The sequence below is a fragment of the Coprobacter fastidiosus genome, assembly GCF_982245605.1.
In genome coordinates this window covers 1-57,671 of record NZ_CEVCIF010000010.1, presented here as the reverse complement: position 1 = coordinate 57,671, position 57,671 = coordinate 1, and the positions used below count along the sequence as shown (strand labels likewise).

Below are 57,671 nucleotides of genomic sequence, written 5' to 3'. Positions count from 1 at the left end.
GTTCTTCACCATTTACCGAAAATTGTGAGACACCGTCCTGCACCGTGATAACGACATTATACCAGTTGTTCGGCTTCAACAGGTGTTTTTCGTCTGTATATTCTTGTAACAACGGTTTTACTCGGTTATCGTCCTCTGTACCATAGAATTTCCCGTGATATTTCCGGAAACGGGTTGTCGTATTGTCATTCCCTCCGTATCCTACATAATAAAGATTCAGAGAGTTATAATTTTTGAATATACCGTGTCGTTCTTCCGACCGGAAGAAAAGCGAATCGGGGTGCAAAGGATCGGATGCAGCCCAAAAACAGTTCATGTCGGCGAGCCGGTCGCTTTCTCGTCCGTCCATGCGCAGAGATATGGAGTAGGATATTTTGTAGTTACCCGAAAGTTCCCGGTTATACCACATGGTGAGACCTTTGGGAGAAACGATCTCTAACGTATCGTGCAGGAATGTAAAGCTTGCCGAGTCCGATTCATCTTCGATGACCCATTCGGAAAGAGGAAATCTTTCGTGGTTTTCTCTGTTCTCGTTATTATCCGTATTCTGTTTTTTCGGTTGACAAGCCGGTAAGATTAATAAATATAATAGAAGAAGAGATAGGCTTGTGAAAAGTCTGTGTTTCATAAATATCCGTGTTTAAGAAATAACATGATAACCTTCCCGAATCAGCTCCTGCCGGATTTTTTCGATGTGTTCGTGATTACGGGTTTCCATAACGACTTGCAAATAGCAGCCTGTTATGTCTTTGCTGCCCGCCCGTTCGTGATGGACCGAAATAACATTAGCCCCCATTCTGGCAATAATTCCGGTTACGCCGACCAATTGACCGGGACGGTCTGCCAGCTCTACCGTAAGCGTATAAGATCTTCCGGTTTTGAGAAGCCCTCGGTTGATGACACGGGAAAGAATCGTTACGTCGATGTTCCCGCCGGATACAAGGCAAATCACCTTTTTCCCTTTGACCGGAACTTTATTGAACATGGCGGCTGCCACCGATACAGCACCAGCTCCTTCGGCTATCAGTTTCTGCTGTTCGATAAGCGTCAATATTGCCGTAGAGATTTCATCATCGGTTACGGTAACGATCCCATCAACATATTTGTTGCAGATGTCATAGGTATGAATACCCGGTTCTTTTACGGCGATACCGTCGGCAATTGTCGATACCGAGTTGAGACGTTCTATTTTCTGATTAGTTATAGAATTGAGCATACTGGGAGCTCCGCTTGCCTGTACACCGTAAACTTTAACGTTGGGCTTCAGCGATTTTATGGCAAAAGCAACACCGGAAATCAGTCCTCCGCCACCGACAGGGACGATCACTACATCTACATCGGGGAGTTCTTCTAATAATTCGAGTCCGATAGTTCCTTGTCCGGCAATAACATTCTCGTCATCGAACGGATGAACAAACGTATAACCTTTTTCCTCTTTCAGTTGTAATGCTTTTTGATAAGCATCGTCATAAACTCCTTCGACGAGACACACTTCTGCCCCGTATTTTTTTGTAGCTTCTACTTTTGAAATAGGAGCTCCGGCCGGAAGGCAGATCAAAGATTTTATTCCGTTTTTAGTAGCCCCTAAAGCTACGCCTTGAGCATGATTTCCGGCAGAACAGGCGATAACGCCGTGAGCTTTTTCTTCATCGGTAAGTTGGGATATTTTGTAATAAGCACCTCTTACTTTGAAAGAACCGGTCAGTTGCAGATTCTCCGGTTTCAGATATATTTGACTGTCCGGATTGATTTGCGGAGCATATATAAGATCAGTATGACGGATAACCTCTTTCAGTACGTAAGAAGCCTGATAAATCTTATCTAATGTAAGCATAGCGGTTCGGTTATTTTTTCTGACGCAATATTACGAAAAACTATTCGATAAAGCGTATCGACCGATGAATATTTTTATTCGGATCAAGGCGCCTGCCTGAATTTTGTTTCGGGCCGGATTTGAGAGAAATCCGTACAGATAGTCGGTTTTTCTCTCAAGGGAGAAACAACATCGATATAAACCTGAAGAAAACGCAAAAGTGACCTGATGATGTTTTTTGCATCGGAAGATTCAGGCAGGTTATCGGGTAAATTCTCCCTTGTTAATGAATGCAATGTAAGTAGGGTCGTATTGTAAAAATGATTATTCTTCTAAAAGCTTTTTAGCATCTACAAATTGGGCAATACCTTTAGCAACCTGTTTTGCCTCTTTCATTGCCAGAACGACGGTTTGCGGAGTATGTACGACATCACCGCCTGCAAATACACCTTTTCGGGTTGTCATTCCGTAGGGGCGCTCTTTGGTAATCACATATCCTCTATCATCAACATCGATACCGGAGGTTGTAGAGACGATCCTGTTGGCCGGGCGTGAACCGATTGCCAGTAAAATGCGATCGATCGGCATAAAATTTTCACCTTCCGGAGTTTTGACTCTGATCTTTTCCAGTTTACCGTTAGAACCGATAAATTCGGTAACTGTGGTTTCCCATAAAAATTCGACGCCTTCTTCGACTGCCTCGTTATATTCTGTTTGTAGTGCACTCATTTGGTCCATTGTTCTTCTGAACAATACATATACTTTTCCTGCACCCATGCGCAGAGCTGTTCGGGCGGCATCCATAGCTACGTTTCCTCCTCCGATGACACCGACTATATCGCCTTGTTTTACCGGAACTTCTTCTCTTCCTATGCTTCCGGTGTTGCACAAACTCGCCATGCGGAGAAAGTAGGAAGACTGTGTGACTCCTCTTAGTGTATATCCCGGAGTATCGAGAGATTTGGGCAATGCTGTTCCCGAACCGATAAATACGGCATCAAAGCCTTGTTCGAACATGTCATCTACCGTAATGGCTTGACCTACCATACATTGCGTAATAAACGTTACTCCTAAGGCCTCGATTTTTTTTACTTCCTTGCGCACTACATCTTTAGGCAGCCTGTACTCAGGAATTCCGTACATCAATACACCTCCGGCTTCTTGTTCTCCCTCAAAAATCATGACATTGAATCCTTCTCTTGCCAGGTCTCCTGCTACGGTCAGACCGGCCGGACCTGATCCGATAACGGCAACTTTTCCTCTCGTTTTTTGGGGTATTTTGTCTCGTATTAAACCCATATTTCCGTCAAAGTCTGCTGCAAATCGTTCTAACTTTCCTACTTGTATCGGACGTTTTTTGGCATTCAAAACACAATGACCGACACACTGTTTTTCGTGTGGGCATACTCGTCCGCATATTGCCGGAAGATTACTTTTTTCGTTGATGATGTGCATCGCTGCACCGATGTTTCCCATAGATAACTGGTGAATAAATCCCGGTATGTTGTTTTCGATGGGACAGCCTTTAATACATAAGGGGTTTTTGCAATTGAGGCATCGTTTCGCTTCTTCTATGGCTTCTTTTATGGTAAAACCTTCGTCTAATTCTCCGAATTTGAGATCTTTTGTTTCCATTTAAATAAATATTGTAATCTTGACTTTGCAAAAGTAGTATATAATTGTAATATACATATTGCAAAATTGTTTTTTAACAATTTATTTGAATAGCTTCTTTAAAAGTGTTTTTAGTTTTTACGATGAGGATAGCAGGCTATCTGACGAGTGAAAACGGGAAAAAAGATCGGAAGAAAGTGCAAAGATGACCTGATGGTATTTTTTTTATTGGAAAACTTAGACAGGCTCTCAATAGCAGATTCTGTCGTATTGAAGTTTTCCCTTTTAAAAAGGAGGAGATATTAGATTCTTGATAGTTATGAAAGCAGAGAGGTATATATAATAGAAAAGGCGTCATTTGACGCCTTTTCTATTATATTAAGATAAACACGATGTTATTATTTTACTATTACTATTGTCGCTTTAGTCCCGGTACGGATAATGTACGTATTCGGTTCTAATGAGAATGTTGCGCTTCCGGATACCTCTTTTTGAGCAACTTTACCTCCATTTAAGAGATAAATCTCGACAGTACCTGTATAACCTTGAACAAATACATTTCCGTTTGTACTATATACTTTTGCGCTTTCGATTGTTCCGTTATTTTCGATACCCTGTTCATAAACATCAGGAGTTACGATTGTCGCAACCGGATTGTTACCTTTTAAAGCGATGAACATTTCCGATGGAGCAACAGTTGCTGTTGACGGCTCTGATACTATATTGAACACTTGGGCTGTTTGATCGAACAGGTAATAGGTATCGGCAGTGATGAGATCTGTCAATTTTTGGGTAGCCAAAGTATTGTTCGGACAGATATTATAGCCTTCTGTAATCGTTAATTCACCACCTTTTATTGAACTGCCAGCTATGGAGATCAATTCTAATGCTGTAGCTTCATTATATGTTTTGAGCTTCATAATGCAGGCATTATTTACCGCACTTAAAGACTGAGGCTTATATTCACCGTTTTCGTTTGTATAAGTGTACCAGTCTGCTTCTGCAGGTACGGTTGTATTGTCTGTTATGGCATTTACAGTAGGAATAAATGGCAATCCGATTACATTCCATGCGTTTCCGTCGATTTGTTTAACATAACTTATCGTTCCTGAAACAGTCGCATTTCCGTTTATTTCCGAGCCGTTGGATAATTCCAAATTTCCGTCTATAGCTTGATTTACAGTAATCGCTTTTATCGGTTTTGAAATATCTGCATTTGCCAGTTTGTAAATATTTGCCTTATCTCCGTCGGTTACATTTAAATATATCCAGTTTCCGTCCATAGAGATGTTTACTTTTAATGAAGGATCGGCTGTATAAGTAAGGATATCGGTAGAAGTAATGTTCAAAGATTTGTAATTGAATACGTTCGGATCGAAAGTGATGGCATTCGCTTCACCTGATATAGCTAATTCATTTAGACGTAATCCTTCTTCTATCTTTTTGCCTTTAAAAGTTACAGGGATTTTTCCAAGACCGGTAGCATCTACATCGATTGTTGCGGTTGTAGTACCGTCTGCTTGAATTGTTCCTGAAACAGATACACTTGCTTGAATTAAGCCTCCCATCAGGCTTAGTGTAACCGGTTCTTTGCTGTTAATATCGTAGTTAGAGCCGTTTTCGGTCACTGAAATCTTATCTACGGTAATGTCTCCCAATGTTAATCCGATAAATGAGAAATTCTTTAATGTAAGTTGCAACTCGTTTAGGGCAGACTTTTCAATCGTTATTTGATCGGGAACCGTCATAATAGCGGGGTCGGAACCCATTACAGAGAGATCTATGTCGATAGAACCGTTATATATTCCGGCAAATTTTTCTACTTGAAGATCTTTAGCAAAAGTGAGTGTATATACATGCTTATTTTTAGGATTGATAGAAATATCGTTTCCTGATACTGTAATTGTTATGGTGTTCCCATTTGTCGATTGGGTTATCGATGCCCCTTTACCGTCCGATACGGCTTCTATTTGGTCCTCGGTAGGAATGACTCCGTCACCTATTATCGTATAATTATAGGTGTTTTTATCAAATCCGTCAACCGCTACGCCTCCGATTTTCAATGATTCTAATTTTGAATTGTAGATAAATTCGATGTCATCGGCATACAAGATATTACCGGCTTGGATTGCTTTGCGATCCCAATAATTGGCGGAAGAAATGATTATATTCATTTTTTCCGGGACTTCATCAAGATAATAATCTATGGGTACAGAGATTCGAGTCCAGTCGTTTATGGCTTCGGCAATATTGTATTCTCCTTTAGCTATTAATTGTGCATCTCCGCTTGTCGGTGTTTCTTTGCCTAAAATACATAAGTCCTTATTTTGAACTTCTGCTGTTGAAGAAGACGAAAAACTTCCTTTGGGATTGGTTTTTACGGTAGAAGTACAATTCCCTTTCCAAAAATAGGTGAGGATCAATGCATTTTCGGCAGCGGTTACCGTACGTTTGTAATGTCCGACAATGGAATCGGGGCGGAAAGAGAAATCGATACCTCCGACTGTTCCGCCATCACAAGCGTCAAGATCCATGACAGCATATACCCAGGGTACTCCTAATGTAATGTATGCCGGAGTGTTAGATCCTATAGAACTGACTCCTATATATTTGTTTTCCATTTTTACAGAGTAACCTGTTTCTTTGGTCCAGTCAGCATCGGGAGTAACAACAATTTCTTTTTTTTCCATCAATACCTTTTGATTGACATTGGAGGCTTCCCATCCTACAGGTTGTGTCCCGGGGCGTAAAAATTGACCCGGAAGAGCACCGTTCCCTATGGTATCGGTTATCCATTCTACATCAAAATCTCCTTTGATTTGTTGCGCTTGAACATTTATACATCCTGCAATTATACATGCGATTGCAAGCATCATTTTTCGAGTAAACTTATTCATAATTAATGTAATTAAGATTTGATGCAAAGATAGGTCAATAAATACGGAGCATGGTTTTGAATACATTTTTTAACTGAATAAAATATTTATAAACAAGTGATTTTGAAAGGAGTAAATTATTATGTAAATAGAGATAAATATCTGTCATTATAGGGGTTTCGAAAAAGTGATTCCGTTTTTGATGCAAAGAAGAAGATATGTTTGAAATCACAAATTTTTTTAATATTCGAGTTGGTGAATAAAATATTGAAACTCAATAAGATGAATAAAAGAACATTTGAAATTAAAAATAGACCAAAACAAGCAAAATGTAATATTTTCTTCTCTTTTTCTTTTGAGAGGAGAGACGAAAAACTTTCAGAAAAAATAGTGTAAATTGTAATCTCTACTTTGCAAAAAATCAATTTTTTCTTATCTTTGCCCCGTCTTACAGAACAATAGCGTGGAAGCATTCTTTAGAACACATAAATATCTGGTAGAGCATGTAAACTCTCCTGTAAAGAGAGAACTGATGCGGGAGATCGACTGGAGTCACCGGCTTATAGGTATCAAAGGCAGTCGGGGGGTCGGAAAGACTACGTTTTTGCTGCAATATGCTAAGGAAAATTTCGGTACCGATCGTTCTTGCCTTTATATCAATCTGAACCATCTTTATTTTACCGAACGGACATTAATCGATTTTGCCGATGAATTCAGAATAAAGGGAGGAAAAACTTTATTGATCGATCAGGTATTTAAATATCCCGGCTGGTCAGAAGAGTTGAGATATTGTTATGATCACTTTCCGGAGTTGAAGATTGTTTTTTCCGGTTCTTCTGTGATGCGGTTAAAAGAGGAAAATCCATTGCTTTCGGGTGTCGCGGATTCTTATAATCTGAGGGGATTTTCTTTTAGGGAATATTTAAACCTGATGGCGGGGACGGATTTCCCTTCGGTGAAGTTGGACGAGTTGTTATGCAATCATACGGTTATTGCATCGGAAATATGTAATAAGGTGAAACCTTTGGCATATTTTCAAGACTATCTGCATCACGGTTTTTATCCTTTTTTTCTGGAGAAGCGTAATTTCTCGGAAAATTTGATTAAAACGATGAATATGATGATGGAGGTAGATATCCTTTTCATCAAGCAGATAGAACTTACTTATTTACCGAAAGTGCGTAAGCTTTTATATTTGTTAGCCGTAAATGCACCTTCTGCTCCGAATGTGAGTCAGTTGAGCAAAGAGATACAGACGTCGAGGGCTACAGTCGTGAACTATATCAAATATCTGAAAGATGCCCGACTTATCAATATGTTGTATCCTGTTGATGAGGAATTTCCCAAAAAGCCGGCAATGGTATATATGCACAATACGAATCTGATGTACCCGATTCGTCCGGCTCAAGTAGAAGAGCAAGCGGTTCGGGAGACATTTTTTTATAATACCTTGCATAAGGATAACCGGTTGAATAAAGGTGAAAAGAATACGCATTTCCTTGTTAATCAGAAGTATAATTTTAAGATAGAGAGCGAAAACATACGGGGAAGAATAAATCCCGATATTTATTATACGATAGATCGTACCGAAATCGGCAGGGAGAATAAAATTCCGCTGTGGTTGTTCGGATTTTTATATTAATTTCAGTAATATTGTAATTGCATTTTTAAATTCTCAAATATATATTTAGAATATGACCAAACAAAAGAAAATGTTGACCTGTGATGGTAATCAAGCGGCTGCACATATCTCGTATATGTTCAGTGAAGTGGCTGCTATTTATCCTATCACACCCTCTTCAACCATGGCAGAATACGTGGATGAGTGGGCTGCTGCCGGAAGAAAAAATATCTTCGGCGAAACCGTATTAGTTCAAGAAATGCAATCGGAAGCCGGTGCAGCGGGTGCTGTACATGGTTCTTTACAGGCCGGAGCTTTGACTACGACCTATACTGCATCTCAGGGATTATTGTTGATGATCCCGAATATGTACAAAATTGCCGGAGAATTCCTTCCTTGTGTATTTCATGTTTCTGCCCGTACGTTGGCATCTCATGCACTTTGTATCTTCGGAGATCATCAAGATGTAATGTCGACCCGTCAGACCGGATTCGCTATGTTGGCAGAAGGTTCGGTTCAAGAGGTTATGGATCTTGCCGGAGTCGCTCACTTATCGACTATTAAAGCTCGTGTGCCTTTCGTCAACTTCTTTGACGGATTCCGTACTTCTCATGAGATACAGAAAATAGAAATGTTGGAAAATGAAGATCTTGCTCCGTTGATCGATCAAGAAGCTCTTCAAGAATTCCGTAACCGTGCCTTGAACCCCGAAAATCCGGTGGCTCGCGGTATGGCTGAAAATCCGGATACTTTCTTCCAACATCGGGAGTCATGTAATAACTATTACGAAGCTGTTCCGGCTATCGTAGAGGAATACATGAATGAAATTTCGAAAATTACCGGACGTAAATACGGTCTGTTCGATTATTACGGAGCTGAAGATGCCGACCGTGTGATTATCGCTATGGGATCTGTAACGGAAGCTGCCCGTGAAGCTATCGATTATCTGACAGCCAAAGGTGAAAAAGTAGGTTTGGTTTCGGTACACTTGTATCGTCCGTTCTCTGCAAAACATTTCTTGGCCGCTGTTCCTAAAACTGCAAAACGTATTGCCGTTCTGGATCGTACAAAAGAACCTGGCGCTACCGGAGAACCTTTATATCTGGATGTTAAAGATGTGTTCTACGGACAAGAAAATGCTCCTGAAATCGTAGGCGGACGCTATGGTTTGGGTTCTAAAGATACTACTCCGTCTCAGATATTGGCCGTATTTGAGAATCTTGCTTTGCCGATGCCGAAAAATAACTTTACTATCGGTATCGTTGATGATGTAACCTTTACATCTTTACCTCAAAAAGAAGAAATCGCCATGGGTGGCGAAGGTATGTTTGAAGCTAAGTTTTACGGATTGGGTGCAGACGGAACAGTCGGTGCTAACAAGAACTCCGTAAAAATTATCGGTGACAATACCGATAAGCATTGTCAGGCATACTTCTCTTATGACTCTAAGAAGTCGGGAGGTTTCACTTGTTCTCACCTTCGTTTCGGAGATAGCCCTATTCGTTCTACTTATTTGGTAAATACTCCGAATTTTGTCGCTTGTCATGTACAGGCTTATTTGCGTATGTATGATGTGACTCGCGGTCTTCGTGAGAACGGAACTTTCTTGTTGAATACGATCTGGAACGAGGAAGAACTGGCAAAGCATTTGCCGAATAAAGTAAAACGCTATTTCGCACAGAAAAATATAACTGTTTACTATATCAATGCGACACAAATCGCTCAGGAAATCGGTTTGGGTAATCGTACCAATACGATCCTGCAATCTGCTTTCTTCCGTATTACCGGTGTAATTCCTGTCGATCTGGCTATCGAACAGATGAAGAAGTTCATCGTAAAATCTTACGGTAAAAAAGGTGAAGATGTCGTAAACAAAAACTATGCTGCCGTTGACCGTGGCGGTGAATATAAACAACTCACCGTAGATCCTGCATGGGCGAATCTGCCGGATGATGAAGTACTGCCGAACAATGATCCGGCGTTCATCAACGAAGTTGTTCGTCCTATCAATGCACAAGATGGCGATCTGCTTCCTGTATCAGCATTTAAAGGTCTTGAAGACGGTACTTGGCATCAGGGGACAGCTAAATACGAGAAACGTGGTGTCGCAGCTTTTGTTCCGGTATGGACAGCTGAAAACTGTATACAGTGCAACAAATGTGCTTATGTTTGTCCTCACGCTTCTATCCGCCCGTTCGTTCTTGATGCGGCAGAACAATCAGGTGCGAATTTCCCGATGCTTAAAGCGGTGGGAAAAGCTTTTGACGGCATGACATTCCGCATGCAGGTAGATGTTCTCGACTGTTTGGGTTGTGGTAACTGTGTTGACGTATGTCCGGGTAATAAGAATGGTAAAGCTTTGGCTATGACCGATCTTGAATCTCAATTGCCTCAAGCTGCCAACTGGGAATATTGCGTTAATAACGTGAAGAGCAAACAACATCTTGTAGATATCAAAGCTAATGTGAAGAACTCACAGTTCGCTACTCCTCTCTTCGAATTCTCCGGTGCATGTTCGGGTTGCGGTGAAACTCCGTACGTGAAATTGATTTCTCAATTGTTCGGTGATCGTGAGATGGTTGCTAATGCAACAGGATGTTCTTCGATCTATTCAGGTTCTATCCCTTCGACTCCTTATACGACAAACGAAAAAGGTCACGGTCCGGCATGGGCGAACTCTTTGTTCGAGGATTTCTGTGAATTCGGTTTCGGTATGTATCTTGCCGTTGACAAAATGCGTGAACGTATCGTTAAGTTGATGAATCAGGCTATCGAAGGCGGTTGTCCCGAAGAAATGAAGACTTTGTTTACCGAATGGATCGCCGATAAGGAAAATACCGAACGTTCTATCGAACTGGAAGCTAAGATCACACCGATGGTAAAAGCTGCAGCCGATAAGTGTGAAATTTGTAAGGAGATCGCTTCATTGAGCAAATATCTCATCAAGAAATCTCAATGGATTATCGGTGGTGACGGTGCTTCTTATGATATCGGTTTCGGTGGGCTCGACCATGTTCTTGCATCCGGTAAGAATGTAAATATCCTCGTATTGGATACTGAAGTTTATTCGAATACGGGTGGTCAAGCTTCTAAAGCGACTCCGGTAGGAGCTATTGCTAAATTTGCCGCTGCCGGTAAACGTGTACGCAAGAAAGATCTCGGTTTGATCGCTTCTACTTACGGTTATGTATATTGCGCACAAATCGCTATGGGTGCTGATCAGGCTCAGACTCTGAAAGCTATTCGCGAAGCTGAAGCTTACGACGGACCTTCTATTATTATCGCTTATGCTCCGTGTATCAACCACGGCTTGAAGAAAGGTATGGGTAAAGCTCAGGCCGAAGAAGCTGCTGCTGTTGAATGCGGATATTGGCATTTGTGGCGTTATAATCCTATGCTCGAGGCAGAAGGCAAAAATCCGTTTACATTGGACAGCAAAGAACCGCAATGGGATAAATTCCAAGACTTCCTGAAGGGAGAAGTTCGTTACGCTTCTGTAATGAAACAATATCCGAACGAAGCTGCCGAATTATTCCAAGCTGCTCAGGATAATGCAAAATGGAGATATAATAACTATAAACGTCTTGCAAAACAGCAGTGGGGTGTTGAAGTAGAAGATTGATTTTCATCAATGTTATATTGAAAAAGGGAGAGCATTATGTTCTCCCTTTTTATTTTCGGTAATAAATTTATTTGAGTTCTTTATAAGAACGATAGCGGGCAATCTGAAAAATGAAAATGAGAAGCAGACCGGAAGAAAATACAGAAATGACCTGATGATATTTTCTTATCGAAAATTTTGAATAAGCTCTTGGTAGAAGACTATGTCGTTTAGAATATCTTGAACCTTTTTATTTTGGACGAGAGGCAGAAGATCCGAAATAATCTTTGGATAAAATAAGATTTGATATGTCCCAAGCTTTTATTTGATCAGGTATAAGAGGAGAGTCGCTATTTCCGTATATCGATTTTTTGTCCCAGTGTACGGCGCTGGATACGGGATATTGTAAAATGCTGTGTCCCATTCCTCTCCAGGAATAATTGTTCAAGCCCATGACATCGAGTAAAGTCGAGTATATGTCGATTTGTCCCATAATATTTTTATAATTTAGAGAAAGTGGGGCATTTAGAATAATCATCGCGGTTTCTCTATCAGATAGTTTTCTTTTTTTTCTGCCGTCTAAAACGTTTTTACCTAATTCATCATGATCGGAGACGATGACTATCGTTGAATTTTTATATAAATTGTTCTTTTTCAGAGAATCGATAAAAGAACCGATTGCCTGATCTGTGTAATGGAATGCCTCCATACAGTTTCTTACCGTAGGAGTAAATTGTTTGGACTCGGATATCCGGGTTTTGTTTATAGGAGTGTCGTAAGGCATGTGTGTCGAGGCGGTTACGATCTGACAGAAGAAGGGTTCGGGCAAATTTTTTATAATTCTAAAACTTTGTTGTATCAGAGATTTATCGCTGATACTGCCGCGTATCATATCGTCTTTTTCCAGACATTTTTTGTCATAAAGCGTGTCGAATGAGAAGGCTTTGGACATTTCTTTTTGATTCCAAAAGTTTCCGGCATCGCTGATAATATTGAGGCTATAATAACCATAAGGTTTTAGGGCATCGGCTAATGACGGAAAATGTTTTGTTTTGCAGGTTGTTGCCGCTGCTCCTGATTGCAGAGGTAGAATTCCCGTATTGATCATAAGATGTCCGTCGCTTGATCTGCCGTCTTTTACTTGGGGAAGAATATGCAAAGCCGAAATAACAGAATCTTCTTTTATAAAACGGTTTAGGTTGGGAGTTATTTCGATTCCGTCTATGGTTCTGTTTAATAGCCATGAATTGAGAGACTCGACGATAATGATGATCAGATTTTTTCGGGGATGATCAAGAATCGTATTGTGTATTTGTTTTTTTTCTTTTGACAAAATGAACCGGTCGATATAGTTTTTCTCTTCTGGTGTTATTTTTTTTGAAGTTGTTGTCGCTTTAGTTAAAGTATAAACAAAGTAAGGAACAAGTCCGTTTGCTTCGACATAGAATGACGGTCCGGAAGATGCAGTCCATCTTATCCAGGGAGACGGTCGGTTCGGATCTTTTATTATCGCAGCTTTTAATGGTGTTGCAAGATACCCGAAAGAACAAATTATGAATATCATTGCCCCGTAAGCGATACGTTTTGGGAGAGGTTCGTATGCTTCGGTATTGTTTTTATAAAATCCTAAGTACAAAAATAATAGTAGTATGGTGGGCAGAATGACCCATATATCTGCCGGATGAATAGATCCGATAATGCTTTTTATCAGCAACTCGGAAACATTGTCGAATAAAAAATAGGATGAAAAGGGCATCAGAGTCTGATATGTCCTGAAATACCATATTTGAGATAAACAAAATATATCCAAGAGAAATAATAAAATGAAAATTATCCATTTCCGTTTGTTCATGAGAAAAAAAGGAAGCATGAGCATGCACGCATCGAACAGGCTTCTGAATTTTCTGATTATTAATGTAAATGCAGATGTTTCGTTTTGCATTATGTTGTATTGCAATATCTCTATGGATATTGCAGCACAAATTGCGGTCAGAAAATAAAATAACAAAAGTCTAAAATTTATATTTTTGAAAAATTCAATGTTCATATTAGTTTATAAATCAATAAAATATAAATATATTATTAGATGTACTATAATATTATAGTATTAATTACGCACTAAAATTTATCTTTTTAAGTGGGATTAAGAGCCTGTTTAAATTTTCCAATAAAAAAGTACTATCAGGTCTTTTTTTGTGTTCTCTTCCGGTCTTTTCCCCTGTTTTCCCTTGTCAGATAGCCCGCTATCCTCCTCGTAAAAACAGAAAAACATACTCGGAAGAAATTCTCAAAACTGACCCGAATAAAGTTTAAACAGGCTCTAAATAGATATAACTATTCTGTGAATGTTGGCTTTATCTTTTGATTGTCCGTATATTTATACATAGACAATTTATTCTAATCTAAAGTGATGAAAAATCAACATTATTTTGGGCTTCAAAATTAATATAAAATGGGAATAGACACAACATCCTGTATAAGAAATGCTTGTGAATATATAATAAAAACCAGACACCCTGATGAATTATTCCATCAGGGTGTCTGGTCTTGAAGTTTTCCTTTTACTTAATTCTTAGCATATTCGATTACCCGAGTTTGTTTAGGCAAAGCTCTCGGTTCTATTGCCTGTTTTATATTATTAGCAGGATCGATGCTTGCTGTTGCGGCAAATACAACGATATTTTCGTTATCGGGTAGGATAATTTTGGACGCACCTTTCGGTATGTCTAATTCCAGACGATAGATATAGGTAAATTGATACGGTTCGTTGCGGAATACATATTGGTTAGAACCTTCAAGTCCTAATACCTGATGGTGGCGATGTGTGCCTACATGGGCGATAACACCGTCTTTTACATACCCTTCACTGAAATTCTGTAATCCCCATTGTGAATAGAAATCGCTATAGTATGGGATTTTCAGATCGACAGCTTGATCTCCTATACGGAATGTGGCTGTACGATCTTTGTCTGTTGCGGCAGCAAGTATATACACTTTGTCGTATGTTTTATCCTGAGGTATGTCGATTGTGTCGCCTTTACATTTAATTATATTGTTTATCCCGGCTTTTCCCATTTTGAAAGGTATCCCGTTTACCTCTAAGACTGCAGGTAATAATTCTGCAGCATAAGAGCATTTATTTCCATCTACATCAGCTATTTCGGCAAAATAGTCTGTCGATATGCCGTTTGCGTTATAACTCAAAGCAATACTTTTGCTCTCTGCCGATTGTAATTTGTGGTTCGGATCTTTCAGTTTCACAATAAAAGTTTTAGGCTGGAACTTACTGCAACTGATAGAAATCGAGTTCCCGGATACAGGTACATCTCCGACATTTTCTTCGATCCCGTTCACCTCACGAGCCCATTCTATATCTGTCGGGAAAGAAATATGTGCATCTTTCACTTCTTTTCCGGCTGTTTCATAAACCCGTAAGACGTATCCGTTCCCGTTTTCGGCTTTTTTCAGCATTTTGATGGCTACTTGAGGTGTATCTGAATTTACGAATGATATTGTTTTTCCTAATACGCCGTTATGTTTAGGTGCAATATAAGTTATTAACGGTTGATTCAACTCTTCAGCTTTTTGTATGATTCCTGCATTTTCGAGAGATTGAGTATGTCCTACTATGGAGTAAATGATCTGGTGGTGTCCGAAATCCATAGTTCTTTGATGAGCATATCGTTTGTCAGAACCCGGTGTGTGCAGCAAAGTCAGGCGAAGCGTATTATCGTCAGGCTTGTCCCAACCGTATTTGCAGTTGTTTAGAATTGAGACACCGTAAGATCCGTCTTTATCAGAAAGATCAGCCCAATGTTGTGCGTAAACCTCATAAGCAAGTTCTGTATTGTTGCCTCTTTTTATGTTTCCTAATCCTAAATCATAAGTAGCTTCTTTATTGGATACAGATAGCGGAAATTCGGCTTTTAATAATGAAGCCTTTGTTGCCCAGTCTATATCGGTAATGATGTCGATGCGATCATCAGCAGCACCTTCGGTGAGGCAAATGCGTTGAGTAAATTTACTGTCACCGTATTTACGTTCTACTTTCAGCACAGATCGTAAACCTCCATTTTCTTCTATTGTGATTTTGACATCTTCTTTTATGGATTCGGGTTCGGCATCCATTACGCTTTTAATGATTTCCCATGCCGGCCATTCGTTCGACATATTGTTTCGGAATAAAGCGAGACGTATAGCCTTTCCATTTTTAACAAGTTCTTTGCCGACTCTTTTGTCTATGATCGAAGATATATCGCCATTGGAGTTTAGAGTGACCTTGTAAATACTGTTTTCGATAGAGTTTGCAGTGGTTATCAGAGTTTTCGTATTTTTTTGTTTTCCGGATAAACGAATGTCGTATACGCTATAACTCACCGGATCGACATTTGCCGTGAATAAGATGTGGGCTTTTCCGTCGGTATATCCGAGTATTTGTGCGGGAGTTTCTTTTCCGTCGGGAGTGTAAACTTTTATACCTGAAGGAAATTTATCTGTGGGGATAAAGGCTTCGGCAATATTTTTACGGGCATAAGCAGCCGGATTATAGATTACGACCGGAATACCTTTGACTTTTGTGTTCATTCCTGAAATAACTGCACCGCTTGCCGTGTTCATCACCTGCATAAACTGAGTTTGGGAAAGAATCTCATCATTCCAAGAAAAAGGATATGCTTCCCGAATACTTGTTCCTGTAAGATCGTCATGAAATTGATGCCAAATGAAACGCTGCCAGCTTTCGGTCAAGGTTTTACTTTGATAAGGTAAAGCGCCGAGCCATTCGGCCATTACGGATGCCCGTTCTGCTGCATCTGCTAATTGTTCGTTTCTGCGATTGAATCGTTTCATTGCCGATTGGGAGGTGTAGCATCCCGAAGCATGTACGTCCATTAGCAATTCGCCGTCGAATACCGGTAACTCTTTTACTTTTCCGGAATGTAAATAGTCCTTGTATAGTTGGTCGGAAGATGCGCAGACAATTTCTATCGGTCCGTCTCCTGAAACTTGGGCTTTTTCTATTGCCATAGCGGAGACAGGCATTGCAGAACCCCCTCTGTCTCCGGCACCGAAATAGCGGTATGCCGTGCGCATAGGATCTCTTTCTACACTCTGTATCAGATCATTATCTTTTGTAAGATCATCGTCTTTAAAATTATGTACATAACTACCACAATCTAAAGCACATATCAGTTCTGCTCCGTCAATACCTTTCCAGCGTCCTATGGTGAAAGGTATTTTCGAGTCTCCGTAAAACGGTTTTTTGCGCCATCCCAATTTTTGAGTGGAGAAGCCTATGAGGCCGCAATGTTTGGCAATAGAAGGAAGAGTGTAACCGAAACCGAAACAGTCGGGTAAAAAAATGTCAGTCGATTTCAGTCCGAATTCTTTTTTATAAAATTCTTGTCCGAGCAATATGTTCCTGAAACTGGATTCGGGAGACGGAACATTTACATCATTGGCATCCCAAGAAGAACCGGATACATGCCATCTCCCGTTTTTTATAGCCTCTTTTACTTTTTCGTAGTCAAGGGGATAGTACTCTTTCATCCAGTTATATTTTACAGCTCCTTCAAAATTGAAAATATAATCGGGATAGTCGTGTATAAGCGCTAAGTTCTGATAAATGGTACGAGGAATATAATCTATGATCGATGTCCTCACAGTCCATAACCATTGGGTATCCAGATGTGCGTTGGAGACAACGTATGCCTTACCTGATTTTGGGGGCTGTGTAGCCGGAGTATTTCCGGCAATACTTACTAAACAGATTGCTAATATCCATTTTTTTGGTAGAAAGGAAATGCCCTTTTTGCGTGTTGGAAAAATTTTTTTCATAAGTGTGTAATTTATGTGTAGTTAGATGATGGCATATTATGACTTTATAAAATAATTCCAGATGCATTAAAGATATGAAATATAATTTAATAACCGATTAAGAGCCCGCTTAAATTTTCCGACAAAACAATGTTGTAGGAAAATTTAGACAGAATATTTGAGTATATTGTATTTCCCTTTGTGTCAAAATTTCTAATAAATAAGTAAAAACGAAACTTTTTGCCATTAAAAATAATTTTATTGCGCTTTTTGTTATTTATTTTCTGTTATTTCTTGCAATTATCAAATTATTTGTTTTAAATTTGCGTCAAAATAAAAGATATAGCCTCTATTTCTTGCGTTTTTATTACTAATGAGCAGTTGAAAAGTAAAAAGTCAGAAGCGAAAAGGGAATAAAGGCTTGCTTTATGCAAAAATGGGATCGTAATTTGAATTATTTACTACTATAAATTATTAAGAAAATGAATGCGCAAAACGTACTGAGTGAATTGAAAAGACGTTTCCCGAATGAACCTGAATATCATCAGGCTGTGGAAGAAGTATTGTCAACTATCGAGGATGCCTACAATGAACATCCTGAGTTTGACCGTTACAATCTTATCGAAAGATTGTGTATTCCTGATCGTATTTTTTCGTTTCGTGTAACTTGGTTGGACGATAAGGGAAAGGTACAAACCAATATGGGATATCGTGTACAGCATAATAATGCAATCGGACCGTACAAAGGGGGGATTCGTTTCCATTCATCCGTAAACTTGTCTATCCTTAAATTCCTTGCGTTCGAACAGACTTTTAAAAACTCTTTGACGACATTGCCTATGGGTGGTGGTAAAGGAGGTTCGGACTTTAACCCGAAAGGAAAATCCGATACGGAAATCATGCGTTTTTGTCAGGCTTTTGTTACTGAATTGTGGCGTCATATCGGACCGGAAACTGATGTTCCTGCCGGTGATATCGGAGTAGGTGGACGTGAGGTCGGTTATATGTATGGTATGTATAAAAAACTGGCTCGTGAAAATACAGGGACTTTTACCGGTAAAGGACTTGAATTCGGAGGTTCTTTGATTCGTCCTGAGGCTACCGGTTATGGAAATGTATATTTCCTTCTTGAAATGTTGAAGACCCGAAACATCGATATTAAAGGTAAAGTCGTTACGGTATCGGGATCGGGAAATGTAGCTCAATATACAGTAGAAAAATTGATCAGTCTCGGAGCTAAAGTTGTCACCATGTCTGACAGTAACGGTTACATTTATGATCCTGATGGTATTGATGAAGCCAAATTGAAGTATATCTTTGAATTGAAAAATCTGTATCGCGGACGTATAAAGGAATATGCAGAACAGTATGGTTGCAAATATGTAGAAGGCGGTCGTCCTTGGGGAGAAAAATGCGACATCGCCATGCCGAGTGCTACTCAGAACGAATTGGATGGAGATGATGCTCGTGCTTTGCTTGCAAATGGATGTTTTGCCGTGTCGGAAGGTGCGAACATGCCTTCGACTCCTGAGGCTATCGATGAATTCTTGAAAGCGAAGATTCTTTATGCTCCGGGTAAAGCGGCTAATGCCGGAGGTGTTTCTGTTAGTGGTCTCGAAATGACTCAGAACTCTATCAAATTAAACTGGACGGCAGAAGAAGTCGATGCTCGTTTGAAACAGATTATGTTTGACATCCATACTCAATGTGTACGTTATGGAAAACAAGAGGATGGTACTGTTAACTATGTCAAGGGTGCTAATGTTGCCGGATTTATGAAAGTTGCAAAAGCAATGATGGCACAAGGCGTGTTGTAGTGGAGTTTTCTAAATCATACGATAAAAAGTAAGGCGGATATTTTATCCGCCTTACTTTTTATCGTATGATTTAGAACCTTTTAAGTTTTGTACTTAAAAGGTTCTTGAAATAATCTTTTATCTGTATTCTTTCCAACTTTTGATTTCTATGTCTTCCATTCCTATGTTACAGAATGCTTCTATAAATGCACTTGCCAGACGGGCATTTGTCAGTAACGGAATATTGTGATCTATCGAAGCACGGCGTATCTTGTAACCGTTGGTCAGTTCCCGTTTAGTATGATTTTTAGGGATATTGATGACCAATTCGAATTTATGTTCCGAGATCATGTCCATGACGTTGTTTTCTTTATTTTCATCCGGCCATGAGACAACTTGCACATTCTTTACGCCATTGTCTTTTAGAAATTTTTGTGTTCCGGCTGTGGCATATAAATCATACCCTTTTTGATCGAGTAGTCGGCAAGCTTCCAATAAATCGACTTTAGATTTTGCCGATCCTGAAGAGACCATTACACTCTTTTTGGGAATGTTATATCCTACTGCAATCATAGAAGTCAAAAGAGCTTCATTGAAATCTTCTCCGATACATCCGACTTCTCCGGTAGACGCCATATCCACACCTAACACAGGATCGGCATTCTGTAACCGGGCGAAGGAGAATTGTGAGGCTTTGACACCGATGCAATCAACATCGAAAGCCGATTTATCGGGCTGTGAATACGGAGCATCGAGCATAATGCGGGTTGCCGTTTCTATAAAGTTGCGCTTCAATACTTTAGAAACGAACGGGAAACTTCGGGATGCCCGCAAGTTACATTCGATAACTTTCACTTCATTATTCTTAGCGAGATACTGGATGTTGAAAGGACCGCTGATATTCAGTTCTTTTGCTATCTGCCGGCTGATTTTCTTTATACGGCGGGCAGTCTCAAAGTAGATTTTCTGAGCCGGGAATACCAAAGTAGCATCTCCTGAATGTACTCCTGCAAACTCGACATGTTCAGAGATGGCATACTCCACAACTTCTCCGTTTTTGGCTACGGCATCGAATTCTATCTCTTTGGCATTCTGCAAAAATTGAGAAACTACAACGGGATATTCTTTTGATACGTGAGCGGCAAGATCGAGGAAGTTTCTCAAACCTTCTTTATCATAGCAAACATTCATGGCCGCTCCGGAAAGTACATACGACGGGCGTACCAATACCGGGAATCCTACTTTTTCGATAAAAGCATCGATTTCGTCCATACTGGTGAGCTCTTTCCATGCCGGTTGGTCTATACCCAATTGATCGAGCATGCTGGAAAATTTGTGACGGTTTTCTGCACGGTCGATAGAGACCGGAGATGTTCCGAGAATAGGTACTTGCTGACGATGTAACTTCATTGCCAGATTGTTCGGAATTTGTCCGCCTACCGATACGATAACCCCTTTAGGAGATTCCAAGTCGATCACATCGAGTACCCGTTCATAAGTCAGCTCATCGAAATAAAGCCGGTCGCACATGTCGTAGTCTGTCGATACGGTTTCAGGATTGTAGTTGATCATTATCGATTTATATCCTAATTTACGAGCTGTTTGCACGGCATTTACCGAACACCAGTCGAATTCTACCGAGCTACCTATGCGATATGCTCCTGATCCGAGCACGACAACCGATTTGTCGTTTTTGTAATAAGGAATGTCATGATCGCTTCCATCGTATGTCAAATACAAGTAGTTGGTCAATTCGGGATGTTCTGACGCAACCGTGTTAATCCGTTTTACCGAAGGAAGTATTCCTAATTTCTTCCGATAATTGCGGGTACGGATATTTTCAGCTTCCATATTCCCTTGTGGGTTTTCTACAAAACGGGCAATCTGGAAATCGGAGAATCCGAGACGTTTTGCTTCGAGCATTACGTCTGCAGGAATATCTTCTATATGATCGTATGTCTGAAGTTTTAATTTATAGTCGTGGATATTTTTCAGTTTACCGAGAAACCATGGGTCTATTTTTGTCAGATCATGTATTTTCTCGATCGTATAACCTTTGTCGAATGCTTCGGCAATGGCGAAGATACGCATATCGGTCGGGTGGGAGAGTTCTTCTGCCAGGTTGTCGAATTTCAGGTCGCTGTTTCCTACAAAACCGTGCATTCCCTGTCCGATCATTCTTAAACCTTTTTGAATGATCTCTTCAAAACTTTTACCGATAGACATGATTTCTCCTACCGATTTCATGCTCGATCCGATCAGTCGGGATACTCCGGCGAATTTGTTCAAATCCCAGCGGGGAATTTTACAGATATAGTAGTCGAGACTCGGTGCTACGTATGCCGAATTGGGAGTTCCCATTTCTCCGATTTGATCTAAAGAATAACCCAGAGCGAGTTTTGCAGCGACGAATGCTAAAGGATAACCGGTCGCTTTTGAGGCTAAAGCTGAAGAACGGCTCAACCGAGCATTGACTTCGATTACCCGATAATCATCTGTTTCTGAATTGAAGGCGTACTGTATATTGCATTCTCCTACGATACCCAGATGGCGGATTGTTTTTTTAGAAAGTTCTTGTAACAGAGCCAGTTCTTTTTCGTCAAGAGAACAAGTCGGTGCTACAACGATGCTTTCACCGGTATGTATGCCCAGCGGATCGAAGTTTTCCATACTCGCAACGGTAAAACAGTGATCGTTTTTGTCTCGGATAACCTCGAATTCAATTTCTTTCCATCCTTTCAGGGATTCTTCTACTAAAATCTGGTTTGAATAGGAGAATGCGTTTTCGGCAAGTTCTTTTAATTCTTTCTCGTTATAGCAGAAACCACTACCCATACCGCCTAAAGCGTATGCCGAACGTATGATCAGAGGATATCCGATCGATTCGGCTGCTTTGAAAGCATCTTCCATAGATTCTACAGCGATGCTTTTCGGTGTTTTTACTCCGATTTCATTTAGCTTTTTAACAAATAAATCCCGGTCTTCGGTATTCATTATCGCCTCTACCGAAGTACCTAATACTTTTACATTGTATTTATCCAGAATTCCTTTGTTATATAGTTCTGTACCACAATTCAGTGCTGTTTGACCGCCAAATGCGAGAAGAATGCCGTCGGGTTGTTCCTTTTTAAAAATTTCTTCTACGAAATAAGGGGTTACAGGTAAGAAATATACTTGATCGGCAATCCCTTCCGACGTTTGTATTGTCGCGATGTTAGGATTAATAAGGACTGTCTTGATTCCTTCTTCTTTTAATGCTTTTAATGCTTGAGATCCGGAATAGTCAAATTCTCCCGCTTGTCCGATTTTTAAAGCGCCGGATCCTAATACCAGTACTTTTTTAATAGATTTCTGCATAAATGGATATTATTTAAATTCTTGTTGTCCGATCAAAAAAAATGCGTTAGCAATAAAGCCAACGCATTATATAATAAAAATTTTAAGTTCATTGTCTACGAAAAACGGGAAATTGCTGTCGGGATTCGACATGCTTGAATGCGGTATGCCACTATTCAGATAAATATTAATTATCATATCTTTCCTGTTTTTCAAAATCTCGGCAAAGATAACAGCTTTTAATCAGAATGTCAAATTTTCACTTCTTTTTTTATTTTACTCGAATAGGTTGTCCCAATCGCAATATCTTATTTTTACTGATACCGTTCAATCGGCATAATGTATTTACTGTTGTACGGTATTTGACGGCAATAGAAGAGAGCGTATCTCCTTTTTTCACTCTGTAAGTGACATATTTGCTTCCGTTATTTCCACTTTTCGATGCTGCAGTGCGTGCCGAATAAACGTTCTTTACGGATGTTTTTGCTCTGAATACATAAGTATCGGTATGGGGAACTTGATTGACAAAATCGAAAATTTCGTTCGGATTTATATCCAGACCTAAAAAGCGCGTTTCAAAATGGAGGTGGGGACCTGTTGATCTTCCGGTGTTGCCTCCTAATGCAATAGGATCACCTACTTTGACAATTTGATTGGGGCGAACCAATATTTTTGAAAGGTGCCCGTAAATTGTTTCCAATCCGTTCGGATGTCTTAATAAGACATAGTAGCCGTATCCTCTGGCTTCATATTTCGTGATTCTTACTTTTCCTGAAAATGCGGCTCTTACGGTATCTCCTACCTGAAGTTTCAAATCCACTCCTCTGTGCATTCTGCGCCAGCGAGGACCGTAATCAGAGGTTTTGTATCCCGGAACTGGCATGCAATAGTTAGAGACGTCGATTGAAAACGAGTCGGGAAGTTGCACAGTCGATTTGTAAGGATTTACCCATTCTGTATTCCAGTTGTCTCCGTAAAGATCAAGAGCGGGGTATTCGTTATATTCCTGTTCCAGCCTTTTTTTTAGAGCGGCCGAATCCACCACATTCATAATGCGGGGAATTACTTTGTTGTAGGCGATAAGGTCTTCTTGAATGGAGGTATGTTTTTTAGTGGCCGGCTTTGTGGTTTGCGCTGAAACTAAACCAAAGGGGATCACTGTGAATAAGCCTGTAATAATAAATTGTTTTAATCCAATCAATTTCATTCCGATGATTTTTTGTCTTACTTTTCCGGATTTCCCGGAACATGGATAATGTAAATGTGGATATCGTAATCGATACGCTATGTGCCCAGATTTAGGCTCACATTTTCAAAGGTAATGATTTTGTCCGGAAAAAGGATTTTCTGATTAACATCTTTTACGGTAGTGAGGAGAAAAACAGAACTTTATTTATTGGTAATTATTTGTTTTTTAGGTGTTTATTTCAAAATATGTTTTGCAACATGTTTGAACAATTTAAGAAATAAAGATTTGGACAGGCTTTTAACTGATCAGACTCCAATTGATTTTCTTTGTGAATATTTTTTGTAATTGGCGGTTCAGGACATAGTTTTCTGTCAGAGATAATTCAGGATCTTTATCTAAAATTTCATTAGCAATATCACGAGCTAATTGCAATATTTGTCCGTCTTTAGCGATGTTTGCGATTTTTAAGTCAAAAGCGATACCGCTTTGTTGAGTACCTTCCATATCACCTGGACCTCGCAATTGCAGATCGGCTTCCGATATTTCGAAACCGTCGTTCGTGCGTACCATGATTTCGAGTCGTTTTCGTGTTTCTTGGGAGAGCTTGTGCGAAGTCATCAAGATACAATAGGATTGATCTGCTCCCCGTCCTACACGTCCTCGTAATTGGTGCAATTGCGATAATCCGAAACGTTCGGCATTTTCTATGATCATTACCGAGGCATTCGGAACATTTACACCTACTTCGATTACAGTAGTCGCCACCATAATGTGGGCTTCTCCTGAAACAAATTTCTGCATTTCAGCATCTTTCTCAGCCGGTTTCATTTTGCCATGTACCATACAAACTTTAAACTCGGGAAAGACCTCTTGTATATGTTTAAATCCGTCTTCCAGATTTTTCAAATCCGAACGTTCACTTTCTTGTATAAGCGGATATACGATATAAATCTGTCGGCCCATTTCGATCTGTTTGCGAATAGATGCATATAGAGCTCCTCGTTTATTATCGTATTGGTGTATGGTCTGTATCGGCTTCCTTCCCGGAGGAAGTTCGTCGATTACCGAAACGTCCAGATCTCCGTAAACGGTCATTGCCAATGTTCGGGGAATGGGTGTTGCCGTCATTACCAGTATGTGGGGAGGCCGGTTATTCTTTTTCCACAGTCGTGCACGTTGTTCTACTCCGAAACGGTGCTGTTCGTCGATGACTACTAATCCCAGATTCGAAAAGAGTACGGTATCTTCGATCAGTGCATGTGTGCCGATAATCAGATTTACATCTCCGGTCAGTAATCCTTCATGAATGCGTTCTCTCTCTCTCTTTCGTGTCGATCCGGTCAGCAATTCTACATGAATGCCGATCGGGGCAACCAATTCGCTGATCGATTCGTAATGCTGAGATGCCAGTATTTCGGTGGGAGCCATGAGGCATGCTTGAAATCCGTTATCGACAGCCATCAGCATACTCATTAAGGCCACCAAAGTTTTTCCGCTTCCGACGTCCCCTTGTAACAAGCGATTCATCTGTTTTCCGCTTCCGACATCTGCACGAATTTCCCGTAATACTCTTTTTTGAGCGTTTGTCAGCTCAAAAGGCAGACATTGGTGATAAAAATTGTTGAAATAGTTTCCGATATGGTCGAACCGAAAACCGCCCAGTTTTTTTTGTCTTTGTCGGGTAAAACGGAGTATATTCAGTTGCAGGTAGAACAGTTCTTCGAATTTGAGTCTGAATTGTGCTCTTCTCAATAGATCGGGAGATTGCGGGAAATGTATATTTTGTATGGCTTCGGTCAGATAGATGACTTGGGAACGGGCGATAACCTGTGCCGGTAGTGTTTCGGGAAGAGGGCCATTAATACTTTTCCAAAGATTATATATGATTTTTTGTATAGCCTTCGAATTGAGAAAATGACTTTTCATCTTCTCTGTCGTGCTATAATAAGCTTGTAATCCCGGAGCTTTATCGATAATATCGTCGATCGGATCGATTTCGGGGTGAGCGATATTGAATTTGCTGCCAAACCGGGTCGGTTTCCCGAACAGAGTGTATTCTACACCCGGTTTGTATTTCTCGATAATGAATTTTATTCCTTTAAACCATACCAGTTCGATAATGCCTGTTCCGTCCGAAAAACGGGCGATAAGTCGACGACCTTTGCCTTCGCCTTGTGTTTCGAAATTCAAGATCTCTCCCCGTAGTTGTATATAGGGCATATTTCCGTCTATTTCCTTGATTTTATAGGTACGGCTGCGGTCTATATATTTGTAAGGGAAATAGTATAAAAGGTCTTCGAAGCTGAATATTTTCAGCTCTTTATTGAGCAGTTCCGCTTTTTTCGGACCTACTCCCGGTAGAAATTTTATGTCGCGGGTCGATAAATCAGACATGAGATAATAACATTTCTGCCAATAACAAATCTTTCGGGGTTGTAATTTTTATGTTTTCCGTATTTCCTTTTATCAACTTGACCTCTTTGCCTGTAGCCTCGACGACTGATGCGTCGTCGGTGAAGCAATCGCAGAACGGTTGGCTGTATGCTTCTTTCAAAAGTGCGGTTTTGAACACTTGGGGAGTTTGTACACTTCGGTATAAATTTCTCGGGACAGATTTGCTTTTTCCGTTCGGGGTCAACTCTCGTAGAGAATCGGTTACTTCAATGACCGGAATTACTGCACCTGACCGTTTCGCTTCTTCGAATGCATTGTCGATTACCTCTTCGGAGACTAATGGACGTACACCGTCGTGCACGGCTACCAGCCCGTTATCAGGCAAAGTATCGAGTCCGTTTTTTACTGAATGAAAACGGGTCGGTCCTCCTGTAACGACTCTGTGTTTAAGGGTAAATCGATATTGAAGACATAAGTCGTTCCAATAATTTTGGAATTCTTCGGGTAACACCAAGATGATTTCTATTTCAGGATCATATCTATAAAAAGCTTCGAGGGTGTGCATCAGTACCGGATGACCTGAGATCGGGCGGAATTGTTTGGGAATTTCTCCACCCATTCTCAATCCTTTTCCTCCGGCCACAATAATAACGTATTTAGGAAGTTGAATACAATTGTCGGTTTGCATTTTTCCGGTTTTTTGCATTTACCGGCAAACTTACATAAAAATAACGAAAAACATGTTGTGGTGAGTTGTTTTGTAGAAAATATAATTTTTATCGGGAATTTCAGATAGTTTTTTAGGGGATAAAATGTTAAAACTGTATCCGGTTATAGCTTATTAACACCTGTTTTTCAAACTTTCTTTTATAAGTATTGTTATGGAATCATAATCGTTTCTAATTAATAAATTTAAATGGAAAGTAATATGAAAAAAATGATTTCTGTACTATTGGTACTATTCGTATTATTTTTATCAACATCGTGTCAGAAAGACCCCGATATGTCTAAATTGGATGACAATTTCATGGTCTATACCGATTATGATAAAAAAGAAAATTTCAGTGAGTTTTCAACGTATTATATTCCGGACAGTATTTTGCTTATCTCGGACAGTAAAGAGGCAAAATATTGGAAAGATGACAATGCGTTGAATATTATCGACACTTATGTGAAAAACATGGATGAAAGAGGCTACACAAGGGTCGAGGAAAAAGAAGATGCCGATTTGGGTATTCAGGTAAGTTATGTAGAGGATTCGTACTATTTTACGGGTTATAGCAACCCCTATTGGTGGTGGGATTATCCCGGTTACTGGTATCCTGGTTATTGGGGTGGCTACTGGGGTGGCGGCTGGTACTATCCGTATAGTGTTGTATATAGTTATAATGTGGGCTCTATGCTTGCCGAATTGGTAAATTTGAGTGCACCGACCGGGCAAAAAGAAAAACTTCCTGTTTTGTGGAGTGCGTATATGACCGGTTTGCTTTCCGGCTCTAACCGTTTTAATGCGCAACTTGCTATCACGGCTGTAAATCAAGCTTATGTCCAATCTCCTTATTTGAAAAAATAAAATTACAGACAAGATGAAAACAATAAAAAATATAGGATTGAAACTCGCTGTTATAATGGCGGTTTTCATGGCTGTTCCTGCGGTAGGACAAGCTCAGGTGAAAAAAGGTTATGCGAATGTCGACTGGCAATTCAACGTACCGCTAAGTAATAAATTTGCAAGCACTGCCAGTGGTTGGGGGATGAACTTTGAAGGCGGTTATTTTATCACCGATAATATTGGAGTAGGTCTTTTCTTGGCTTACAGTACGAATAATGAATATTTTGGGCAGAGAACACTGAATATTTCCGAAACAGCAGCAATGACCACAGATCAGCAGCACTCGTTGTTCCAATTGCCTTTCGGAGCGTCTTTCCGTTATCGTTTTGTTCCCGAAAGTCAGTTCATTCCTTATTTGTCATTGAAATTAGGTCCTGAATATAGTGAGATGTCATCATATTATAATGTATATAAATCTCATGATTATGATTGGGGATTCTATATTTCTCCTGAAGTAGGTATTACGATGTATCCTACTCAGGACAAGTCGGTGGGTTTCCATGTAGCATTATATTATAGTTATGCTACCAATAAAGGAAATGTCCTTACTTATTCGCTCGACGGATTAAATAACTTCGGATTCCGTCTCGGCTTGGCATTCTAAACTATATACTATTTCAAAAAAGGGTCATCGGGCAGATTGTCTGATGGCCTTTTTTATGTTATGACATATTCATGTAAAAATTATTCTGATAGAAAAATCCGTAATTTGGTTAATAGAATCGAAGATTTATCTACAAATCTGTAATAGAAGAGCTATTATTTTTGTACCGAATAAAAACATTAAGCAAGAAAATGAAAAAAATATTGATTCTTTCATCGAGTCCGCGTCGTGGCGGCAACTCCGACACTTTGTGTGATGAATTTTTACGAGGAGCTATAGAATCCGGTAATGAAGCAGAAAAGATCTTTCTTCGGGACAAAAATATTAATTACTGTACGGGATGTAGCGTGTGCAGTATGTATGGCAAACCTTGTCCTCAGAAAGATGATATGTCTGAAATTATAGAGAAAATGCTTGCTGCGGATGTGATTGTTATGGCTACTCCGGTATATTTTTATACGATGTCGGCACAAATGAAGACCCTTATCGATCGTTGCTGTGCACGTTATACAGAGATAAAAAATAAAGATTTCTTTTTTATTATAACGGCGGCAGAAGACGATAAAGAAAAAATGTTACGCACGGTCGATACTTTTCAAGGTTTTCTCGATTGTTTAGAGAATCCGGTGATAAAAGGAACTGTATTCGGTTTGGGAGTATGGAATATTGGCGAAATTAAGGGTAATGCTGCTATGCAAGAGGCATACGAAATGGGTAAAAATGTGTGATTCTATAAAATAGGATAGGATGAATAGAAAATTATGTTTTTTGATATTTTTAATGTTGCTAATTATGAATACGCTTAGTGCTTAAAAAAATGATAAGACTTTTATCGTCAGTGATAAGGTAGAAGTTGAGAGTGTTCGATATAAAAATCGTTTCGGAATTACAGTCGCTGCAGATATGTATGTGCCGAAAGACTTTGACAAATCTGAAAAATACCCGGCAATTGTCATAGGAACACCTTATGGTGGAGTGAAGGAACAAGGTGCAGGTATTTATGCTATGGTACTTGCCGAACGAGGATTTATAACTTTGGCTTTTGATGAGTCTTATAATGGAGAAAGCAGCGGTGAACCTCGCCATATTTCTTCTCCGGATATTTTTGTCGAGGATTTTAGTGCTGCGGTCGATTTTATCGGTACACGATCATTTGTTGACCGAAATCGTATCGGCGCGATCGGGCTTTGCGGGGGTGGAGGCTTTGCAGTTACGGCGGCTCGGGTAGATAAACGTATTAAAGCCGTTGCTACAGCAAGTATGTATGATATTAGTCGTGCAGATCATTACGGATGGAAAGATTCTATGACGAAGGTTGAATATGATCGGATGCTCGAACGTCTCAGTGAACAACGTTGGAAAGATTTTGAGGCCGGAGAACCTGAGTATAATCCGTCATTTCCGGTCGAGACTGCGACAGAGATACCTGCAGGACTCGATTCGATAGGTGCTGAGTTTTGGGAATACTATGCTCTTAAACGAGGGCATCATCCTCGTGCTCGGGGAGGTTTTTCCGAAACGAGTCATTTATCGTTTATTAATTTCCCTCTGATGAACTATATCCAGACCATATCTCCTCGTCCTTTACTTTTTATTATAGGAGAGAATGCGCATTCGCGTTATTTCAGTGAAGATGCTTATGAGAGGGCTGCTGAACCGAAAGAGCTTTATATCGTACCGGGTGCGCGCCATATCGACCTCTATGATCGTGTCGATATGATTCCTTTTGACAAATTGGAGACATTCTTTAAAGAAAGTTTAAAATGAAAGTTGATGTTAAGAAGCTTGTCTGAGTTTTATTCGAGTCAGGTTTGAGAGATTCTTTTGAGTTTGTTTTGGGGGATTACGAGGTTGATAGCAAGTCATTTGACGAATGAGATATATCGCTTATTGGAAGATTGAGACAGTACATAAAAAATAAAAAGTAAGAAACATACATATTATTAGAACTATGAAACAGATATTTTTTGTGGTTATATTGGTTATGACTGTGCATTATATCTCTTTTGCACAAACCGACGCAAATAACTTTTACAAAAGTGATAAAGTGAAAATAGAAAAGGTTTCTTTCCTTAATCAATATAAAATGAAAATAGGAGGAAATCTGTTTCTCCCCGAAAAAATGGAGACTGGGGAAAAATATCCTGCCATTATTGTCGGTCACCCGATGGGTGCAGTTAAAGAACAGAGTGCCAATCTTTATGCAGTGAAAATGGCTGAACGTGGATTTGTAACCTTATCTATAGATCTTCTGTTTTGGGGAGAGAGTGAAGGTTTGCCTCGTAATGCCGTGTCTCCTGATATGTATTCAGAGACTTTTAGTGCTGCGGTTGATTTTCTCGGGTCGAGAAAATTTGTTGACCGTGAGAGAATCGGGGTTATTGGAATTTGCGGTAGTGGAAGCTTTGCTATTAGTGCTGCGAAAATTGATCCGAGATTGAAAGCGATAGTAACGATAAGTATGTATGATATGGGAGCTGCTAATCGTAATGGGTTGAAACATACCGTAACACTTGAACAACGGCGGCAAATTCTTGCTGAGGCGGCGGAACAGCGTTATGTCGAATTTGTAGGCGGCAAAACCAAATATACCAGTGGTACAGTGCATGAGTTGGATGCAAATTCAACTCCTATTGAGCGAGAATTTTATGATTTTTACCGTACTTCACGTGGCGAATATACACCCAAAGGAGTGACTCCGCTTACGACGACACATCCTACTCTTACCAGTAATGTAAAATTTATGAATTTCTATCCATTTAACGATATAGAAACCATTTCCCCGCGTCCTTTGCTTTTTATTACCGGAGAGAATGCCCATTCTCGGGAGTTTAGTGAAGATGCTTATAAACGAGCTGCTGAGCCAAAAGAATTGTATGTTGTCCCTGGTGCGGGTCATGTAGATTTGTATGACCGTACAAGTTTGATCCCTTTTGATAAATTGGAAGTATTTTTTAAGGAAAACCTGAAATAATCACGTGATGTTTGATGAAATAGTAAAAAATAATTTGCAGAATAAAGTTACCATCCGGAGTTCGAATGATTCTTCCGAATGGTAACTAAGTCTAAATTTTATCAGGCTCTTAATTTATAAAGTTACTTTCCGATTTTACCGATCGGATTTTCTATTGCTCCTGCGGCACATTTATTGTCGCTATAAGGTCTTGTTTTTTGTAGTTGATCGACATATACACCCACTTCTTTCAAATATTGTGCATTCCCGGCTTTTAGTGCTTGAGAATTGTCTTTTAAAGGAATACATTTTAGTTTTTGTATGCACTCGATCGGATTTTCCACAAGACCGCATGATATGCCGTTCGGGGTATAATTCATTTGGCTTTCGGTGGCAAAGCCGTCGCTTAATTTATTGCTGGATTCTGATCCTATAAATGAATTTTTGATAATCAGTTCATTTCCGTTGACATCATTATATTGTATGGACAGGTCAGAAGGGCGTTCTCCTTTTTCGGTATTGCCTTCCAAAATGCAGTTATAGATGCGTTTGGTCATATTTACAGCTCTATTGTTGATGCGTACCCCTCCGCCGGATTGGGAGTCATTACCTACGATAGTGCAGTTGATAAGGTCGAATGTGCTTGTCGTCTCGGGAACTTGGTCGAGCATGATAGCTCCACCGGACATGGCTTTGTTTCCGTACATGGTCGTATTGATAAAGGTTACTTTATCTGTGCCCGAAGGTTGGCTGTTATCTACAATGCATACTCCACCCTGATATTTCAGGCATTGATTATTGTAAATGAGGCAGTTCTCAACCCGGAGATTTAAATTTTTATCTTTTACGAGATGTTTCAGACTGAATGCCGCACCATTCGTATCTACTTTATAGTTTCTGATAACCGAGTTGCGGAATACGATGTCATTGAAGTCTCCTTGTGTAGTAGTTTTTAGCACTCCGCCTTCTGATCCTGCATATATGCTGGCATCAGTTCCTTCAAAAGAACAACCGTCGGCAAGTAATGTTCCGTTACTGAAAAAGATATCACTACCTTCTTTGTTCAGATTACCTTTAAATATACATTTGTTAAGGGTCAACTTAGAGTCCGGATGATTTCCTTCGTAGTAAATAGCGCCTCCTCGAGTAGTACCGTTATTCTGTTTATAGTTGCGATTGTCTATGAAAGCACAGTTGTCGAATGTGATTTTACCTTCCCGGATATAAGCACCTCCACCTTTATCTCCGCAAGGATCGCCGTTTTTTATAGTAAGGTTCTTGACAGTTAATCCGTCGTATACACCATCTAAGCGAAGGCAGCCTGTTCCGTTTCCGGAATTTGATTTTCCGTCAAATCCGCAGGTTTCTCGATTATCTCCTGTAATAGTCAACGCCTTGTTGGGAAATTTTACTCCTTGGTTACCTTTCAGGTTGTAGCATCCGTTTCCGTATTGATCAGAAGTCGGCTCTTTAGAAATATCGATAAATCCCGATACTTTGATTTCGTCGCCTTTATCTGCAAGCGATAAAGCTTTTGAGAGGGTTTTTACGGCAGTAGCAGGAGTTGTACCGTCATTTTTGTCTTTCCCATTAGATGATAGATAGATTTCTTTGGCAGAAGCCGTAGTAATGAGACAGCATAAGAGTAAAGAGGCTGCCTGTTTGAATGTACATGTTTTCATAAGTATATTTATTAGAAATAATAGTTCGGAAATAACTGTCGGTTAACATTATTGCAAATATGTGATGAGACGATTATTAGATCAATTATATTTTAATTAATTGGGGATTAATAATCGTGGAGAAGAAATAAGTGTAAAATTAGGTAGGTAATTATGCGACTATTTTTTAAGAACGGAGTTAAGAGCCTGTCGTCTGAATTTTACCCGAATCAGGTTTTGGGTTTCTTTAAACAGGCTCTAAATGAAAGAAAGCTCAACGGAAATTTTTATTGTTTCTGTTTAGGTTGCATGAATGAAACCAGCCATAACAGAACGATAGCTCCGATTACGGATGTGATAAAGCTACCGATCGAGCCGACGGGAATAAGACCGAAAAGCCCGAACAACCAACCTCCGAGCAAACCGCCGATAATGCCGACTACCAAATTAACAACCAATCCGAAACCTCCGCCTCTCATAATTTTTCCGGCGACCCATCCTGCGAGAATACCGATCAATATGTACCATAAAAAACTCATGACAATCTGTTTTTAGAATTTATATGGTATAAACATTTTTACAGACTGTTTGGTTTTGTCATCTCTTTTTTATCCTGTTATCGATATCTTGCTTTTTCCGTTGTTTATTTTTTCTACTTGTATTTGCACAGCGATGCGTTCGGTCATTTCTTGTACATGTGATATGACGCCGATTTTTCTTCCTCCTGTTTGTAACCGTTCAAGAGCATCCATTGCAATACGCAGGGTATCTATGTCGAGAGAACCGAATCCTTCGTCGATGAACAAGGATTCGACTTGCATGCGGTTCGAGGATACGGAAGACAAGCCTAAGGCAAGGGCCAAAGATATGAGAAAAGATTCTCCTCCTGATAGAGAGTGTACCGATCTTATTTCTCCTCCCATATCGAGGTCGGAGATTTGAAGCCCGAGTGTGTCCGGAATGCGTTGTAGTACATACCGTCTTGATAACTCTTGCAGATGTTTGTTTGCATAAGATAACAATATGTCGAGGGTATATCCCTGTGCGATTTTTTTGAATTTATCACCGCTTTGAGAACCTAATAATTCATTTAGTTTATTCCACTTTTCCGAAATAAGACTTAACCGATCGAGTTCATTTGTAAACTGTTTTACTTTTTCTGAATTTCGTTGGTGGGATTGTAACAATACGGAAATCTCGGTATTTCTTTGTTGATATGATTTTATATTGTTATTAATTTCTTCAATTTGTTTTATCAAAGATTCATCATGATTTGTGCTTATAACTCCCGGATTATTCGATTCGTGAGTTTTAAGTTTGTTTTCTCTTTCGATAAGTGTTGCTTTACAGATGCTTTCTCGACGAGAAAGGTCTGCTAATTGTTCTCGTTCACGGGTAATCCATTCCGGAGACCGGGATAAGAGTTCCGGCAAATCTTCTGACGAGAGACGGAAGGCCGAGGTACGATTAAAATCGGAAATCCATACCTTTATGTTTTGCTTTTCCGTTTCGATTTCTTGTAAAAGTCGGTTAAGTTCGAGTTTGTTTGCTGCGGATATACCGTTTAGATGCTCTTGTTTTCCGGCAATATCGTTTAATGTTTTTCGAGAATCTTCGAGTTGTTTTGAAACTTCTTGTTTTCGTTTCTCATAATTTGTTTGTATATCGTTTGCCAGCCGTCCTTCGAATAAACTTTTTCTTTCTTCGAGCAGTTGAGACAATCGGGAAGATTCTGAGAGTTGTTGTTGCTCCCTCTCTTTTCGGGTCTCTGCCAATCGTTTGATAAGATCGGTTTTTGCAGAGAGCTTTTCGTTCGATGTATTTTGTTTTTCTGATAAACGAGAAAGAGATTCTTGTTTTATTTGCCAAAAAGACGCAGTTTCTTTTAATAGTTTTCCCAGTGTTTCTTCTTGTAATAACTTTTCCCAATCAGGAAAAGTCTCGAAATATCCGGCAATATTTTCATGTGCATTTTTATACGATGTTTCGTAGTTCTGTATTAAAGTGCGGTATCGCTCGATAGAAATCGAGATTTGTCCGATTTCTTCCGAAAGAGAAGAGATCATTTTATCGGCATTTTCTTTGAGTTCTTCCAATTTTTCCGATTGTAAAGACTCTTCCGAAGTGTCGGTATTTTGTTTTATCGGATGGTGTATGCTCCCGCATACCGGGCACGGAGTGCCTTCGACAAGCCGTAAACGCCATTGAATGATTTCTTTGGGAAGATGTTTTTCCAGATTTTCGCGTTCTGTTCTTACTTGCGTTAATTTTTTCTCTTGCGCTTCGAGAGTTTTATTTAATGATATAAGTGTCTTTTCATTTGATAATTTCTGGTTGCGGGCGATCTCCGTTTCGTGGATTAAATTCAAAATCAAGCTTATGTGAGGGATTATATCTTTAAAGTGCTCGTGTTCGGTAAACCATTTCTTAATCTCTTTTATTTGAGTCTCGGTTGTAGATATATCCTTGTGCAGAGTTTCATATATTTGTTGTTCTGCGTCCAATTCTTTTGTAATCTTGTCTATATCAAACTTTAGAGTGTCGGTCTGTTTTTTCCCGTTCTCGATTCGTATATCCAGTTCACGAGCCCTTCTTAATTGAGGTTCTATAAGAATATAGGTATCTTCTATCTTTTTCAGTTGAGATTCGTTTTGCCTATAAACATCTTCTGCTGTTTTATATTTTTCTGAAATTTCGTTTCGTTGTTTTTGTAGCGTTTGATAGAGAACTTTGGCTTTAATATGTTGTTCTTCTGCTGTTTTTAGTTTCAGATAGTATTCTTTTATCGGTTGTATGCAGTCGATACGTTGCAGATAGTTGAAGCGGGGCTGAGCTTCAAGAAGTTCTTGTCGTATTTTTGTCAGATCGTTTTGTGCTTTTTCCTTTTCAAAGAAAAGTGTTTCTCGGTTTTTAATCCAATTCAATTTCTCTTCGATACTTTTTTGCTGTTTTTGCAAAAGAGAAAGAGATTCGATGATCGAGTTTTGCTCTGTTAAATATTGTTTTACGGTTTCTTCCGGCAGAAGTTCGATATCTTTGGTGCGGTTGTACATAGATTGCCATTTTTCTTCAGCATCTTTTGCACGCATGTATATTGTTTTCGATATACGGGAATAGATATCAGTTCCGGTAAGTTTTTCCAGCAATTCCGCTTTTTCGTTTTGTTTAGCTTTTAAAAAGGTAGAAAAATCATTTTGAGCTAATAGTACCGATCGAGTAAATTGTTCGAAATTCATGCCGAGCAGTTCTTGAATACGAGACAGAATCTCGGTTTTTGTACCTTGTATTTCTTCTTGATTATCGAGTCTGAATACCCGTATTTCGGCATTTTTTAATTTCCCGGTTATTTTATCTCTGGCGCGTGCCACCGACCAAGAACTACGGTAACAGAGACCGTTTAATGCCTTGAAATCTACCTCTGCATATCCATGTGTCGTACCTCTGCGCAAAATACTACGAGGATCTTTTTGTCCGATACTTTGTCCTTCGGTATCAGAAACCGATATACTGTCCGAACTGCCTTCGGTGCGGGGAGTTTTATCGAATAGAGCCAGACATAATGCATCGAGTAAAGTCGATTTGCCGGAGCCTGTAGCTCCGGTAATTGCGAATATTCCGGCTGAACATAATGGTTCGGTTGTAAAATCTATTGTAAATTCCCCGGCTAACGAGGCGAGGTTTTTTCCTCGTATGGCTAATATTTTCATGTTCTCAAATCTCCGTTTGTTCGATTGCTTCTTTTAACAAGCTTTCTATATCTGTGGGCATTTCTGATCCGTATTTCTTCAAAAAAGCCTCCTTTGCCATCTCTATAGGACTGATCTTCTTAAACTCGTCATAATTTATTATCCGTTGCTCGCCTGATCCGGAAACAACCGCCGATTTTCGCAAAATACGAGTAAGACGTACTTGCTTATTCTCCAGTGCTTGTTCTATTTTATAATTAAGAGACGGTTCAGGACCATCGACCGATACAAGCACCTCTATATAATTTTTTGAAGACGGGTCTATACTATCTATTGCCTGTAAAACTTTATCTATCGGTTCGGCTGTTTTGGGTATTGATTGCAGAGGAATCGGTGCATCGAAGATTTCTCGGTGTATATTTATAACTTTGTTTTTCTCTAATTCGATGACTTCGATACCGTGCTTATAATTTTTTTCAGCGAAAGACATCGGCAAAGGACTTCCGGCATAACGGACATTTTCTCGTTTCGAGACACGCTGTCCTTTGTGCAAATGGCCGAGAGCCGTGTAAGAAATGCCGGGGGCAAAGGCTTCGGGAGAAATGCACTCCAAACCGCCGATTACGGTACGTTCGCTCTGGTCGTCTTCTGAAATCTCAGATCCTGTGGCCTGCAAATGTCCCATAGCGATAATCATTTGGTCGTGCTCTGCATGCTTCAAAGCCTCGTTATATATGGCGTTATACAGATTTTTTACACCTTCTGCGTAACTGTCTGAAGGAGGATAATCTCCTTGTCTTATGTAGGGGACAGCCATACACCAGATGAGGATATTTCCCTCTTTATCATAAATGGGAACTAACAAATCTGAGTAGTCGATTCCGTCTTCATTTCTTTTTATAACACCTTTGATCGTGATGTTCATCGATTCCAATAAAGGCATGGGAGCTTCCAAGCGGGCAGCCGAGTCGTGGTTTCCCGATATGATTATGATTTGCAGTTGCGGATTTTCTTCAGTGGCCTTTCTCAGAAAATGGTAAAATAAACGTTGTGCCGAGGCCGGAGGATTAGGAGAATCGAAAACATCTCCGGCAATGAGCAGGGCATCGGCTTTTTCCCTTTTTATTACAGCACACAGCCATTCAAAAAACATTTGATGTTCGTTGTCTCGGTTATACCCGTAAAATGATTGTCCGATATGCCAGTCTGCCGTATGAATGAGTTTCATATATCGATTATGATCTTGATAGAACAAATGTACAAAACAAATTTGATTCATCCGTGTTTTTATAGCCTGACTGAATTACTTTATCGGAAAATTTAAACGGGATTTATTTGTCAGGAGTTTAATAGATATAGAAATATCTTTAAAGTTCTATATTTGTGATACATTGGTAGAATAGATGAAAGGAATTTTGAAAGAGGAAATTTCAAATCTCGTTATCGGATTTATTTTGTAAAAACTGTTAATAAAGCAGGTGAAATTATATCAAATACCGCAGTCATTAGATAACTTTGTAGAAAGTAGGACTGGATTGTTTCAAAATAAGTTTTACAGATGTTTTGAAACAATCTTTTTTTCGGCTTTTCTGTTAATTATATAGAGTTATTTTCTATGGATCAGAAAATTCCGGTAGTGTGAGATGTAAGTTAAAAAACTAAATGATAATGAAGAAATTATTTTCGCTGTTGTTTCTTTTGTGTGTGAGTGTTATAAGTTATGCCCAAATTATCGAGGCGGTACATTGGCGTTTTTCTGTAAAGGATATTTCCGATTCTGAAAAAGAGCTTGTATTTACTGCCAATATGGATGACGGATGGCATCTTTATGGAATGAATATTCCGGATGGAGGACCTGCGGCAACAACATTTTCATTCGATGAGATACATGGTGCGGTCTTAGATGGCGGGGTAACCTCGTCGTCTCGTCTGATAAAAAAATATGATAAACAGTTCGAAATGGAACTCAGTTGGTATGAAAAGCAGGCCGTATTTATTCAGAAAATAAAATTGACAGCACCGACATTTTCTATAACGGGTAATGTGAGGGCAATGGCTTGTAATGACCAGAGTTGTCTTCCTCCGACGACTGAGGAGTTTACTTTTACGGGAAAAGGTACTCCTGCAGAAGCAACGAAGCCGGAGTCTTTACAAAAAGAAAATATAAAATCAACATTTGAACCGGAACAAAAGAGCGGAATTTTGAAAGCCGATACACTTATGGCTGCCCGGGTTGTTGCTGTCGATTCTGCTACTGTTCACACAAAGAATTCGGAAAACGATTTGTGGACTCCGGTAATAGATGAGCTCAATGCTTTTGGCGAGAATGGCGGAACTGCCGAAAGATCGCTTCTGATTATTTTCTTTTTGGGATTCGGCGGAGGTTTGCTTGCCTTGCTTACTCCCTGCGTGTGGCCTATGATCCCGATGACTGTAAGTTTTTTCTTGAAACGTACGAAAGATCGTAAAAAATCGATAAGGGATGCTGTTATGTACGGTATTGCCATTATCGTTATTTATGTAGTGTTAGGTTTGATTATTACGGCTATTTTCGGGGCGAGTGCTTTGAATAATTTAGCGACGAATGCAATATTCAATATTATATTCTTTGCATTGTTGGTACTGTTTGCCATATCATTTTTCGGAGCGTTCGAATTAACATTGCCGGCTTCATGGACTACAAAGCTGGATAGTAAAGCCGATGCAACTACCGGTATTTTGAGTATCTCTTTTATGGCATTTACTTTGGTTTTGGTATCTTTCTCTTGTACCGGTCCTATTATCGGTACGCTTTTGGTTCAGGCGGCATCGATGGGTGAAATTGCCGGACCTGCGATCGGAATGTTGGGATTTGCAGTAGCATTATCTATTCCCTTCTCTTTGTTTGCCATATTCCCTTCTATGCTCAAGTCGATGCCTAAATCGGGAGGTTGGTTGAATTCTGTAAAAGTGGTATTAGGCTTCTTAGAACTGGCTTTGGCTTTAAAATTCTTGTCTGTTGCCGATTTGGCTTATGGCTGGCATATCCTTGACAGAGAGGTATTCGTGACTTTATGGATTATTATTTTTACTTTATTGGGATTTTATTTACTCGGTAAAATTAAATTTTCTCATGACAGTGATATAAAATATGTCTCTGTACCACGCCTTTTTATGGCAATTATTTCTTTCGCATTTGCTATTTATATGATTCCCGGCTTATGGGGAGCACCTTTGAAAGCGATCAGCGCATTTACTCCTCCGTTGAATACACAAGATTTTAATCTTTATAAGGATGAAGTACATGCCAAATTTACGGATTATGATGAGGGCATGGCATATGCCAAGAAAGTTAATAAACCGGTTATGATCGATTTTTCCGGATTCGGTTGTGTGAATTGCCGGAAAATGGAGGCTGCTGTATGGACTGATCCGGCCGTAAAAGCGATGATCGATAATGATTATGTGTTGATTACTTTAATGGTAGATGACAAGACTCCGTTATCTGAACCGGTAAAAATAGAAGAGTATGGAAAGATGCGTACGCTTCGTACGGTAGGGGATCGTTGGAGTTATTTGCAACGGTCGAAATTCGGTGCTAATGCACAACCGTTTTATGTTTTATTGGATACCGATGGTTATCCTATAGCTCCTCCGTATTCTTATAATGAGGATATTTCCGCTTATTTGAATTTCTTAAAAGGAGGAATCGAAACTTTCGAGAATAGAATCAAGTAATGATACTTGATCTTTATCGGTCTGAAATCCGCATTTTTTATAAGATGCGGATTTTTCATTATAGATTAGAACCTGTCGTCTAAATTTTATTCGGGTCAGGTCTGATAGTTTTTGAGGAAACGTTTTTTTTGTCTTTACGAGAGAGAGCAGGCTATCTGACAAGTGAAAACGTAAAAATGGCCTGGTAATATTTATTTATCGGAAAATTCAGACAACCTCTTAAATGTAGTCAAATAATCTTAATCCCGTGAAACTTTTGCATGCCGCCTTGTTATCCCAATGTATTACAAATGCTAAATCGAAAAGACGATGAATTTGAAATCTATTGGGATAGTTACAATATTATTATTTTCGGTCATGGGAATATTTTTCTCGTGTGATGATGACGATAAAAAAATCGTTTATAATAATTTGCCGGTCGAGAGCCGACATTTTATAGAGAATTATTTCTCCGGGGTAGATGTGGCTTCTGTTGAGAAAGAGGACGGAGAGCCTCATTATAAAGTGGAGCTTGCAAACGGTTTTGTATTGCGATTTTACAGGAATGGCGGATGGCAAGAAGTAGATGGAAATGGCGTTGAAATTCCAGGACCTGTCTTGTATGATCTGTTACCGGGAGCTATTTTGACGTATGTCGCCCAAGAATATCCGGATGCTTCTATTGTTGAGATCAGCCAGCATAGTTATGGCTATGAGGTAAATCTTGAAACCCAACCGGAGGTGAAATTGAAATTTAATCGTGATGGAGGAATTATCACAGAAATTGTAGACTGATTGATAAATAGATGATTAAACTCGGAAACATCACTTAAAATATAGAGAGATGTTTCCGGGTTGTTTTTGTATTATTTCTTTTCGTAAATAACAAAGGAATAAGGATAAGAATGTTTTTCGTCTGCCGGATGATCTTCCCGAAAAACCTCTTTCCATTTATTAGGATCTATGACCGGGAAAAATGTATCGGCATTTTCAAACTTATGATGAATCTCCGTAATATACAATTTGTCGGCCATTTCGATAGTTTGTTTGTATATCATGGCTCCTCCGATGATAAAAACTTCATCTTGCGATTCGCATAGATTCAGTGCATCTTCTATAGAAGAACAAGCAAAGGCATTATCATAAAATGATTCGGGAATAGAAGTAAGAACCAAATTTTTGCGATTAGGTAATGCCCCGTCAGGAAGGGATTCGAATGTACGGCGTCCCATGATAACGGCATGATTTACGGTCAAGTCCTTAAACCGTTTCAGATCGTTGGGCATATGACACAAAAGCTCTTTATTTTTGCCGATAGCCATATCTTCAGCTACTGCGGCGATTAAAGAAATTGTTGGCATAATATTATCTGTATTAGGTTATTATTAAATAGTTTTGCCGAAACTTATACCGCAACCTCTCCTTTTATATGAGGATGCGGATCGTATCCGGTAAGTGTAAAATCTTCATATTTGAATCCGAATATATCCTTTACATTCGGATTTATTTCTATTTGAGGTAATGGACGAGGTGCCCGGGTCAATTGTAATTTTACCTGTTCGATATGATTACTATAGATATGGGCATCTCCCAATGTATGAACAAAATCTCCGGCTTTTAATCCGGTAACTTGTGCCATCATTTTTAATAACAAAGCGTATGATGCAATGTTGAACGGAACACCTAAAAAGATGTCGGCACTACGTTGGTAGAGTTGCAGACTTAAACGTCCGTTTGCTACATAAAATTGGAAAAACGCATGACATGGAGGTAAATTCATCTGAGGAAGATCTGCGACATTCCATGCACTTACGATTATCCTGCGAGAATCGGGATTGTGTTTGATTGTTTCCACAGCTTCGGTTATCTGATCTATATGGCCACCGTTATAATCAGGCCATGATCGCCATTGATAACCGTATATATGTCCCAAATCACCGTTTTCATCGGCCCATTCATTCCATATCCTTACTCCATTATCTTGAAGATATTTGACATTTGTATCACCTTTAAGAAACCATAGAAGTTCGTATATAATCGATTTCAAATGCAGTTTTTTTGTTGTCAATAGCGGAAAACCATCTTCCATATTGAATCGCATTTGGTGTCCGAATACACTAATCGTACCTGTCCCGGTACGGTCTTCCTTATGAGTTCCTTCCTGCAATACACGTTGTAAAAGATCTAAATATTGCTTCATGTTCGGTAGTTAATAGGAGTACAAAAATAGTAATTCTATGTCAATTATTATATAGAAAAGAAATATATTTGGGAGGGTTAACATTTAATTTGTAGTACCGGTTTATTTTTATGAGTCGCTTTATACGGCTTTTATCGACATGACTATCTTCCTGTTGGGGTGTTATCGAATTTTCATCGATCCGATTTCTATAGGCTTTTTTATAGTTTTTAATCATAAATGTTAAATTATGCTGTTTTATTTGTGTTTAATGGTACTATGTATTACATGGTACTTTATATTTTATATATTTGTGGAGTAGAATAAGAGGTAGATTTGAGTCTGTTAAAATTTTGTACAGATATTTTTTTGACTAAAAATTATTATTTGCAACCTTTAGATCTGTAATATACGTCTAAGATTAAAATTATATAGAATATTTGACTATGATACGCCTTGAGCAAATTCACAAAACTTACCATAATGGTTCTCCATTACATGTACTGAAAGGTGTCGATTTGGAGATCGGCAAGGGGGAGTTGGTTTCGATAATGGGGGCATCCGGATCTGGAAAGTCCACTCTGTTGAATATATTAGGTATCTTGGATGATTATGACTCGGGTAATTATTATTTGAATGATGTGCTTATTAAGAATTTATCGGAGACTAAAGCTGCTGAATATCGCAATCGAATGATCGGATTTGTTTTTCAATCATTCAATTTGATATCTTTTAAAAATGCAATGGAGAATGTTGCTCTTCCTCTATATTATCAAAATGTATCACGTAAAAAAAGAAATATGCAGGCAATGGAATATCTCGAAAAAATGGGACTTAAAGAACATGCTTTGCATCTGCCTTCGGAATTATCCGGAGGTCAGAAACAGCGGATTGCCATAGCAAGGGCACTGATTGCCCGTCCGCAGATTATATTGGCTGATGAGCCGACCGGAGCGTTGGACAGTAAGACGAGCCAGGAGGTTATGGATCTGTTGAAAGAAGTGAATAGAGAAGGAATGACTTTGGTTGTCGTAACTCATGAGAGAGATATTGCCACTCAGACGAATAAGATCGTTCATATCAAAGATGGGATTATCGGTTCGGTCGAAATTTTAAGATAAAACGAGTATGTGGAACATTGTTCAAGAAATATGGGGAGCTTTACGTAATAATAAATTACGAACATTCTTGACCGGATTTTCTGTTGCTTGGGGCATTTTTATGCTTATTCTGTTATTGGGGGCAGGTAACGGGCTGAAGAACGGGGTGCAGAGTAAATTTTCATGGCGTGCAAAGAATGCCGTAGCATTATGGACGGGAAAGACTTATCTTCCGTATAAAGGTATGCCTAAAAACAGACAAGTAAGTTTCCGTCCTGAAGATGTTTCCGAGTTTCGTAAACTTCACCCGGAGGTTACCCGTTTTACAGCCGTTCTTGATCGTTGGGGAGATACTTTGTCGGTAGGAAAAGAATCTATGTTTAATTTGATAAAGGCTGTTTCTCCCGAATATCCATCTATTCGTAATGTAGAGATTGTAGCGGGAGGAGGGCGTTTTATTAATGAAGCTGATATGAAAATGGCTCGTAAAGTAGCTGTAATTCACGAGCGTACGGCCGAGACGTTATTTAAATCCAAACCGGCTATAGGACAGCAGATCAAAGCCGGAAATATCGTCTATAAAGTTGTCGGCATTTATACGGAAGAACTTATGCAGAGTTCGCCAGATGTATTTATTCCGTTATCGACTGCCGGGAAAATTTATTTTCCTGACGAAAAATATAAGAGCTTGGAGATGTTGGTCGAGGGTGTAAACTCGTTAGAGGAAAATGCTGCTTTTGAACGAGGGATGCGGGAAACGTTGGGCCAGCTCGGAGATTTTTCTCCGGACGATAGGAATGCTTTGTATGTCAGTAATACGATATCGAATTATTTGCAGACACAGGGAATATTTAACGGAATCCAGATTTTTGTTTGGATTATCGGCATCGGAACTCTTATCGCCGGGATTGTAGGGGTTAGTAATATTATGTTGATCTCGGTAAAAGAGCGGACTCGGGAATTAGGAATCCGAAAAGCATTAGGTGCTACTCCAGCTTCGATTTTGAGACTGGTCGTGATTGAATCGGTGTTTGTAACACTTTTTTTCGGCTATTTGGGAATGATTGCAGGAATCAGTTTGACGGAAGGTGTGAATGCTTTGTTGGTTGGAGGAGGAATGAATAAGGATATGATATTTCAGAACCCTACGGTAGATCTTTCGATAGCTGTTTCTGCTACGTTGGTTCTTGTTGTGTCCGGAGTTCTTGCCGGATATTTTCCGGCTCGGAAAGCCGTACGGGTAAAACCGATAGAAGCATTGCGGAGTGAATGATTAAGTTTTGAAGTTATGTTTGATAAAGATAGATGGCAGGAAATATGGCTTACGATCACGCGGAATAAAATCCGTAGTCTTTTGACTGCATTTGGGGTGTTTTGGGGGATATTTATGTTAGTTCTCATGTCAGGATCGGGAAACGGGCTTGAAGAAGGGATAATTTCCGGGGTGAAAGATTTTCCGAAAAATTCTTGTTATTTCTTCTCTGAGAGGACCTCTAAAGCTTATGCCGGTTTTGCAAAAGGGCGTAATTGGTCTATACATACGTCGGATGTGGAGGTGCTGAGGGGGCGTTTTCCCGAAATAGAGCGAATATCTGCTATTATGTTTGAGTGGAATGAGAAAAATACGTTGCGAAATAATAAATATGGGGCTTATATGGTAAAAGGGCTTTCTCCTGATTACCTTTTTATAGAACCCCAACGTATGCTTTATGGGCGCTATATAAATGAAGTGGATATTAGGGAGAGGCGAAAAGTCTGCGTAATAGGGGAACAGGTGTATCAAGAGATGTTTATGCCGGGAGAGAATCCGTTAGGAAAGTTGTTACAGATAAATGGAGTGGCTTATCGGGTAGTAGGTGTGAATATTCCGGTAACGAAAATACAGATCGGAGGCCGTTCCGAAGCATCTATTATTTTACCGTTTAGTACTATGCAGCAGAGTTATAATAGAGGGGACAAGATAGACTGTGTAGCATTATCTGTAAATGAAAAGTTTTCGGTTTCTGCTTTAGAGGAAGAAATGAAAAATGTCGTTAAGAAGCATAATCGAATCTCTCCTGACGATTTGCAAGCCGTCGGCAGTATAAATGTTGAGAAAGAATTTAAAATGTTTTACTCTTTATTCGGTGGGATAAATATTCTGATTTGGATTGTAGGAATAGGGACATTGTTGGCTGGGGCGGTAGGTGTGAGTAATATTATGTTGGTGACCGTACGGGAACGGACTAAAGAGATCGGTATCCGTCGGGCATTGGGAGCTTGTCCTCGTTCTATATTGATGCAAATTATGTCCGAAAGTCTCATCTTGACATTGCTGGCCGGTTTTTTCGGTTTGTTTATGGGGGTAGCTCTTCTATATGTGGTGGATATATTTATGCAAAACATGTTGCAATCCGGAGAACAGATATTTTTTGCTCCACCTCAAATTTCTTTTGCAACAGCGGTTTCGGCATCGATAGTCTTGATCGTTATCGGTTTGTTGGCGGGATGCCTGCCTGCATGGAGAGCTTTACAGATAAAAGCAATAGATGCGATACGGGAAGAATAAATAAGAAAAATAATAATATAGATTATGAAAAGATATGTAAGGTTTTTTTTACTGTTGGTATTTGCAGTAATGCTTGTGGGAACGTTTGTATTTTTATGGAAAAAGTCCCGTCCTGAGATAACTGTATATGAAGTAGTTGCTCCTCAGAAAAGGACGATAGAGAAAAAAACAATAGCTACCGGAAAAGTAGAGCCACGTGATGAAGTCTTGATTAAGCCTCAGATTTCGGGTATTGTGTCTGCGGTTTATAAAGAAGCTGGTCAGATGGTGAAAGCCGGTGATGTAATTGCTTTGGTGAAGGTGATTCCGGAAATGGGAACATTGAATGCTGCAGAGTCTCGGGTTAATGTCGCTCAGATCAATTTCGGTCAGACTCAACGGGACTTTGACCGGGCTCAAAATTTATTTCGTTCCGGTGTGATCTCAAAAGAGGAGTTTGAAAAAAGCCAGTTGGAAAATAACCGGGCGAAAGAAGAGTTACAGAATGCTCAGGATAATCTGGAAATTGTAAGAGATGGGATTTCCAGGCGTTCGGCACAGTATAGCAATACTCAGATTCGTTCCACCATCGATGGGATGATTCTCGATGTTCCGGTAAAAGTAGGTAACTCTGTGATACAATCAAACAATTTTAATGACGGTACTACGATAGCTTCTATTGCAAATATGAATGATATGATTTTCAAAGGTAAAATAGACGAAACCGAAGTCGGTCAACTTCATGAGGGCATGCCGATCAAGCTTACTGTCGGTGCACTCAGAGATGCTTGTTTTGATGCAGTTCTGGAGTACATATCACCGAAAAGCACAGAGGAGAACGGGACAGTCTTGTTCGAAATTAAAGCAGCGGCTTCGATTCCTGATACCGTATTTGTTCGTGCCGGATATAGTGCGAATGCTGAAATTATTCTGGATAGGAGAGAAAACGTGCTCACGATACCGGAAAGTGCGGTGGAGTTTCATGGGGATTCTACTTTTGTGCAACTGGTGCAGGATAGTATAAGCCGTCCTCAGGTATTTGTGCAAAAACCGATAAAAACCGGATTGTCGGATGGAATATCGATAGAGGTAATTTCGGGAGTGAAAGCGGGAGATTTTATTCGGGGAAATAGAATTATAAAGAAATGAAATGATGGATATTCGTAAAATAGCCGTAATAAGTTTGGGCATAACATCATGCTGTTTTTCGCTTGTAGCACAAGAAAAATGGTCGCTGTCGCAATGTATCGATTATGCCGTACAAAATAATATTCAGGTAAAGCAAAAACAACTGGAAAAAGAAAATAGTGAAATACGGTTGAATACAACTCGAATGAGTCGTTTACCTGATTTGACCGGAAGTGCCGGACAAGATTTTTACTTCGGACGGAGTCCTTCACGTACAGGAGTTTATGAAGACCAATCTCAATCTTCAACATCATTTCGCATATCATCGTCACTCCCTGTATTTACAGGATTTAAGATACAGAGTGAGATCGGTTCGGCCCGGTTCGACTTGAAAGCTGCCGTAGAAGAGTTGAATAAGGCGAAAGAAGATGTTGCCTTGAATGTAACATCTTATTATTTACAGGCCCTTTTTAATAAAGAGATATTATGTATTGCGCAAAAACAACTGGAAATTAGTCGTTTGCAATTGAAAAAAATCGAAAAAATGGTGGAGCAAGGACGGAGTTCCGAGGCATCTTTGTATGAAAGCCGGGCTTTAGTTGCAGAAGATGAAATGAATGTGACCCAATCGGAAAATAATCTGCTTTTATCTTTAGTCGATCTTTCCCAATTACTGAATTTAGAAAAGGCAGAGGGTTTTGATATTGAAGAACCCGATATGAACTCGGTCACTTTACAACAAACAGCATCTTTGGTTTCCCCGAAGGATGCATTTAAGTTTTCTGTAGAAAATCGTCCCGGTATAAAGTCTGCTTTGTATGCTTTAGAGAGCAGTCGTTTTGGGTTGAAACAAGCACGTTCGGGATATTATCCTACACTTTCTTTCGGAGCGTCTTACGGGACGAGCTATTATCATGCTTATAAGGGGGGAGATGAAAATAACTGGACTTTTGCCGAACAGATGCGTAATAATGGGAGTGAAACGCTCGGTTTTACATTATCTGTCCCGCTTTTTAATCGTTTGGTAACCCGCAATCAAGTAAAGCAAGCCCGATTGCAAATACGATTGCAAGAATTGGCATTGGATAATGCTCGTCAGCAACTTTATAAAGAAATAGAACAGGCATATTATGCCGCGGTCGCCGCGCATAAAAAGTATATTTCTTCTCAAAAATCGGTGGATGCGGCCCGTATCTCATTCGAGTATGAGCAGAAAAAGTATGATGCCGGAAAATCAACGGTTTTTGAATATAGCGATGCAAAAAATAAATATGAGAAAAGTCTGTCCGAACAAGTTCAAGCGCGTTATGATTTTTTATTCCGTTCAAAAGTTTTAGATTTCTATAATGGGAAGCCTTTAGCTTTTTAATTAACGGTTGTTTGTCTTCCGGATGTCGTATGCAAGCGCATTCGGAGACAATGGCGACTTGACGGTATATGTTAATGAAGGATGATGGCGAAAATCAGTAACCTTCTCTGTATTTTCCTTCGGTGCTGTCGTCTATGATACTCAGATAGCTTGCATATCGGGATTCGCTGATCCTATGTTGTTCTACTGCCGCAAGTACGGCGCAACCCGGTTCATGGCGATGTGTGCAGTTGTTAAAACGGCAATCATGGGAAATTTTAAATATTTCGGGGAAAAAATGAGCGACCTCTTCCGGTTCAAAATCGATAGTACCAAAACCTTTTACTCCCGGAGTATCGATAATATATCCTCCTTCGGGCAATGGGAACATTTCAGAAAATGTTGTAGTGTGCATTCCTTTATGGTGTGATGTCGATACATTTCCCGTCTTTAGGTTTAATCCCGGAAGGATAGTATTGATCAGAGTGGATTTTCCAACACCCGAGTTACCGGACAGTAAAGTGATTTTTCCTTTTAGAAGAGATTTGATCTCCTCGATGCCTTTTCCCGTCAATGCCGATACCTTAAAACAATCATATCCGATAGTGTCATAAAGATGGATCAAAGCATTCATGTATTCTGTATCGTCCTCGTTGTAACTGTCTGTTTTATTGATGACAATTTTTACCGGGATTCGATATGCTTCGGCAGTAGCGAGAAAACGATCTATAAAAATCGTATGGGTAGTAGGATTGCTGACTGTGATAATTAACAAGGCTTGATCGATATTGGCCGCCAGTATGTGAGACTCTTTGGAAAGGTTTGACGATTTTCGTATAATATAATTTTCTCGCGGTTCTATTTTCGAGATAAAGGCCGTCCCCTCTTTATTATTTTCTATTTCTACCCGGTCTCCAACCGCAATGGGATTGGTACTGCGGATTCCTTTTAAACGGAAATTACCTTTTATTTTACATTTGATCTCTTTCCCATCATCCGTTTTTACGATATACCAACTACCGGTGTTTTTTATTACGAGTCCGTGTTCCATATTAATTTGATAAAACTATATCCTTGTCCGGGTAATTTTAAAAAAGAAAAACTAAAAGCAAAACAAACCGTTCTGACTTTTAGTTCTTCCAATATGTTTTATGCTGTTCAAAAAATTCTTTTTACAACGAAAATAAATGTGAGATTCAGGTTATACGGTTAAAATCTCTTTTTCTTTTGCATTGAAAATATCGTCTATCTTTTTAATGTATTTATCGTGAATTTTCTGAACACTGGCTTCTCCGTCTTTTTCAACATCTTCGGGCATTCCGGCTTTAATAGCTTTTTTCAACCCATCGATAGCATCTCGGCGTGCATTTCGTACACTTACTTTTGCGTTTTCAGCTTCTTGCTTTGCTTGTTTGACTAAAGCTTTACGTCTCTCTTCTGTCAATGGGGGTAATCCTAAACGGATAATTTCACCGTTGTTCTCGGGAGTAATGCCCACTTCGGAATTTTGAATAGCTTTTTCGATCTCTTTGAACATCGATTTTTCCCACGGTTGTATGGCGATGGTTTTAGCATCGGGAGTGGTAATAGTGGCTACATTACTGATAGGTACCATACTGCCGTAGTATTCTACCCGTACCGGGTCAAGAATGCGGGCACTGGCTTTTCCTGCACGGATTGTAGCCAGAGCTTCATCTAAAAACTCAACACTCATCGCCATTTTTTCTTCAGCGGCATCCAGATATGTTTTTACGTCTGTCATAGTGGTTTTATATACGATGGTTTATAAAATTCGGTTTTCAGTAGGAATAAACGGTTTCGATCTTATTTAACCGATATGTTAATGTATTATCGAAACGATAATTTATTTTTTTATGGAACAAATATAAAATAGTTTCGGCAAATCTCAAAACGTTTCTCGGATTAATAGACTAACGTGCCTATATTCTCGCCGGTGAGGACTTTTTTCAAGTTACCGTTGGTGTCCATATCGAATACGATGATCGGAAGTCGGTTTTCTTTGCAAAGCGTTGTTGCCGTCAGGTCCATTACTTTAAGTCCTCGTGTATAGATTTCATCATAACTGATTTTATCGAATTTTACGGCTGTTTTATCTTTTTCGGGGTCGGCAGTATAAATACCATCGACACGAGTACCTTTTAGCATTACGTCGGCCTCTATCTCTATGCCTCTCAAAGCCGACCCCGTATCGGTAGTGAAATACGGGTTGCCCGTACCGCCCGAGATAATAGCGATTTCACCTCGTTTCATGGCATCTATCGCTTTCCATTTGCTATAATGTTCACCTATGGGGAACATATTAGTTGCGGTGAATACGTGAGCTTTTTGTCCCAGAGAATCTAATGCCGAACTGAGGGCGAGACTGTTGATTACGGTAGCGAGCATACCCATTTGGTCGCCTTTAACACGATCGAATCCTTTGGCTGCACCGCTCAATCCCCTGAAAATATTTCCACCTCCGATTACGATGCCGATTTCGATACCCAGCCCGGCGATTTCTTTAATTTGTTCGGCATATTCGTTCAGCCGTTTTTCGTCTATACCGTACTGTTTTTCTCCCATAAGCGACTCACCGCTCAATTTTAGTAATATACGTTTGTACTTGATATCCATATTTTTGATTTTATGATTGAGGAAATTCTTATTCCCTGTTTTGTTGTTTCCTTGCCAAATTTAAACATTTTAAATGAACGGGGATAAACTCCTGTTCAAAAAAGAGAAATATATACTTCCTTTTTTATTAAATTTGCAACATAAGAGCCTGTTACTTTGTTTCGAAAATTATAGATGAGGAAGATTATTATCATATTATTTTTGAGTGTGGTGTATTCGCTTCAGGGGGCGATTATTAATGAGAAATTGTATCGTAAAGCAGAGACTCATTTTGAGAATCGGGAATGGAGCGAGGCGCTTTCTATGTATAATATTTTGTTGATCGAGAATCCGAAAGAGGTAAAATTATATGTATCTTCTGTTGTGGCGGCATCTTACAAGGAAGCTCCCCAGTCGGTAATGCATTATGTCGAATTATCGGAGCGTAACGGTGTGTCTTTAGATTCTTTGTTCATCGGGGTGAATGCTTTGACTATGGCTCACCGAAAATCTAAGATATATGAGAATATGCTATTGTTGATTAAGAAAGAACAACCTTGGCTGAAAAAATTGATCAATACTTATCTATTACGTTTTTATCGTTTTAGAAATGATGCGCCTCGTATAGTAGAGATTTCGGACGAACTTTTAGAGATGTTTCCGGATGATGAAAGACTTCTTAAACTCAAAGGGGATGCTTTACTTGAACAGGGAGAAGAGCTACAATCTTTTGACTGTTATAAACGGATATATCAAAAAGATTCGACTAATCGGGATGCTCTGATCTTTCTGGGCAATTTTATGTATAATCGGGGAATAGAACAATTAAAGGAGTTGGAAATGCACTATGACAGTCTGATGTCTCCTACACGAATGCAATATGCTTCTTATGAATGGGAGAAAAACAGAATTCTGGATACCGATTTTCGAGAAGCCGCATCTTATCTTGAGAAAGCCGATAAACAATATACTACCCCTTATCTGCGTAAGACTCTGTATTCTATTTATACACGTTTGGCAGAAATAGGAAAAGCAGAGATGATTTTGGACGAGTCTAAATCACGAAAGAAATCTCCTTAAATGCAAAAGTATGGATAGAGCCGTTCTCTTTTTTCAGTATCAACTGTCCGTTAGGTTCTATTCCTTCGATCGAAGCGTTGAATATTTCTTCCCCATATAAATAGGGATATACTCCTTTGTTGCGAAAAAGTAACGCCATATATTTTTGTCTTATTTCTTCTTCGTTATCGGGAGTGTATTTGTTGTATTCGTCGACAATACTGTCGAGAATTTTCTCAAGGAGTTCAGAGAGGTTATGTTCTTTACCTGTGATTTGGGTAAGTGATACCGGATTCGGGGCATCTGATTTGAAATGTCTCTGGTTTATGTTGATTCCGATTCCTATTATAGCATTACTGAGGGATGAGCCGGTAAGATCGACCTCGATCAGCATCCCGGCTATTTTTTTTTCTTTCCAGTAAATATCATTCGGCCATTTTATGGTAAAATGCCGATCATATTTTTTTAGAACACCAACAATTGCTATGGAAATGAGTTGAGACAGAATGAACTGTTTTCCCGGCGGAATATGGTTTGGATGAAGTAGAATGCTGAATGTTAAATTTTTACCCCGTTCAGACTCCCAACTATTGCCCTTTTGTCCACGTCCGGCAGTTTGGTAATCGGTGATTACGACTGTACCTTCGGGTTGCTCTTTTTCTCTCATGATCAATTCTCTTAAATAAGAATTGGTCGAATGGGTTTCATTCAGATGTATAAAAGTTTCGTTCATATTTTTATCTTTTGTCTTTCTGCTATTTTAGAGCCTGTCGTCTAAATTTCCCGTTTTTTTGAGTTGTTCGAATAATTTTTCCCGTTTGATCTTAGGCAGTTTTTTTACGACTTCGGTATATGAGTGAAGCATCCATTCTTTCATTTGTTCCTCTTTCGCTTTATCATAGACGATCGTATTCCAGTATTTTTTATTAGCGTGATATCCGGGCATTACATAGCTATATTGTTCCCGTAGTTCGATTGCCAGATCAGGATCACATTTTACATTTGCCCAATGTTGTTCGGCTTCGAGACTCGTATAAAGAAACATTTTTCCTGCGACTTTAAAGACCAAAGTAGTTTCGTCAAACGGAAAACACTCTGTCGTTTCGGGAAGACTTAAGCAAAATTCACATATTTGTTCTATATCCATATTGTTTTAAGTTTTATAGTAACGGAGGATAAAAAGCATCCGGAATATGTTCGATTTCATATTCGTTTTCTTTTTTAACGATAGAAATAATATCGAACCGGACTTCGAACGGGAGATCGTATTTTTGTATATATGTGTCTGTCGCGTCTATGATATGTCGTATCTTTCGGGTGTTTACCGCATCTTCCGGATGCCCGAATAAATCGGAACTTCGAGTTTTTACTTCAACAACGATCAGTGTCTGATCCTTATATGCGACAATATCCAGTTCGAGTTTTCCGTTTTTCCAATTAATATCCCGGATTATATAACCTCTGGCAATGAGATATTCTGCGGCTAGTTCTTCTCCTGTCTTTCCTGTTTGGTTATGTTTTGCCATAATCGGAAATTTTGAAAATGAATCTGTTTACGAAAATACGCCTTTCCGGTGAATTACGCAAAATGCATCTCAACGCTTTTTATTTTTTGTTTAAAAAAACAGAGGAAGATAACTCTTATTCTCTTTTAAATGCTATATTTGTGAATAGAAGGATTTATTAATTAAAAACTGACGATAATGGATTCAAAACGATTTCAATTGCCGATAGCCGGATTATTGATTGCTATTGGGCTTTATTTGTTAGGGTGGACATTAAGTCATGCTTTGACGGAAATTAAGGATAGGGACAGAGTTGTTACGGTTAAAGGATTGGCGGAAAAGGAAGTTCCTGCCGATAAGGTGATCTGGCCTTTGGCATTTAAAGAAATCGGTAATGATATGATTTCGATGTATGATGAATTGAACCGTAAAAATCAGATTATTGTAACTTTTCTGAAAAATAACGGAATAACCGATAACGAAATATCATTGTCTGCACCTCAGATTATCGATATGAAAGCTGAAAGATATTCGAATACTCAGTCACCTTACCGTTATAACATTACATCGGTGATAACCGTTACTTCGGGACAGATTGATCGGGTGCGTAAATTAATGGATAAACAGGCCGATTTATTAAAATTGGGGGTTGCTATTACAGGCGGAGAATATCAATATAGCCCACAATTTTTCTTTACAAAATTGAATGAAATAAAACCTGGAATGATAGAAGAGGCAACTAAAAATGCCCGTTCTTCGGCCGAAAAATTTGCAAAGGATTCTGATAGTGAATTAGGTAAAATAAAGCGTGCCAATCAAGGACAATTCATTATCGAGGACAGGGATGTAAATACTCCGTATATAAAAAGCGTACGTGTTGTGACGACTGTCGATTATTATCTTGAAGATTGAAAACTCAATGGAAGAAAACCGGGATGAATATTTTATGCGTCAGGCTCTGTTTGAGGCGAAAGAAGCTTATGACAGAGATGAAATTCCTGTCGGTGTGGTGATTGTTTATAAAGATCGTATAATAGCCAGAGGTCATAATCTGACAGAAACTCTGAACGATGTTACGGCTCATGCCGAGATGCAGGCGATTACTTCGGCGGCAGGTGTATTGGGTGGTAAATATTTGATAGGGTGTACTGTATATGTGACTTTAGAACCTTGTATCATGTGTGCGGGAGCATTGGGCTGGTCGCAAATTTCTCGGATTGTTTACGGAGCAGCCGATGATAAGCGCGGATTTCAAAAATTTGCCCCGAAGGCTTTGCATCCTAAGACCGAGATTCAGGGAGGTGTTTTGCAAGAAGATTGCGCGCGATTGATGCAAGACTTCTTTAGAAATAAGAGGTAGATAGAATAGAGATAATAAATGGTAGTTGATAATATAGATTATAGCAAAAATTTGAAAACGTACAGGAGAATATGGAAAACACTCGAGTAAAAGTAGAATTGGAGATAAAACCGGAAATAGCCCTTTTATTAGGCATGGTATTGCATGGGGGTACATACGGTTACAATGTGGTTAGTAAGTTATTGACGCCCAAAAGTCTGAAAGATCTTCACGACATCGGTCAGAGTATTATAGATCAGGTAGAGTCGGAGCGTGATATGGCTACATACGAAAAAGAATTGTTGACACGTCTCAATCCGGAAGAATTGGCTTTTTTCAAAGAGCTCCGAAGTGCTGAATCGAAAAAATAAAGTCAGTGGCAGTTATTGTACGTAAATAAGTAAAGAAGATAGTGCTCAGAAACGTATCTGCATACTTTCTTTAGCAATGATGGTATGTGGAAAAATTTCTTGGGCTTCTTGCAAAAAAATAGAGTCGTCTTGATAACGGGCCGAGAAATGTCCTAATATTAATTTCTTGACTTGTGCTTTTTGTGCAAGGGTGGCGGCTTGTACTGCTGTTGAGTGAAAGGTCTCTTTTGCTCGGGCTTTGTTATCTTCTGCGAATGTCGCTTCATGATATAACAAGTCTACTCCCTCAATCAAGGGAATAAGTTTTTCTTGATAAATAGTATCAGAGCAATAGGCGTATCGGGAAACCGGATCAGCAGGTCGGCTTAATCGTTCATTAGGGATAATCAACCCTTCAGACGTAATAAAATCTTCACCTTGTTTTATTTTGGCAAGTTCTCTGATAGGGATATTGTAAAATTGTATCATATCGCGGATTAGATGTCTTTCTTTTTCTTTTTCTTCAAATAAGAATCCGCATGTCGGTATCCGGTGACGTAAAGGTAAGGTGGAAACTTTTAATGCTTTATCTTCGTAGATCATTTCATTTTGATTCGTAGATATGGCATTAAAACGAACGTTAAATGGTAAGTCCCGGCAAAAATAATCCAATTGAGGTCTGAACACGCGTTCTGCATCCGAATGTGCATGAATAATCAGTTCGGATGTGCGTCCCAATATACCTAAGGTGGAGATCAGTCCTATCAATCCGAAGCAGTGGTCTCCATGTAAATGCGAAATGAAAAGATGTTGTAATCTGGTAAATTTTATTTTGTTTCTTCTGTATTGTAATTGAGCTCCCTCTCCGCAGTCTATCATAAAAAGACGTTCTCTGTGATTTAGAATCTGAGAACTTGGGTAGTGGCGAGTTGTAGGCATGGCTGATCCGCATCCTAAAATAGTTAGTTCGAAGTTTTCCATAATATATAATTAGGATTTAATTATTCCAAAAACGTTTCGGAAAGAGTTCGGATGCCGGTTTCCGCCGTTTGTGTAAACAAATATATAAATTCTGGCCGAGAAAATATCGAATTTTATTCAGAGTTTTTGTAAAGACTTGAAAAACTTATTTTTGACAATTAGAGTTATTTGCCTCTGGTTGGTTAATATCGTTTTCAGTCTCTTTCCTGCATTCGATTGTTGCATTGCGATGATACCCATGTCGAGTATAGGATTCTATAAAGATAAGTTCTTTATACCATTCGCCCATTTTGTTTTTTTTAGGCTGTAGTTTAAAGTGGGCTCTTACAAAAATATTATTATCATTAATGATCTTTCTAAACCATTTGGAATCCATAACGATTACCTTTTGTCCGCTTTCATTTCTTACTTTTTCCTTATGTTGTTTATATTCGTTGATAGTATTATTAATGTTATTAATAGTGCCTGTTGGTATGATAATCGTTTCTACTTTTGCATGTTTTTTGAGAGCGAGATATATCATAAGTTTATTTATTAAAGTTCCATATATTTGTTCTCGTTTTTCTTTATCACCGGAGAAAAGCTGATTATCATCTATTAGGGTTGGACATGTGTAAATTTTCCGACTATTATTTTCTGTGGATTCTGCATAAAAATATATGCATAATTTACTTTGTCCCCTGTCTTCTTTAAATACCCAAATATATAATTTGTTTTCTCCAAAACCGTATATGATAGTTCCGCAATCTTTGGAGAGAAGAATACCACAGGTGTTATCGTTGTAGAATTCCTGAAAAAGCTCATGGTCAATATTGAGAAATGATTTTGCGCTTTTCTCCATCATTTTTTCAAATGAGGGCATTAATAGTTCCGGCAAGCCCCAATCTGGATTGTTTTGACGTACCTTTGCGAGGTGATTCATGCCATTGTATAGATATCCGAAATGTATTTTGTTTTCTGTTATTGGTGTACCTATGCTATACTCGTCGATAACATTTTTTTTATCCAATAACCATGATATTATAGCTTGTTTACGAATTACCATAATTTGATATATGTTTTTTATTTATACTTGTATTCTTTTATATTAAATATAAAGTTAGGAATATAATTTAGGAAAAGAAGAAGTAAGTAATAGTGTGCTTTTATGTGTGTTAGAAGTTTGTCGCACGTATATAGGATTTTATCTGAGCAGAGCTAATAAATGCTGATTATTGAATATAAAAGAAGGTGTCTAAAAAGGATGCCTTCTTTTTTTGTTATGCTGCCCGTTTAT

44 protein-coding genes (1 of these 44 running past the window's edge) are annotated in these 57,671 nt (G+C 39.2%); 20 read left to right on the top strand and 24 right to left on the bottom strand.

What is annotated here, in order from left to right:
* The 4 genes from AC0UMU_RS04295 to AC0UMU_RS04280 all read right to left on the bottom strand — a co-directional run.
* A protein-coding gene (locus AC0UMU_RS04295) for a DUF6250 domain-containing protein (RefSeq protein ID WP_009317831.1) crosses the window boundary here: on the bottom strand, positions 1–628 show its 5' portion. The gene continues 104 nt to the left of window position 1, outside the view; only the first 628 of its 732 coding nucleotides appear in the window; it begins with the start codon at positions 626–628; its stop codon lies beyond the left edge, outside the window.
* Positions 629–640: 12 nt separating this feature from the next.
* Entirely contained in the window at positions 641–1,834 is a 1,194-nt protein-coding gene (ilvA, locus tag AC0UMU_RS04290) for a threonine ammonia-lyase (protein WP_022602357.1), read from the bottom strand.
* 303 nt (positions 1,835–2,137) lie between these two features.
* Positions 2,138–3,448 (bottom strand): FAD-dependent oxidoreductase, encoded by a 1,311-nt coding sequence (locus AC0UMU_RS04285; protein WP_473979875.1) that lies wholly within the window; start codon positions 3,446–3,448, stop codon positions 2,138–2,140.
* Between the two features lie 377 nt (positions 3,449–3,825).
* Positions 3,826–6,324 carry a calycin-like domain-containing protein gene (locus tag AC0UMU_RS04280; protein WP_473979874.1) on the bottom strand — a complete coding sequence of 833 codons (2,499 nt, stop codon included), beginning with the start codon at positions 6,322–6,324 and terminating at the stop codon, positions 3,826–3,828.
* A 442-nt stretch (positions 6,325–6,766) separates the two neighbouring features.
* On the opposite strand from AC0UMU_RS04280, the gene AC0UMU_RS04275 reads away from it, so the two are divergent.
* Both AC0UMU_RS04275 and nifJ read left to right on the top strand, forming a co-directional pair.
* Positions 6,767–7,945 carry an ATP-binding protein gene (locus tag AC0UMU_RS04275; RefSeq protein ID WP_022602347.1) on the top strand — a complete coding sequence of 393 codons (1,179 nt, stop codon included), beginning with the start codon at positions 6,767–6,769 and terminating at the stop codon, positions 7,943–7,945.
* Positions 7,946–7,997: 52 nt separating this feature from the next.
* Positions 7,998–11,546 (top strand): pyruvate:ferredoxin (flavodoxin) oxidoreductase, encoded by a 3,549-nt coding sequence (gene nifJ / locus AC0UMU_RS04270; protein ID WP_473979873.1) that lies wholly within the window; start codon positions 7,998–8,000, stop codon positions 11,544–11,546.
* Positions 11,547–11,775: 229 nt separating this feature from the next.
* On the opposite strand, the gene AC0UMU_RS04265 is transcribed toward nifJ, so the two are convergent.
* Positions 11,776–13,281: an LTA synthase family protein gene (locus tag AC0UMU_RS04265; RefSeq protein ID WP_278716474.1), complete on the bottom strand. Its 1,506-nt coding sequence runs from the start codon at positions 13,279–13,281 to the stop codon at positions 11,776–11,778.
* Positions 13,282–13,348: 67 nt separating this feature from the next.
* Here AC0UMU_RS04265 and AC0UMU_RS04260 point away from each other — a divergent pair, with 67 nt between their 5' ends.
* Positions 13,349–13,525: a hypothetical protein gene (locus tag AC0UMU_RS04260; protein ID WP_278716472.1), complete on the top strand. Its 177-nt coding sequence runs from the start codon at positions 13,349–13,351 to the stop codon at positions 13,523–13,525.
* Between the two features lie 565 nt (positions 13,526–14,090).
* Here AC0UMU_RS04260 and AC0UMU_RS04255 read toward each other — a convergent pair.
* Positions 14,091–17,360, bottom strand: coding sequence for an alpha-mannosidase (locus AC0UMU_RS04255; protein WP_278716471.1), 3,270 nt, complete (start codon positions 17,358–17,360; stop codon positions 14,091–14,093).
* Between the two features lie 461 nt (positions 17,361–17,821).
* Here AC0UMU_RS04255 and AC0UMU_RS04250 point away from each other — a divergent pair, with 461 nt between their 5' ends.
* The gene (locus AC0UMU_RS04250; RefSeq protein WP_009317819.1) at positions 17,822–19,156 is read left to right on the top strand and encodes an NADP-specific glutamate dehydrogenase; all 1,335 of its coding nucleotides are present in this window, start codon (positions 17,822–17,824) and stop codon (positions 19,154–19,156) included.
* Positions 19,157–19,273: 117 nt separating this feature from the next.
* Here the strand turns inward: AC0UMU_RS04250 and carB are convergent, their stop codons facing one another.
* From carB to AC0UMU_RS04230, 4 genes are all read right to left on the bottom strand, one after another.
* On the bottom strand, positions 19,274–22,492 hold the full coding sequence (gene carB, locus AC0UMU_RS04245) for a carbamoyl-phosphate synthase (glutamine-hydrolyzing) large subunit (protein ID WP_009317818.1): 3,219 nt from the start codon (positions 22,490–22,492) through the stop codon (positions 19,274–19,276).
* A gap of 250 nt (positions 22,493–22,742) precedes the next feature.
* On the bottom strand, positions 22,743–23,678 hold the full coding sequence (locus AC0UMU_RS04240; RefSeq protein ID WP_122337950.1) for a M23 family metallopeptidase: 936 nt from the start codon (positions 23,676–23,678) through the stop codon (positions 22,743–22,745).
* Between the two features lie 279 nt (positions 23,679–23,957).
* Positions 23,958–26,054 (bottom strand): ATP-dependent DNA helicase RecG, encoded by a 2,097-nt coding sequence (gene recG, locus AC0UMU_RS04235; protein WP_278716467.1) that lies wholly within the window; start codon positions 26,052–26,054, stop codon positions 23,958–23,960.
* A complete protein-coding gene (locus AC0UMU_RS04230; RefSeq protein ID WP_278716466.1) occupies positions 26,047–26,742 on the bottom strand; it encodes a 2-C-methyl-D-erythritol 4-phosphate cytidylyltransferase in 696 nt (231 codons plus the stop codon). The genes recG and AC0UMU_RS04230 overlap by 8 nt, the downstream gene beginning before the upstream one ends.
* Positions 26,743–26,982: 240 nt before the next feature.
* Between AC0UMU_RS04230 and AC0UMU_RS04225 the strand changes: the two genes are divergently transcribed.
* From AC0UMU_RS04225 to AC0UMU_RS04205, 5 genes are all read left to right on the top strand, one after another.
* Entirely contained in the window at positions 26,983–27,627 is a 645-nt protein-coding gene (locus AC0UMU_RS04225; RefSeq protein ID WP_278716463.1) for a DUF4136 domain-containing protein, read from the top strand.
* Between the two features lie 13 nt (positions 27,628–27,640).
* Positions 27,641–28,270, top strand: coding sequence for an outer membrane beta-barrel protein (locus tag AC0UMU_RS04220; RefSeq protein ID WP_009317813.1), 630 nt, complete (start codon positions 27,641–27,643; stop codon positions 28,268–28,270).
* A gap of 191 nt (positions 28,271–28,461) precedes the next feature.
* Positions 28,462–28,998, top strand: a complete 537-nt coding sequence (locus AC0UMU_RS04215; RefSeq protein ID WP_278716460.1) for a flavodoxin family protein — start codon at positions 28,462–28,464, stop codon at positions 28,996–28,998.
* 103 nt (positions 28,999–29,101) lie between these two features.
* Entirely contained in the window at positions 29,102–30,037 is a 936-nt protein-coding gene (locus AC0UMU_RS04210; protein ID WP_472300387.1) for an alpha/beta hydrolase, read from the top strand.
* A 184-nt stretch (positions 30,038–30,221) separates the two neighbouring features.
* Positions 30,222–31,244 carry an alpha/beta hydrolase gene (locus tag AC0UMU_RS04205; protein ID WP_473979872.1) on the top strand — a complete coding sequence of 341 codons (1,023 nt, stop codon included), beginning with the start codon at positions 30,222–30,224 and terminating at the stop codon, positions 31,242–31,244.
* A gap of 122 nt (positions 31,245–31,366) precedes the next feature.
* Here AC0UMU_RS04205 and AC0UMU_RS04200 read toward each other — a convergent pair whose 3' ends face one another.
* The 4 genes from AC0UMU_RS04200 to AC0UMU_RS04185 all read right to left on the bottom strand — a co-directional run bounded on the left by AC0UMU_RS04200 (position 31,367) and on the right by AC0UMU_RS04185 (position 37,798).
* Entirely contained in the window at positions 31,367–32,905 is a 1,539-nt protein-coding gene (locus AC0UMU_RS04200) for a hypothetical protein (protein ID WP_278716455.1), read from the bottom strand.
* A gap of 266 nt (positions 32,906–33,171) precedes the next feature.
* On the bottom strand, positions 33,172–33,423 hold the full coding sequence (locus AC0UMU_RS04195; protein ID WP_009317809.1) for a GlsB/YeaQ/YmgE family stress response membrane protein: 252 nt from the start codon (positions 33,421–33,423) through the stop codon (positions 33,172–33,174).
* Between the two features lie 69 nt (positions 33,424–33,492).
* Positions 33,493–36,591 (bottom strand): AAA family ATPase, encoded by a 3,099-nt coding sequence (locus AC0UMU_RS04190; RefSeq protein ID WP_288641020.1) that lies wholly within the window; start codon positions 36,589–36,591, stop codon positions 33,493–33,495.
* 4 nt (positions 36,592–36,595) lie between these two features.
* Positions 36,596–37,798 (bottom strand): exonuclease SbcCD subunit D, encoded by a 1,203-nt coding sequence (locus AC0UMU_RS04185; RefSeq protein WP_472300385.1) that lies wholly within the window; start codon positions 37,796–37,798, stop codon positions 36,596–36,598.
* Between the two features lie 440 nt (positions 37,799–38,238).
* Here AC0UMU_RS04185 and AC0UMU_RS04180 point away from each other — a divergent pair, with 440 nt between their 5' ends.
* Together AC0UMU_RS04180 and AC0UMU_RS04175 are read left to right on the top strand one after the other, a co-directional pair.
* Positions 38,239–40,287 carry a protein-disulfide reductase DsbD family protein gene (locus AC0UMU_RS04180; protein ID WP_022391289.1) on the top strand — a complete coding sequence of 683 codons (2,049 nt, stop codon included), beginning with the start codon at positions 38,239–38,241 and terminating at the stop codon, positions 40,285–40,287.
* 309 nt (positions 40,288–40,596) lie between these two features.
* The gene (locus tag AC0UMU_RS04175) at positions 40,597–41,061 is read left to right on the top strand and encodes a PepSY-like domain-containing protein (protein WP_009317805.1); all 465 of its coding nucleotides are present in this window, start codon (positions 40,597–40,599) and stop codon (positions 41,059–41,061) included.
* A gap of 71 nt (positions 41,062–41,132) precedes the next feature.
* Here the strand turns inward: AC0UMU_RS04175 and AC0UMU_RS04170 are convergent, their stop codons facing one another.
* Positions 41,133–41,627, bottom strand: coding sequence for a dihydrofolate reductase (locus AC0UMU_RS04170; protein WP_009317804.1), 495 nt, complete (start codon positions 41,625–41,627; stop codon positions 41,133–41,135).
* 44 nt (positions 41,628–41,671) lie between these two features.
* The gene (locus tag AC0UMU_RS04165) at positions 41,672–42,466 is read right to left on the bottom strand and encodes a thymidylate synthase (protein WP_288641028.1); all 795 of its coding nucleotides are present in this window, start codon (positions 42,464–42,466) and stop codon (positions 41,672–41,674) included.
* 425 nt (positions 42,467–42,891) lie between these two features.
* Here AC0UMU_RS04165 and AC0UMU_RS04160 point away from each other — a divergent pair, with 425 nt between their 5' ends.
* From AC0UMU_RS04160 to AC0UMU_RS04140, 5 genes are read left to right on the top strand one after another with little or no spacing between them, the layout of a single operon-like run.
* Positions 42,892–43,566: an ABC transporter ATP-binding protein gene (locus AC0UMU_RS04160; RefSeq protein WP_009317800.1), complete on the top strand. Its 675-nt coding sequence runs from the start codon at positions 42,892–42,894 to the stop codon at positions 43,564–43,566.
* Between the two features lie 7 nt (positions 43,567–43,573).
* Positions 43,574–44,818 carry an ABC transporter permease gene (locus AC0UMU_RS04155; protein WP_009317799.1) on the top strand — a complete coding sequence of 415 codons (1,245 nt, stop codon included), beginning with the start codon at positions 43,574–43,576 and terminating at the stop codon, positions 44,816–44,818.
* Between the two features lie 15 nt (positions 44,819–44,833).
* Positions 44,834–46,093: an ABC transporter permease gene (locus AC0UMU_RS04150; protein WP_270214309.1), complete on the top strand. Its 1,260-nt coding sequence runs from the start codon at positions 44,834–44,836 to the stop codon at positions 46,091–46,093.
* Positions 46,094–46,117: 24 nt separating this feature from the next.
* Positions 46,118–47,221, top strand: coding sequence for an efflux RND transporter periplasmic adaptor subunit (locus AC0UMU_RS04145; RefSeq protein ID WP_122304048.1), 1,104 nt, complete (start codon positions 46,118–46,120; stop codon positions 47,219–47,221).
* A 1-nt stretch (position 47,222) separates the two neighbouring features.
* Positions 47,223–48,569 carry a TolC family protein gene (locus AC0UMU_RS04140; protein ID WP_039927889.1) on the top strand — a complete coding sequence of 449 codons (1,347 nt, stop codon included), beginning with the start codon at positions 47,223–47,225 and terminating at the stop codon, positions 48,567–48,569.
* A gap of 94 nt (positions 48,570–48,663) precedes the next feature.
* Here AC0UMU_RS04140 and rsgA read toward each other — a convergent pair whose 3' ends face one another.
* From rsgA to pyrH, 3 genes are all read right to left on the bottom strand, one after another.
* The gene (rsgA, locus tag AC0UMU_RS04135) at positions 48,664–49,599 is read right to left on the bottom strand and encodes a ribosome small subunit-dependent GTPase A (RefSeq protein ID WP_022391291.1); all 936 of its coding nucleotides are present in this window, start codon (positions 49,597–49,599) and stop codon (positions 48,664–48,666) included.
* A 150-nt stretch (positions 49,600–49,749) separates the two neighbouring features.
* Positions 49,750–50,310, bottom strand: a complete 561-nt coding sequence (gene frr / locus AC0UMU_RS04130) for a ribosome recycling factor (protein ID WP_009317794.1) — start codon at positions 50,308–50,310, stop codon at positions 49,750–49,752.
* A gap of 161 nt (positions 50,311–50,471) precedes the next feature.
* The gene (gene pyrH, locus AC0UMU_RS04125; RefSeq protein ID WP_009317793.1) at positions 50,472–51,182 is read right to left on the bottom strand and encodes a UMP kinase; all 711 of its coding nucleotides are present in this window, start codon (positions 51,180–51,182) and stop codon (positions 50,472–50,474) included.
* Positions 51,183–51,356: 174 nt separating this feature from the next.
* Here pyrH and AC0UMU_RS04120 point away from each other — a divergent pair, with 174 nt between their 5' ends.
* Entirely contained in the window at positions 51,357–52,241 is an 885-nt protein-coding gene (locus tag AC0UMU_RS04120) for a tetratricopeptide repeat protein (protein WP_009317792.1), read from the top strand.
* Here AC0UMU_RS04120 and AC0UMU_RS04115 read toward each other — a convergent pair.
* Genes AC0UMU_RS04115 through AC0UMU_RS04105 form a run of 3 tightly spaced genes read right to left on the bottom strand, consistent with a single transcriptional unit; the run spans position 52,216 to position 53,746 of the window.
* Positions 52,216–52,953 carry a biotin--[acetyl-CoA-carboxylase] ligase gene (locus AC0UMU_RS04115; protein ID WP_122304049.1) on the bottom strand — a complete coding sequence of 246 codons (738 nt, stop codon included), beginning with the start codon at positions 52,951–52,953 and terminating at the stop codon, positions 52,216–52,218. The genes AC0UMU_RS04120 and AC0UMU_RS04115 overlap by 26 nt on opposite strands.
* A gap of 27 nt (positions 52,954–52,980) precedes the next feature.
* On the bottom strand, positions 52,981–53,367 hold the full coding sequence (locus AC0UMU_RS04110; protein WP_009317789.1) for an MmcQ/YjbR family DNA-binding protein: 387 nt from the start codon (positions 53,365–53,367) through the stop codon (positions 52,981–52,983).
* 13 nt (positions 53,368–53,380) lie between these two features.
* Positions 53,381–53,746, bottom strand: a complete 366-nt coding sequence (locus tag AC0UMU_RS04105; RefSeq protein WP_009317788.1) for a YraN family protein — start codon at positions 53,744–53,746, stop codon at positions 53,381–53,383.
* A gap of 177 nt (positions 53,747–53,923) precedes the next feature.
* On the opposite strand from AC0UMU_RS04105, the gene AC0UMU_RS04100 reads away from it, so the two are divergent.
* From AC0UMU_RS04100 to AC0UMU_RS04090, 3 genes are all read left to right on the top strand, one after another.
* Entirely contained in the window at positions 53,924–54,637 is a 714-nt protein-coding gene (locus tag AC0UMU_RS04100; RefSeq protein WP_009317786.1) for an SIMPL domain-containing protein, read from the top strand.
* A gap of 7 nt (positions 54,638–54,644) precedes the next feature.
* Positions 54,645–55,085 (top strand): nucleoside deaminase, encoded by a 441-nt coding sequence (locus tag AC0UMU_RS04095; protein ID WP_009317785.1) that lies wholly within the window; start codon positions 54,645–54,647, stop codon positions 55,083–55,085.
* Between the two features lie 71 nt (positions 55,086–55,156).
* Complete coding sequence (locus tag AC0UMU_RS04090) at positions 55,157–55,435, top strand: hypothetical protein (protein ID WP_009317784.1); 279 nt, start codon at positions 55,157–55,159, stop codon at positions 55,433–55,435.
* Positions 55,436–55,480: 45 nt separating this feature from the next.
* On the opposite strand, the gene AC0UMU_RS04085 is transcribed toward AC0UMU_RS04090, so the two are convergent.
* The gene (locus AC0UMU_RS04085; RefSeq protein WP_009317783.1) at positions 55,481–56,395 is read right to left on the bottom strand and encodes a ribonuclease Z; all 915 of its coding nucleotides are present in this window, start codon (positions 56,393–56,395) and stop codon (positions 55,481–55,483) included.
* Positions 56,396–56,540: 145 nt separating this feature from the next.
* Entirely contained in the window at positions 56,541–57,440 is a 900-nt protein-coding gene (locus tag AC0UMU_RS04080; RefSeq protein ID WP_009317782.1) for a hypothetical protein, read from the bottom strand.
* Between the last annotated feature and the right edge of the window lie 231 nt (positions 57,441–57,671).

Coding starts and splice junctions, on each gene's coding strand:
- AC0UMU_RS04185 (WP_472300385.1), bottom strand. CDS start 37,798: ATGAAACTCATTCATACGGCAGACTGGCATATCGGACAATCATTTTAC.
- pyrH (WP_009317793.1), bottom strand. CDS start 51,182: ATGGATATCAAGTACAAACGTATATTACTAAAATTGAGCGGTGAGTCG.
- AC0UMU_RS04145 (WP_122304048.1), top strand. CDS start 46,118: ATGAAAAGATATGTAAGGTTTTTTTTACTGTTGGTATTTGCAGTAATG.
- recG (WP_278716467.1), bottom strand. CDS start 26,054: ATGTCTGATTTATCGACCCGCGACATAAAATTTCTACCGGGAGTAGGT.
- AC0UMU_RS04100 (WP_009317786.1), top strand. CDS start 53,924: ATGGATTCAAAACGATTTCAATTGCCGATAGCCGGATTATTGATTGCT.
- AC0UMU_RS04225 (WP_278716463.1), top strand. CDS start 26,983: ATGAAAAAAATGATTTCTGTACTATTGGTACTATTCGTATTATTTTTA.
- AC0UMU_RS04285 (WP_473979875.1), bottom strand. CDS start 3,448: ATGGAAACAAAAGATCTCAAATTCGGAGAATTAGACGAAGGTTTTACC.
- AC0UMU_RS04230 (WP_278716466.1), bottom strand. CDS start 26,742: ATGCAAACCGACAATTGTATTCAACTTCCTAAATACGTTATTATTGTG.
- frr (WP_009317794.1), bottom strand. CDS start 50,310: ATGACAGACGTAAAAACATATCTGGATGCCGCTGAAGAAAAAATGGCG.
- AC0UMU_RS04280 (WP_473979874.1), bottom strand. CDS start 6,324: ATGAATAAGTTTACTCGAAAAATGATGCTTGCAATCGCATGTATAATT.
- nifJ (WP_473979873.1), top strand. CDS start 7,998: ATGACCAAACAAAAGAAAATGTTGACCTGTGATGGTAATCAAGCGGCT.
- AC0UMU_RS04105 (WP_009317788.1), bottom strand. CDS start 53,746: ATGGCAAAACATAACCAAACAGGAAAGACAGGAGAAGAACTAGCCGCA.
- AC0UMU_RS04140 (WP_039927889.1), top strand. CDS start 47,223: ATGATGGATATTCGTAAAATAGCCGTAATAAGTTTGGGCATAACATCA.
- AC0UMU_RS04115 (WP_122304049.1), bottom strand. CDS start 52,953: ATGAACGAAACTTTTATACATCTGAATGAAACCCATTCGACCAATTCT.
- AC0UMU_RS04090 (WP_009317784.1), top strand. CDS start 55,157: ATGGAAAACACTCGAGTAAAAGTAGAATTGGAGATAAAACCGGAAATA.
- rsgA (WP_022391291.1), bottom strand. CDS start 49,599: ATGGAACACGGACTCGTAATAAAAAACACCGGTAGTTGGTATATCGTA.
- AC0UMU_RS04190 (WP_288641020.1), bottom strand. CDS start 36,591: ATGAAAATATTAGCCATACGAGGAAAAAACCTCGCCTCGTTAGCCGGG.
- AC0UMU_RS04110 (WP_009317789.1), bottom strand. CDS start 53,367: ATGGATATAGAACAAATATGTGAATTTTGCTTAAGTCTTCCCGAAACG.
- AC0UMU_RS04080 (WP_009317782.1), bottom strand. CDS start 57,440: ATGGTAATTCGTAAACAAGCTATAATATCATGGTTATTGGATAAAAAA.
- AC0UMU_RS04170 (WP_009317804.1), bottom strand. CDS start 41,627: ATGCCAACAATTTCTTTAATCGCCGCAGTAGCTGAAGATATGGCTATC.
- AC0UMU_RS04155 (WP_009317799.1), top strand. CDS start 43,574: ATGTGGAACATTGTTCAAGAAATATGGGGAGCTTTACGTAATAATAAA.
- AC0UMU_RS04255 (WP_278716471.1), bottom strand. CDS start 17,360: ATGAAAAAAATTTTTCCAACACGCAAAAAGGGCATTTCCTTTCTACCA.
- AC0UMU_RS04180 (WP_022391289.1), top strand. CDS start 38,239: ATGAAGAAATTATTTTCGCTGTTGTTTCTTTTGTGTGTGAGTGTTATA.
- AC0UMU_RS04215 (WP_278716460.1), top strand. CDS start 28,462: ATGAAAAAAATATTGATTCTTTCATCGAGTCCGCGTCGTGGCGGCAAC.
- AC0UMU_RS04175 (WP_009317805.1), top strand. CDS start 40,597: ATGAATTTGAAATCTATTGGGATAGTTACAATATTATTATTTTCGGTC.
- AC0UMU_RS04085 (WP_009317783.1), bottom strand. CDS start 56,395: ATGGAAAACTTCGAACTAACTATTTTAGGATGCGGATCAGCCATGCCT.
- AC0UMU_RS04260 (WP_278716472.1), top strand. CDS start 13,349: ATGAAAATTATCCATTTCCGTTTGTTCATGAGAAAAAAAGGAAGCATG.
- ilvA (WP_022602357.1), bottom strand. CDS start 1,834: ATGCTTACATTAGATAAGATTTATCAGGCTTCTTACGTACTGAAAGAG.
- AC0UMU_RS04095 (WP_009317785.1), top strand. CDS start 54,645: ATGGAAGAAAACCGGGATGAATATTTTATGCGTCAGGCTCTGTTTGAG.
- AC0UMU_RS04220 (WP_009317813.1), top strand. CDS start 27,641: ATGAAAACAATAAAAAATATAGGATTGAAACTCGCTGTTATAATGGCG.
- AC0UMU_RS04150 (WP_270214309.1), top strand. CDS start 44,834: ATGTTTGATAAAGATAGATGGCAGGAAATATGGCTTACGATCACGCGG.
- carB (WP_009317818.1), bottom strand. CDS start 22,492: ATGCAGAAATCTATTAAAAAAGTACTGGTATTAGGATCCGGCGCTTTA.
- AC0UMU_RS04250 (WP_009317819.1), top strand. CDS start 17,822: ATGAATGCGCAAAACGTACTGAGTGAATTGAAAAGACGTTTCCCGAAT.
- AC0UMU_RS04195 (WP_009317809.1), bottom strand. CDS start 33,423: ATGAGTTTTTTATGGTACATATTGATCGGTATTCTCGCAGGATGGGTC.
- AC0UMU_RS04240 (WP_122337950.1), bottom strand. CDS start 23,678: ATGAAATTGATTGGATTAAAACAATTTATTATTACAGGCTTATTCACA.
- AC0UMU_RS04265 (WP_278716474.1), bottom strand. CDS start 13,281: ATGCCCTTTTCATCCTATTTTTTATTCGACAATGTTTCCGAGTTGCTG.
- AC0UMU_RS04165 (WP_288641028.1), bottom strand. CDS start 42,466: ATGAAGCAATATTTAGATCTTTTACAACGTGTATTGCAGGAAGGAACT.
- AC0UMU_RS04120 (WP_009317792.1), top strand. CDS start 51,357: ATGAGGAAGATTATTATCATATTATTTTTGAGTGTGGTGTATTCGCTT.
- AC0UMU_RS04200 (WP_278716455.1), bottom strand. CDS start 32,905: ATGAAAACATGTACATTCAAACAGGCAGCCTCTTTACTCTTATGCTGT.
- AC0UMU_RS04205 (WP_473979872.1), top strand. CDS start 30,222: ATGAAACAGATATTTTTTGTGGTTATATTGGTTATGACTGTGCATTAT.
- AC0UMU_RS04160 (WP_009317800.1), top strand. CDS start 42,892: ATGATACGCCTTGAGCAAATTCACAAAACTTACCATAATGGTTCTCCA.